Source organism: Desulfobulbaceae bacterium DB1 (genome assembly GCA_001914235.1).
Taxonomy (GTDB): Bacteria; Desulfobacterota; Desulfobulbia; order Desulfobulbales; family SURF-16; genus DB1.
The window spans coordinates 57,672-115,342 of the sequence record MQUF01000020.1 but is presented as its reverse complement, the minus strand read 5'-3'; the positions used below and the strand labels follow the sequence as shown (position 1 = coordinate 115,342).

The window sequence follows — 57,671 nt, the reverse complement described above, 5'->3', positions numbered from 1 at the left end:
TTCACTGGCCATTATTTTGCTGTTTCTCCGGATAAATTCCTCTAACGCGTTCTCACTCATCAGCCACCCCTCCCATCCTGTCGCCGATGGCCGGCCATGAGGTGTCAATGATACGGCAAACCTTGTCCTCCACCTGCTGCAACTGCTTCTGGGTGCGTTTCACCTCGACATAGGTTTCCTGAAAGCTGCGAAACAGCCGGGCGAGCTCAATCTCGTGACCCAGTGCGGCGGAGGCTTCCATGGTCAGATCATCGAGAATCTTCATGTCGTCCTCGGTGAAAACGTCATGGGAGGTTTTACTGACGTTCAGCACGCCGATACTTTCACCGGCGGCACTGAGAAGCGGCATGCTGATCAGCGAATTGTTCCAGTACTGGCTCGGGTCGGGCGAGCGGTCAAGATTTTGTTCCCGCTCGATATCCTGGATAAAAACAGGTTTTTTTGTCATGAAACAACGCCCGGAAACACTGTTTTCCGTAATGATCTGCTGCTGACCGAGAATTTTCTCCCTGTTTGCCCCGAAAGCAGCCTCCACCCGCAGCACACCCCGGTCAAAAATCATGATGGAACCTTTTTCAACACGAAGGCAGTCGATGCAGGCGTCGAGTATGGTATCAAGGGTTTGCTTGACATCGCTTGCCGCGGTGCTTCCGGCAATGCGATGCATGGCCTTTATCTTTTTCCGTTCAATCCCCATCTGCAGCATCAGTTTTTTGTTTTCCACCTGCATTCACTGCTGTCTTATAAAATTGTAAACAACATCAAATAAATAAAGGCTCGGAAGCCCCTTTTGGTTATAATGAATTTGCGAAAAACACTAACCATAACAAGGAGATCCGAGCCATGGCACATTATAACACAATTCTTAATCAAATTACTGCAATTCTTCCGAGACATGAATTTGAATGCCTTGCCCAAACACATCACGTTGGACAGAAATTCAGATCCTTTAACAGGTGGAGTCAATTTCTTGCCATGATGATTGCCCAGTTATCTTCAAGAAAAAGCCTGCGAGATTTGACAGACAATCTGAAAGCACAGGCAAACAAACTTTACCATCTCGGGATGAGAAAAACTTCACGAGCAACTTTGGCCCGTGTTAACGACAAACAGCCTGCTGAACTTTACAAAGTGATGTTTTACAAGCTCCTTGAGCGTTGCCAGCAGCATGCTCCCAAGCACAAATTCAAGTTCAAAGGCAAATTATTTCTACTTGATGCCACCACCATAAAGCTTTGCTTGTCCATTTTCCCATGGGCCAAGTTTCGTAAAACAAAGGGAGCCATAAAACTCCATGTTGGCTTAGATGCTGATGGCTACCTCCCGTCCTTCATGACTATGACAGATGGCAAAGGGCATGAAGTTCAGTGGGCGAAGGCTCTCAATCTGCCAAAGGGGTCATGCGTTGTCTTTGACCGTGGTTTTACAGACTACACCTGGTACGAATCTTTAATGAGTAATGGTATCTTTTTCGTTACCAGACTGAAAAGCAATGCCTTGGTCCAGTATTTCAAAAACCGGCCCGGCCGTAAATCTACCGGAGTTACTATGGATCGCCAAATTCAACTTGGCGATATTCCCCAAAAGCTTCGACTCATTGCCTATACAGACCCTGAAACTGGTATTGAGTATCGTTTTGTCACCAACGCAGATCATCTTCAGGCCAAAACAATTGCCGACCTCTACAAGGAGAGGTGGCAGATAGAACTTTTTTTCAAATGGATTAAGCAGAATCTGAAAATAAAAACTTTTCTAGGAACCTCTCAAAATTCTGTTCTTACTCAAATTTGGATTGCCTTATGCGTTTACCTGATCCTCGCGTACCTCAAATTCACCGCAAAAATTGGTATATCCATGCAGCAAATACTCAGGATTTTGCAGCTAAATTTATTCGAAAGGCGAGATCTCCTCGCCCTTTTAAAACCTCCAAAGCAGAAACAGCCTACGATTAGGCAGTTTCTGCTTTGGGGAAATTTATGAGACAGCAGTGACCTGCATTGCAAAACTTTCTTCATATCGGCGGCCGCTTTCATGGAGTGTCCGGCAAAGGGATTCCAGCAGCTTCCGGCCCAAGGTGTCCGACTGCCGCAGGATTTGGCGGAAACGGGGAAAGGAAAGCGACAAAAGTTGCGATTGTTCCACCGCCACCCAGTCGACAAGCGAAGGAGCCGGTTCAACCAGGCCGCCCGCGCCGAAATGATTGCCGGCTGTGATCTCCTCAAACAACTCCTTTTCCTGCCATGCCTCCAGACCGGTTGCCTCCAGGGTAATGCCGAGGATTTTCTCCTGCCGCACCCGGCCGGAAAGGACGAAGAAAATACGGTCCAGGGCAGACCCCTCCCGGACAACGACATCGCCGGGAGAAAAATTTTCTTTTTGCAGGGATGGCAAAAGCAATTCACATTCCGCCCCTGACAATTCAGCAAAAAAAAGGAGCTTCATAACCTCTCGGCATTGTTCAGATTGTTGCATTGGTGGCTCTCCGATCAGCGGACACTAGGGAAGAAAAAAAATGCCGTGGGGGAATTGGCGGCAGGAAAAGAAGATAGGGAAATTACACAATGGAGCGGCCGGACTTGTCAAGCGATGAATCAATAAAATTGCAATTTGCGAAAATTCATTTCTGAAACAAATTTTTATTTGATACAATCTGTTTGTTGATGGCATAATAAATATCGAGTTTTCTTTTTACTTCTATCCACGGAACCGATTTCATCACTTGAAGTGAGCAAAACAATGGCCAGTGAATCAGCGGACATCGACAGGAGAGGGCAGAAACGGTACATCATGCGTGAAGGCACCTATGCCTTTCTCCGCCCTCCTTCGAATAAAATCGGCCAGATAATCGACATCAGCATGTCCGGCCTTGCTTTCTGCTATTTTTCCACCAACGGTGCATCAAGGGATGCCCAGGGACTTGACCTGCTGGTTGAAGAAGGTCTGTGCCTGGAAAACATCCCCTATACCACGGTTAACGATTTTGTCCTTCCCAACGAGCAGCCTTTCAGCCAGATCACCATGCGCCGGCGCTGTATCAAATTCGGCCCCCTGTCCGTCAAACACAAGCAACATCTGCAGCAACTCATTGAACGTTACGGCTGCGAGGCCTGAAAACAGCAGCATACCGATTGCATACCCCCTTCTTCTTTCTCATATAGCCTTCACAAGGAGTTCCCATGGTTTCCAGAGAACAGCCGCTATTTCTTTTTTCCGATTCGGAAAACCAATGCCGCGACACTGCCGTTTTTCTTCCTGACGGTCAACTTTCCCCGAATCTCGTAGCCTATACGGAAACAATTTCCTGTCCGGCCGGAGAGGCGATTGAACTGCAGGACAGCCGTGCCTTTTATTATGTCCTGAAGGGCGTTATCGAGGTTTCCTATACGGCCCAGGACACAAAAATAACCGTTGCCTTACTGGGCGGCGGGAATTTCTTCGGCGAAATCGGTTTTTTTGACGGCGGCTCCCGGGTACGTGACATCCGAGCCACCGAGGATGCGGAAATATGCAAATTCGATCTCGCGGTTATCGAGAATCTTTTCCATGAAAATCCTGCGCTCTACGGTCGGCTGGTGACAAGCCTGACCCAGCGGATCTGCGGCAAATTCCGCAGAATACTCGAAGAAAACCAACCGCTTATCAGTTATGCCGCATCGCTTTCCACCCGTCGAAAAAGCTTTACCGAAACAAAGCCGATGCCGGCCAAACTGCTCAAAAGCCCCACCTGGCACCAGATCAGCAGTGAAATCGAGTCGGCCAAGGCCGAGCTGTTCAATATTTCCTACCGTCTCCAGGAAGACACCTCCTCGCAGATTCCGGATGAGGAAATCAGCCGCGACTGTTTCAAGGTGCTGGATGCCATCAATGAAAGCCTTGAATTTTATAAGGGCAAGATGGAAACTCCCCAGAACAGGGATTTGCTTTGGGGTTATATTTTCAAGGAGATCTTCCCCTATATCATGCGCAGCCGTTTCGTCGAAAGGGCGTATTACAAGCCCAAAGGCTATGCCGGGGATTTCCTGATGATGGAGCATATCTACCGCGATCAACCGGAAGGCGACGGCAAAGTTGGAAAAATCGTCGACGCCTGGTGCCTGCAGCGGCCCGGCGCCAAAGCCATCCGGGGCAGGAGAACTCTGCTCCGAACGCAACTTGCCTCCTTAACCAAGGATTTTTTATCCACCACCTCCCGCATCCGGATCATGAATCTGGCCTGCGGACCCAACCGGGAACTCTTTGATTTTCTTGCCGCATGCGACTACAGTCAGGCCATTGAAGCGCTGTGCGTGGATATCGATTCCGAGGCGTTGCAGTTTACCAACCAGCATGTCAACATCTTCCCCCACAAGGCGTCCATCCGGCTCATGAATGAAAACCTGGTCAAGTGGTCGATGGGCAGAGTCAGCCATGAAATAGGCAAACAGCATATTATCTATTCGGCCGGTCTTTGCGATTATCTCGATCGTCGCCTTTTTCAAGCCCTGATCAAACGATGCCACGAACATCTTGAACCGGGCGGCAAACTGCTGCTCGGCAACTTTGCCCCGTATCCCGATCAAATCTTCATGGACGAAATTCTGCACTGGCAATTGATTTATCGAACCGCCGACGAACTCCTCGAGCTGTTCCAGGACACCCCTTTTGCCGGCAAGGTGGAAATTCTTTCCGAAACGGAAGGAGTCAACCTCTTTGCCATGGCCACGAAAGAAGCATGAAATGGAGCTTATTCCCCGCCAATATCAGCCCGCCTATGAAGAGGAGACGCGACAGCTCTTTCAGCAGCGGGCTTTTCTCTTCTTCCGGCTCGGCATTGTTTTTTTCCCTCTTTTTTCCCTGCTTGATTCCTTTGCCGCCAAGGAACATTTCAAGCTTTTCCTGGCATATCGCCTGATTTTTGCCGCCCTTCTCCTGTGCTTCTCTTTTGCCGTCCAGAGATTCAATGAACACCGGATCACCGTCGGGCTGACCTTTTTTTCCTACCTGCTGGGCGGATTCGTCATCACCCTGATGGTTCTTGAAACCGGCGGTTATTCCTCATCATATTATGTCGGGCTCCTGCTTATTTCGGTCGGCGGCTTCGCCCTGCTCCCTCTGGATGTGAAGCAGGCGACAGTCGCCGGCCTCGCCCTTTACTCCGTCTATGCAGTTCCCGTCTTGCTCTTCAGCCGGCCGTCCCCGGAAGCAACCGGGATTTTCTTCAGCAACAGTTTTTTCTTCCTGGCCGTCATTGCCGTCAGCCTGGTGCAGTGCCATGAAGAAACCAAGGCGCGGATGCGCAAATTCAACCTGAACATGAACCTGAAGGAGTTAAACGACGACCTGTCCTTTTACACCCATAACCTGGAGGACGAAGTGGAAAAAAGGGTGAAAAAGATCGAAGAATCGGAGCTTCGCTACCAGGAACTTTACGAAAACATCCTCGACCTCATCATCCTCATTGACCAAAAAGGGAAAATCATATCGGCAAACCGCCACTTCTATGACGCCATCGGCCGAGCGCCCCGCGAAATTGCGGGGAAATCCCTGTTTGACATCGTGCATCGCGACAGCCATGCGGAAATAAAAAACACCATGCTGCCGCAACTGCGGCGCGGCGAGGCGGTGCGGGATATTCAACTCATTATCCGATCAGCGACGGGCAAACAGCTTCATATGGAATGCAACGCGAGAAACATATCGAAAAACAGCCATTCCCTCGGCTTCCAGCTCGTCATCCGGGACATTACCGAAAGAAAAAAAATGGAGGAACGCCTTCTTGAATCCTACCGCCTGGTGGACAAGTCGCGAACCACGGCCATCCTCGCCCTGGCCAAACTTGCCGAATTCCGCGACAAGGACACCGGCAATCATCTGGAAAGGATCAGGGAATATTCACGCATCCTGGCCAATGAAATTGGTCGGAACCAAGCCTATCATGACTACATCACCCCGGAATACATTGACGACATCTACCTTTCTTCAATCCTGCACGACATCGGCAAAGTCGGCATACCTGACAACATCCTGCTTAAGCGGGGCAAACTCACTCCCGAAGAGTTTGAAATCATGAAGTGCCACTCCGTTTATGGGGGCGATGCCCTGCGGGAAAGCGAAAAAAAGACGGACGGGCAATCCTTTCTCACCATCGGCAAGCAGATCGCCTACCATCACCACGAAAAATGGGACGGAACCGGCTACCCCAGCGGCTTATCGGGTGAAGACATTCCTCTTTCGGCCCGCATTGTCGCCCTGGCGGATGTCTATGACGCCCTCACCTCCCGCCGATGCTACAAACCGCCCTTCAGCCATGAACAGGCCAGGGAAATCATCATCAAAGACCGGGGAAGCCATTTCGACCCCGGCGTGGTTGACGCATTTCTGGCCCAGGAGTTTGCCTTTCAAGAAACCAGGATGAATATCCTGGTCCATTAATCCGGCATCCCGGCATCCAGGACAAGCTCTTGCTTGTTGCCGGCAATGTGTTTGATTCTTCCTCGCAACTCCCGGATAAATCGCTGCTTTTCATATTTATCCATAATTTTTTGCTTGATTTTTGCATCACCCCCGTCTAGTATATTACAAATTGCAATTTATAATTAATTACACAGAATGAAGTATTCTGATCCCCAAGGGGTGTAATATGATCGGAGGCTTCCCGGCTAACCGTCGCACCATCCACCGCTTCCCCTTTCGTTTGCCGTTTACCCTTTCTTTCGGCGACAATATCAAAACGTACAGCGCAACCAGTATCGATTTAAATCATCTGGGAGCGCAGATTTCCACCCAGGCAGCGCTCTATCCCGGATTACGCCTGCAACTCCACCCTGAAAATCTGTCCGGCGGCAAGGATCTTCCCGCATCCGGGGAAGTCAAATGGATCCAGGCCGGACCACACATGAATCGCTGCGGCATTGTTTTTCACCATCCGGTCAACTGGCTGGTGGCCCTGGACAAGGCCTCCCTGTCAATCCCCAACATCAACCAGTATGATGAGTGCGCGGTTTCCGAATTTGTCTTGAACAGCATCAATGACGGGGTTTTCAGTGTTGACCGGCAATGGCGGATAACATCCTTCAACAAGGCCGCGGAAAAACTGACCGGCTGGAAACGGCATGAGGTCATCGGCATGATCTGCCGGGAAATATTTCGGTCCAATGCCTGTGACAACTGTGTGCTGGCCGAAAGCATCAAAACCGGGGAACCGGTGTGCAACCGCTCTCTTTTTATCACCACGGCCGAAGGCAGAAGAATCCCGGTCAACATCAACACCACGCCGCTGAAAGACCCCCAGGGTCAGGTGGTCGGCGGGGTCCAGGTGTTTCGCAATGTTTCCACCGTGCAAGGCCGGGCCTTGATCCTTGATTCCATTGCCGACGGGGTCTTCACCGTCAATCGTCGCTGGGAAATCACCTCTTTTAACCGGGCCGCGGAGGAAATCACCGGCATACCGGCATCAGAGGCCATCGGCAAGTCATGCAGCGATATCTTCAAGGCCAGCATCTGCGGTGAAACCTGCGCCATTGCCCACAGCATGTGCACGGGCAAACCCGAATCAAATCGTTCCATCACCATCCAGGGGGCATCAGGACGGCGAATACCGGTAAGCATCTGTGCCGCGCCCCTGGTCGACAGTGAAGGCAATATCGTCGGCGGCGTTGAAAGTTTCCGAGACCTGAGCGTCATCACCTCGCTTCGTCAGAAACTGTCACGCTATCAGGTCGGGGAAATTTTCAGCAAGAGCCCGACCATGCGCCGCATCTTTGACATACTGCCGGAAATCGCCCGCAGTGACAGCAATGTCCTGATTCTCGGCGAAAGCGGAACCGGCAAGGAATTGATGGCCAAGGCGCTGCACAACAAAAGTGATCGACGGAATCAACCTTTTGTGGCGGTGAACTGCGGGGCATTGCCGGACACGCTGCTTGAATCCGAACTGTTCGGATATAAGGCCGGGGCATTCACCGATGCCAAAAAAGACCGGACCGGCAGATTCGCCGCAGCGGAGAAAGGAACGCTCTTTCTCGACGAAATCGGCGACATTAATCCGGCGATACAGGTAAAGCTCCTGCGCGTCATCCAGTCACGGCAATATGAACCCCTGGGATCAACAACTCCGGTCGAGGCCGATGTCCGCATCATCGCCGCCACCAACCGCGATCTTGCCGTCCTCATGCAGGAAGGCGTCTTCCGTGACGATCTCTACTACCGGCTGAACGTGGTCAAACTGCTGATTCCGCCCCTGCGTGAAAGACGGGAGGATATCCCCGTCCTGATCGAACAGATCATCGAGAAATTCAACCGGGAAAGAGGCAAGGACATCGGCGGCATGTCCGACACCGCCACAGCCCTGCTCATGGGATACGACTTTCCCGGCAACGTGCGGGAACTGCGGAACATTATCGAATACGCCTTTATTCTCTGCGAGGGCGGCATGATCCGGCCGGAACATCTGCCGGAACCGTTCAAGCCGAAAACGGAAGAAGAGGTGCAGAACACCGTGCTCGACCACCCCATGACCATGGAGGAGGCGGAAAAATTTATCATTCACCAGGCCCTGCAACGCAACAAGTGGCGGCGAATGGCAACCTGCCGGGAACTGCAGATTTCAAAAGATACCCTCCGCAGGAAAATTGAACGATTCCACATCGAAGCTCCGGCGGAGGAATTATTTGCGGAAACGGAAGCAGAGGAGCTTGAAGCACTGCGCAACTGAAACGGCAAAGCGCGGTTACACGTTCAGAAATTTCAACGTTGTATCCAGCATGCGATTGGCATATCCCCATTCATTGTCAAACCAGGCAAGCACTCGCACCATACGGGATCCGCTCACCCGGGTCTGGCTGCCGTCAATGACGGCGGAACGACTGTCCTGGTTGAAATCACAGGAAACCAGCGGCTCCTCGGTATACCCCAAAACACCCTGCAGGGAACCGGATGCCCCATCCTTGAAGGCTTCGTTTACCGCATGGCTGTCGACGCCCCGCAAAACACCCACCGTCAAGTCGATGACCGAAACATTGGTGGTCGGCACACGCATCGATGCCGACTGAAACCGACCGGCAAGATGGGGCAGAATGCGGCCCACCCCCCTGGCAAGCTCCGTCGCCACAGGAACCATCGACTGCACCCCGCTGCGTGTGCGCCGAAGGTCATGGCACTGGTGATAGGCATCTATGACCGGCTGATCATTCATCATGGAATGAATCGTCGTGATCATGCCGTGATCAATACCGAACGCATCATCAAGCACCTTGATGACCGGCACGATACAGTTTGTCGTGCATGAGGCATTGGAAATGATTTTATGATCGTTTGTCAGCAGATGATCATTGACGCCGTAGACAATGGTTGCATCGAGATCATCCCCACCGGGACAGGAAAGAACAACCTTTTCTGCTCCCCGGTCAATGTGTGATTGCAGGGAAGCACGCTTCGCATGGCAACCCGAACATTCCAGAACGATATCAATGCCATGGTCCGCCCAGCGCAGCTTGGAAATCTCCCGAAAGCCGGTGACGGGAATGACGTCGCCATTGATCTGCAACTGATGCTCCCCATGAGTTACCGCCTCGGGAAAACGACCATAGGTGGTATCGTATTTTGTCAGATACGCAATCTGTTCGATGGGAGAAATGTCGTTGATTGCCTTAATCCGAATCTTATCCCGCAAATTCGATCGATAATAGGCCCGGAGGATAGCCCTGCCGATCCTGCCATATCCGTTAATTGCAACATGATGAGCCATGACTTAACGTTGCCCCTGATTGCACGGAAAAATAATTTTGTTCATTTCTGTTTCACCTGCCGGTTGATATTCATGAAAGGTGAATATCGCAGTATTCTTTCAAAAATTCAACAATTTATATAAATACCCCTCCAGTTTTTCTCTTCATTTTTATTGCCGATCGGCCATGAACGATCATTTGCGCGTTGGCCGTAACAATTGATCCGCCCCTGCTGGATTTTCAGCACGTTTTCCGTTATGCTGAAAAGACAGTTAAAAAGTTAAAAATTATTTATCGGAGCATCAACGCATGGGCGGCATTGCTGCGCAATTCACGATTCTTTACCAACAGGAACAGCGCGACCAGCTGCACCAGAGGGCCCATGTCGTTCTCTGGACCGCGGCGGTCATGCTTCCTTTTTTTGCCCTGCTTGATTTCGTCGTTGTCCCTGATCACTTCAGACAATTTCTCGCCTGGAGGCTGGCCGCTTCTTTTTTCTGCCTGATTGTCATTTTCTTCAACAAACAGGACACCGCCCACCGATATCCCGTTCTTTTCGGGGTTACCGCCTATGTTGCCGCAGGCCTGACCGTCTCTCCCATGGTCGTGCAATTGGGCGGTTATTCATCTTTTTACTATGTGGGCTTCATCCTGATACTTGTCACCTTTGCCGCTATTTTCCCGCTGCCCATGATGCAGACCGCTGCCCTGGGAGTCCTGCTTTACGCCATTTACGCGGTGCCCGTTTTCATCCTTTCCCCCTTTTCCCCGGAAGTCTTCCTTGATTTTCTCGCCAACTCGTTTTTCTTCATGACATTCATCATTATCATTGTTGTGCAGAGCCGTGCGGAAAACAAAGCCAGAGCAGATGAATTCAACCTGCGCATGAAACAAAAAGAGATGACGGCAAAACTCTCTTTTTATGCCGACAAGCTGGAAAACGAGGTCAAGAAAAGAACGGACGAACTGAACTCGTCGGAAAAACGATATCGTGATCTTTATGAAAATATCATTGATGATGTCATCCTGGTTGATCGGGATGGGAAAATCCTTATGGGCAATCCACGATTTTACAGCACTCTCCACATTGCCGATCATGACCGTGAAGTTGACTTTCCGCAGTTGATCCATCTCGATGATGTCTCTCGTGTCCGACAAGAGCTGTTTGACAAACTCAGCCGGGAACAGCAGGTAACCGGCTGCCAGTTCCGGCTGTCCGGCCGGCAGGGGAAAAATTTCGACGTTGAATGCAATGCCACCGTCATCACCAAGGAAGGAGTGGTTGTTGGTTTTCAGATGCTGCTCAGGGATATTTCCGCCCGCAAAAAACTTGAACAGGACCTGTTGCACTCCTTGAAAATCCTACATGAAACGAGATCCGCGACCATCCTCGGCCTGGCGAAATTATCCGAATACCGGGACGTCCAAACAGGAAAACACCTGGAGCGGCTGCGGGAATACTGCCTGATCCTGGCAAAACAGCTGGCCAAAAAGGAAAAATACCGGGGCCACATCACCGACCAATACATCGAAGACCTTTATCAATCCTCCATCCTCCATGATATCGGCAAGGTGGGAATACCGGACGAAATACTGCTCAAAAGCGGCACCCTCACCCGGGAGGAAAACGAAATAATCCGTCAGCACGCCACCTATGGCGGCAATATCCTCAAGGCCGTGGATGCCCAGTCCGAAGAGCAGTCCTTTCTGTCCATGGCCAAAACCATCGCCTATTTCCACCACGAACACTGGGACGGCAGCGGCTACCCTTATGGTCTCAGGGAGGAAGAAATTCCTCTTGCCGCGCGCATCGTCAGCCTGGCCGATGCTTATGATGAACTCACCACTGCACGAAAATACCGGTCGGCATGCCTGCATGAAGAGGCCATCCGGTTCATGCGCGAGGAACGCGGCCGACGGTTTGCACCGGATATTGTCGATGCTTTTCTTGAATGCCGGCATCTCTTTCTTGCCGTCAGAGACAAGTTCACCTCGGAAGCATCTGAAGACGACCAGCTTCGCACCTCTCCCTGCTACCGGCAAAAAAAACATCCCCCCGGCGAATTCATGCCTGATTTTCAACCACTTTCAGAGTAATATAAAACATGCCGTTCAGAAAATGGGCGAGGCGGAATTGCAATGGTGATTTTTGTCTTTCCTCGTGCGACTCGCCCCTTTCGGTGAGATCGCGGCGCCCCGATCACTAACTTCTCCTCCAACTCCCCGGACACGCTATGCCGCAAAAAAATAATGCCCATTCGGTTTCTCCGGAAACAGTGCTTGAATTTCTCCAGAACACCCTTCCCTTCAATGAGCTGGAAAAAGATGACCTGGCCCGGCTGGCCCGCCAGTGCATAATCGATTTTTTCCCGAAAAACACCTTGATTTTCAAGCAGGACGTAACAGAGGTAACCCATTTTCATGTCATCCAGAAGGGCGGGGTAAAAATTTACCTGAAAGATGAAGAAGGGGAAGTTACCTTGAAGGATTTTCGCGGGGAAGGAGAATATTTCGGCGCCCTGCCCCTGATTCAGAACACCACCGCCAATCTGAACGTGGAAACGGTGGAAGACACCTTCTGCTTTCTTTTCAGCAAAGAGGCGTTCATGGAGCTGCTTCATTCAGCGCCGAAAGTGACCAACTATTTCCTCCGCAGCATGAGCGAAAAGCTTGTCCGCACCGCCTACAAGGAACTGAGGCAGCATCGCGTCTCAACCCGGACCGAAGGCTCGCTGTATCTTTTCAGCGCCCAGGTGGGAGCAATCGTCAAAGGTGAGCCGCAAACCATTCATGCCGATGATACCGTGCAGAACGCCGCCATCCGCATGGCCCAGCTCCATATCGGCTCCCTGCTGGTCACGGACGGGTCCGGCAATATCATCGGCATTGTCACCGACAAGGATATGCGCACCCGGGTGGTGGCCCAGGGTCTCGATTACGCGACCAGAATCAAATGGATCATGGCCTCTCCCGTGCAGACCATAGCCTCCCATGCGGTGTGCTTTGACGCGCTGCTGCAGATGATGAGCAACCGCATCCATCATCTGGCCATTGAAAAACAGGGGAAAATCGTCGGTGTGGTGACCACCCACGACATCATGGTGCTGCAGGGCACTTCCCCTCTCTATCTGTTCCGGGAAATACTCGCGCAGCGCAGAATAGAAGACCTCTACCAGCTTTCGGTCAAAGTGCCCCTTGTGGTCCGTTCCCTGGTTGAGGAGGGGGCCAAGGCGAACAATATCACCAGGATGATCACCATTTTGAATGACCAGATCCTCGACCGCATCCTGACCCTGATGATTGAAAAAATGGGCGCGCCCCCTTCCAGGTTCTGCTGGATCCTGATGGGAAGCGAAGGCCGGCGGGAGCAGACCTTTCGCACCGACCAGGACAATGCCCTTATTTATGAATTGCCGGATGATAAAAACAAAAAACAGGCTGCACAGGAATATTTCAGAATATTTGCCGAGGAAATTATTGAGCATCTGGTAGAATGCGGCTATCCGCGTTGTCCGGGCAACATCATGGCATCCAACAGCAATCTGCGCCAGACCTTGAGCGGCTGGATCAACTCATTTAACAACTGGATGCGCACCCCTGACCCCAAGGAGGTCTTAAACACCACCATTTTCTTTGATTTCCGGCCCGGTTACGGCGACGAAAAACTGGCCCGCGACCTGCGCAAACATCTGTGCGAAAGTGCCCCCAGGCATGAAATATTTCTCACCCACCTGGCCAGATTCTGCCTCACCGTCCGGCCGCCCCTTTCCTTTTTCAAAAACTTCATCGTGGAAAAAGACGGCGAACACAAAAACAGGCTCAACCTCAAGGAAACCGGGCTGGTCCCCTTTGTCGATTTCGCCCGGCTGATGTCCCTCAAGTACGGCATCGCGGAAAGTAACACCCTCGGCCGCCTTCAACTGTTAAACGAACAGGGACATATCTCCACTGATCTCTATTCCGAAACGGTCGAGGCATACGAATTCCTCATGCAGCTGCGACTGATCAACCAGCTCTACATGATGGAAGAAGGCATGAGCCCCACCAACTATATCAATCCCGGTGATCTTACCGACATTGAAAAAAAGACCCTGAAGGAATCTTTTGAAGTGATCCGGAAAATCCAGGCAAGCGTTACCCAGCAGTTTCATTTACGGGAATTTTGACAGCGTCGCATCATATGGGATTCTGGCCCTTTGCCGATAAAAAATCAAAAAAACACCATCCTGTTTTCAAGCGGAATCATCAATGGTTCACGGACATTGACCAGGATCAGCCGTTGGAATGCTACAATTTCGTGGTGTTTGACACGGAACTGACCGGACTTAGCCGCAAGGACGAAATTGTTTCCATCGGCGGGGTCCATGTGCGTGATCTGAAAATCATTGCCGGCGAAACATTCCATTCCTACGTCAGACCGCATACAAAAAAAGATGCCACGGACAGCACCCTGGTGCATCGGATAACCCCGCAACAGCTTACCGATGCACCGTTTTTGCGGGAGATCCTGCCCCAGTTCATCGAATTCTGCGGCCCCTCCCTGCTGGTCGGGCATTATGTCAGCCTTGATGTGGGCTTTCTCAATCAGGCGGCCAAAAAAATTTTCGGCGACACCATCAAAAATCCCTGCCTCGACACCATGCGTCTTGCCCAGGTCTACACGGAAACCTGCTGGGAGAATTACCATGATCAGTTCAACCTGCAGGTTTCCTTCAATCTGACCGACCTCAGCAACGATTACGGACTCCCGGTCTTTCACCATCATGATGCGTTGCAGGACGCCCTGCAGACAGCCTATCTCTTTATTTATCTTGCAAAAAAATTAAAAAGCGCGGGGCTGATCACCTTGAAGGATCTGTTCAACGCCGGACAAAGCTGGAAAAGAATTTTTTAAGGAAAAGGGAATGGGCGAAGGTATTTTTTGCGGACAAATCGGCATTGTGCTCGACAACATCGACTCGTGGAAAGCGATAAGCAGACTCACCAGAAATTGGCCGGCTATTCACCAGAATTCACCGATAAGCCTGTGTCTTGCCCGGCAACAGGAGCAAACAATCATTCCACATCTTCCCAATGAAGAAATTCCCTTGTTTCGCAAAAAACCAATAACATCCCTGAATAACAATCAAAAAAACCTGTCTTTTTTGCCGGAACAGCAGGTGAAACAAAAATACATTTCTTTTCCCGGGAAAGGGGTTACTGTTGGGCACATCTATTGCATTTTCCGGGCATGCAAACCACGAAAATCAATCCATTACTGCCTTATCAGGACACTCCCCATGGAACAAACACACCAAAATAAAGGCGACGGCAGCGTCCTCATTATCGATGACGATAAAGCACTGTCCCGTACCCTGCATATCCTCATGGAAAACGAAGGCTATAATGTCGAAACAGCCTTAACCGCCGCCGAAGGAATGAATCGGACGTCCCATACCCTGCCGGCCGTGACCCTGGTTGACCTGCATCTTCCCGACGGCAATGGACTGACCCTTCTTCAGGCCATGCTGCAAGTCAATCCAGCCGGAAAATTCATATTGATGTCGGGAGACAGCGACATCAAGGAAATTATCAGCGAACCCCGCTATCACGGGATCGAATTGCTGGAAAAACCCTTTGAGATTGATGACGTGTTACATCGCGTCGCCCAAAAAATGATGGCGGACTGAAAAAACCATTCCGTCGCTTCACGCCACGCACACCTTCCTCGTACGCCGAAAATCTTTCGCCCCCTCTTCACTTTTTCTTCACAAAAGGCGTCTATTCTTCACGCTGATGTCGTTGCTGTATCTCAACCAATAAGTTCCATGTGGTTACCAGGGTGTGAGTTATTTGCCGTCCCGCGAGAAATTCCGTGATCGCCTCCCCGTCTGCATCGGGCAGGCAGAAACGATTTTTCTTTATCGGTAACAGAACATGGGAAATGACGCGCTTTCTTTGCTCATGAAAAAAACAAATTCCACCGACAACTTTCTTTTGCTTTCCCTCTTCCCTTTGATTCTCGTTTTTCTGGGAACCGTATTTGAATACAGCGGACTGGATCTGTGGTGGATTTCCCATTTCTATGACTTTCAAAGTCAAAACTGGTTGTTCAAGCACCACTGGCTTTTTGACACCGTCATCCATACCGGCGGACAATGGTTTGTCAAAGTCGCGGCCCTGGCATGGCTCATTGCCGTGATCATGACTTTTTTCCACCAGGGCTTGAAGCCGTTCAGGAAAATCCTTGTTTATTTCCTTGTTGCCGCAGCCGCCGGTCCCTTGCTCGTCAGTTTTTTTAAACAGCTCACCCATATCTATACACCCTGGGATCTGCGGATCTTTCATGGCGCACAGCCGTACATAAGACTCCTTGACCCTGTTCCCCCCGGCGCGCCGGTCGGCCACGCCTTTCCCGCCGGCCATTCCTCCGGCGGTTTCGCCTTTGTCAGCCTTTATTTTCTCCTGCGCCACCACGACTCATCGTACAGCAGGTATGGACTTGTTTTCGGCATATGTCTCGGACTCGTTTTCGGACTCGGCCAGCAGGCGCGAGGCGCCCATTTCCCCAGCCATGATCTGTTTTCCCTGGCTGTTTGCTGGTGCGCTGCCGCCTTCGTCTATTTTGCCTTTTATCCGCATCAATGGAGGGTAGTAAAAAAATGTTAACTTCTTTATTTAGTTTCCGGAAAAGCCGTTTTTCCTCGATTTTTCTGATTTCTTTTGTCGCCCTGACATGCTTTGCCATGCTGCGCCTCGCGCTGCTGCTGAAGGAATGGACAATAATCGAACACACCTTGGCAAGCTTTGCCTATATATTCGGCATGGGCCTCGTCTACGACATCGCCTTTCTTTCCTATTGCCTCATCCCCATCATCATTCTTTTTCTCATTGTGCCGGATAAATGGTTTCACAGTCGTATTTTTTCGATGTGCGGTCATGCCCTGATCGCGGCAACATTTTTCATTCTGCTCTTCGGTGTTGTCGCCGAATGGCTCTTCTGGGATGAATTCGGCGTCCGTTTTAATTTCATAGCGGTCGATTATCTGGTTTATCGCCGTGAGGTTGCCGACAATATCAGCCAATCATATCCCCTGCCGACAATCCTGACAGGAATACTTTTTCTTTCCGCCCTCCTGTTTCTATCCCTTCGGAAAAAGTTGCAGCAGGTCATGACTTTTTCGGAAATTTTCCATCAACGACTGGCAAAAGCAGGGATTCTTCTCCTGCTTCCCGGCCTGGCCTTTTTGGTTCTGGATCAGTCACAGCGGAATCTCTCCACCAACAACTACACCAATGAGCTTGCCTCAAACGGAGCTTATCAATTATTTGCCGCATTTCGCAACAACGCCTTGGATTACCGTACATTTTACGCCCTGGGTGATGACCGGGAACTATCGGACAGATTGAAAACCGAGATCGATGAAACAGGCACCACGTTCACGGAAAACGAGCTTTACAACATCACTCGCCGGATTGAACCAAAGCAGCCGGAACAAAAACTGAATGTCATCCTGGTTTCGATAGAAAGCCTCAGCGCCGAATATCTGACCCGCTTCGGCAGCAAGGAGAACATCTCTCCCTTCCTGGATAGCTGGTTCAAGGAAGGGATGCTTTTCACCAATTTTTATGCAACCGGCACACGAACCGTCAGAGGGCTTGAGTCGATCACCCTTTCCCTGCCTCCCACCCCTGGAGGATCCGTGGTGAAGCAGCCGGACAACGGCCGGATGTTCAGTTTGGGCAAGGTGTTTACCGACCACGGTTATGATGCTGCTTTCCTTTATGGCGGCCGCGGCTATTTTGACAACATGAATTCCTTCTTTTCAGGAAACGGCTACCGGATAGTTGACCAGACCGACCTGAAAAAAGATGAAATCACCTTTGAAAACGCCTGGGGTGTCGCGGATGAGGATCTCTACGAAAGGACGCTCAGGGAGGCGGATAAAGATCATGCCGCCGGCCAACCCTTTTTCTTCCACGTCATGACCACCAGCAATCACCGGCCCTACACCTATCCTGAAGGGAAAATCGACATCCCTTCCGGTACAGGAAGGGAGGGGGCGGTAAAATATACCGATTACGCCCTGGCCAGACTTGTGGAAGGGGCAAAAACACGGCCCTGGTTTGCCGATACCGTCTTCGTTCTTGTGGCGGACCACTGCGCCGGCAGCGCCGGCAAGGTCGGACTGCCCGTCGACAAATATCACATTCCTTTCTTTCTCTACTCCCCCGGCCATGTCGATCCCGGAGAAATCAACACCCTGGCCGGCCAGATCGACCTTGCCCCCACCCTGCTGTCACTGCTCAACTTCTCCTACCAGAGCTTTTTTTTCGGCAAGGACATCCTGGCGCCTGACTTTCAACCACGGGCCCTGATAGGCAATTACCAGAAACTCGGCTTGCTGAAGGATAACGAGCTGGTGATTCTCTCCCCGCGCCGGGAGATAGAGGTCGTCACCAATGCGGGCGGCACCCCTGTTATCAAAAAGGTTGACACATCATACCCATTGGTGCATGACGTGATGTCCTTTTACCAGGGCGCCGATTATGTCCTGCGGAACAGATTAAACAGATGGCGGAAAGATGAAAGAAAGGTTAAAGTGAACCACCTATGAATCACCATCCAGTCGATAACGGACTTAAGCCCGCAATACATTTTCGCAACCTCGTGCGCCTGTTTTCAGTTGTCCGATCACGCACTGATTTCATTTTTCCTGCCGGTCTTTTTATCCTGTTGAGCTGGTTTCACATGCTGCTTGAGACCTATCCCTTTCTGCAGGCCACAAAAATTGATTTCGGTCTGCAACGGGAAACGGTCTTTCACTTTCTGGCCTGGGGCAGTTACAGCTTTCTCTATTTGGTGCCGGCCCTGGCCGGCACTCTGTTGGCCCGGCGGCTTCTCCCCGGCAAGCTGCTTGGCATCGCCCTCGTCGCGCTACTCTTAACCACCTGCAGTCTGTTGTTTATTCGTACTGACCGGATCATTTTCGATCTATACAGATTCCACTTTAACGGTTTTGTGCTGAACCTGATTTTCACACCGGGCGGAATTGCATCACTCGGAAGCGACAGCAGCAGCTATCTGAGCGCCGGCATGATAGGAATCCGCCTGCTGGCTATCCAGATGACCCTTCTTGCGGCAAGCTGCCTGTTTCAATTTAAGCCGCTAAAATTTTCCTGGCAGCGGTGGGCCGTTTCGTTGCTGGTCACGGCAATGATCATCGAGCGATTAATCTATGGGGTGAGCGACATCCAGAACTACGGAAGCGTGCTTGACACCGCAAGATACTACCCTTTTTATACAACGGCGACGTTCCGGAGTTTTGCCAAAAAACTCGGCATTAAAACGGAACGCGAGAAAACATTTACCGCGAAACTGAATACATCAAGGCTTCAATATCCCTTACTTCCAGCGACCTTCAAGCAGGTTGCAAACCCGCCCAATATTGTCTGGCTGGTGGCGGAGTCGCTGCGCTGGGATCGCCTCAGTCCGGAAATTATGCCCCAGGTCTGGGAGTTCAGTGAAAAATCACAGAATTTTACCCGTCACTATTCAAGCGGCAACGGCACACGTGAAGGCATGTTCGGCATGTTCTACGGTTTGTACGGATCATACTGGGCAAATTTTCTGCACGCTGAGCAAAGCCCGCTTCTCATGGACCGCATCCAGGAGCTTGACTACCAGCTTCATTTCCGCACCAGCGCCCGTTTTTCCTATCCGGAGTTCGACAAAACCATTTTTGCCAACGTCGGCAAACAGTTTCTCCATGAAAAAGAATTCAGCGGACAGCCCTGGCAGATGGATGAGAGTAATACCAGCGCTCTCATCGATTTCATCCACGGGCGGGATCATTCCCGTCCGTTTATGGCATTTATGTTCTATGAATCGACCCATGCCCGCTATACCTTTCCCGAGAGCGCCAGCATCCGTGGCCCAATACTCGAAAAGATTGATTATACCGATATGTCGAAGGAAATGCTGACCCAGTATGCGGACCAGTTATTGAATCGCTACACGAATGCATCTTATTGGGTGGACAGCCAGATGGGCCGAATTCTGACATTTCTCGAGAAGGAGAGTTTACTGGATAACACGATTGTCATCGTGACTGGTGATCACGGCGAAGAATTCATGGAAAAAGGCTTCTGGGGGCACAATTCCACCTTTGTCGACGAACAGGTTCGGACGCCGCTGGTCGTCAGCATGCCCGGCATGGCACCACGGACCATCGACAAACAGACAAGCCACATGGATATTCCGGTGACGTTGCTGCAGCGATTGGGAATCAGCAACAAAACCGAAGATTACGCCTTGGGGCAGAATCTGTTTTCAGAACAAAAACGAGATTATCTCGTCGTCAGCGACAATTACAGTATCGGCATGGTGACCCCCGGCTTCAAATACCGCATTCCTTACGACAATAAAGAATTGACAAATTATAAACCGACGGGGCCGGACGACAGCCCTTACGATGATGACCGCATTGCGACTCTGCTTAACAAAAACAGGAACATGATTGTCGAGGCAATAGGGAATTGCTCCCGCTTTACCCGATAATTTCTTTGAGCGCTCAACGCTCGGAAGGGAGGGAAAGCCACAACGTTCACATTGTCACCGCAGTCACCCCTTTTCCCCTCAGACATCCCGCAGCGGCAAACTGACGGTGACCGTTGTCCAGCCGTCTTGACCGGCAATGGAGATCACTCCTCCGTGCAGATCGACGATCTTCCGGGCAATGGTCAGCCCCAGGCCTGAACCGCCATGAAATACGGAGCGGGATTTTTCCACCCGGTAAAACTGTTCAAAAACACGCTCGTTGTCCGCGGGGGGAATCGTCTGACCGGTATTTGCCACCGTAAGTAGAATATGCCCCTCGTCCTGCATTGCCTTGATCTGAATCCGGCCATTTTCGGCATCATTATAACGGATGGCATTATCAAGGAGATTAATCAGCAGACGTTGTAACTTCTCGGCATCACCTGCCATGAGCAGATCTCGGGGAAGATCAACGGCAACCGAGATATTGCCGGCAAGCAGCATGTCCCGGTAATCCTCCAGCACCAATGTCATCAAGCCGCCCATGTCAACCGAACCGATCGTCAGGGTTTCCTGCTGCTCCAAACGCGAGAGATCAAGCAAATTCCTGATCAGCTTGCTCATCCGCCGCAGGGTGAAGAGTTGTCGTTCGACATCCTTGCGGATCTCGGCGGGCAGGTCTGCGCGCAGGAGAAGCTCTTCCTGGGTCAGCATGAGCAGGGTAATCGGGCTTTTCAGTTCATGGGAGGCATTGCCGACAAATTCTTTTTGCCGTGCAAAGGAATACTGCAATCGGTCGAACATCTCGTTGAGCGAGATGGCAAGGGTCGCGAGTTCATCACGATTTTTGCCGACCGGAATACGTCGGTCCAGGGATTTTTCCCGAATCTCCCGGACCAGATGATTAATAACGACCAGCGGATCAAGAATCCTGCCGGCCAGTTTATAACTGAGGGCCACGATAACAAGGGTGCAGATTGCCAATCCGGCAGCCAGTTCCCGCAGCACTTTCAGGAGTTCCTCCTCCAAGTCCTCAATGGGTTTGGCGATCCGGATGGTGACCAGTCGGCCGTCGATCTCCCGTTCGTAGACCCTGACCCGGAAATAGACCTCGTTTTCGTCATCCTGGCCGATCCGCACCTGCTCACGGGGAATAATCCGTTCAACATTGTAATGCTTTTTTTCACGAATCGGGATTTCGGTGTAGCGGGTCAGGGCGGATTGGTAGAGAATGTTTTGATCCTGGTCAGATATCCTGATCCAGTAACGATCCGGCGAAAAAGGCAATTGATCCACGTTGAGCGACCATGGCGCGCTGATATCGTCCTGACCCTGTTCAAAAAGAGAATCGGCCATGTGCCGCATTTCCCGGTCAATCAGCCGCACAGGTTCTTCAACAAGTTCAAGAAAAACAAAAGCGGAAACGGCAACAGCAGCCAACAGCGCTGTTCCGGAAATCCACAGGGTGATTTTCTGCCGTATCTTCATGGTGGGTCAGCCGTCAATAATAAAGCCAACCCCGCGCAGGGTGCGGATGATGGATTCATCAGACGTTCTGATCTTATGACGAAGATTTTTTACGTGGACATCGATAAAATTGGACATGGTAAAGGGATCGAAATCATCACCCCAGACATGTTCAGCCAGATTAAAACGGGAAACAGCCCTGCCCTTGTTGTAGAGCAGAAACTCAAGAATGGCGAACTCTTTCCCTGTCAGGGCAACCTCCTCGCCATTCCTGGTGACGATCCGGCTGACCGTATTCAGCACAATCGGGCCGGCACAGAGAAGAGGGTCGCGTTCACCCCGGCGCCGCAGCATGGCTCTGATTCGGGCAAGCAGTTCCGAAAGGGAAAAGGGTTTCGCCAGATAGTCGTCAGCACCGAGATCAAGGCCCCGGACCCGATCATCAATGGCTCCCCTGGCAGTCAGCATGAGAACCGGCAGATTCAGTCCGGCTTTGCGTATCGCGGCAAGCACGCCCAACCCGTCAAGCTTTGGAAGCATGACGTCGAGCAGTACAAGATCATAGGTGTCGTTCCATATTTTATCAAGCGCCGCTTCACCATCAGCGGCCTCTTCCACCCGGTAATGCTGGCGTTCCAGCACTTTTCTCAGTTGATTGCGCAATTCCCGTTCGTCATCGACAAGCAGAATATTCATCTTGTCAATCTGTGGGCTGCAGGAATGTATTTAATTCCTTCATGGCGTTGACGACAACGTCCTTATGGCCTCGCCAGAAAATATCCGGATCAGCAAGCTCCTTGTCGTCTTTCGTGGTGAAACGACTTCGGCTCAGTCCCTTGTTGCTGAAGGGGAAAACCGCCTTGAACTCCTTGTCGATATAACTGATACGCGACCAGTCGCCGGCAATGGTGAATTGCCGTTCCGGCCCGGACAGAAGATCATGCCCCTGGCTGTATTTTTCCGCCGGGCTTTCCATGCCGAGCAGGCCAAGCACGGTGGGAGCAATGTCGAGATGGGACGTCATGCGGGTGATCTTTTCATGATTGCGGCCGGGGATATGAAGAATCAGGGGGACGCGAAGCTGTTCCTCGGTAAAATTGGAATTATGGCCCCAATGCCCCTTTTCAAGAAACTCCTCGCCATGGTCACCGGTGATGAGCACAATGGTGGAATCCAGCAAACCCTCACGCTCCAGGGAATCAAGCACGCGGGCAATCTGTGAGTCAAGATGATGGCATGAGTTGATATAGCGGTTGAAAATAAGATCCATGTCTCTTTCAGGGGACATGGTCGCATAATTGAAATCCGCCAGGTACTCTTTTCTGATGGCGTCTTCCGGCGGAAAATAATAGCGGGCATGGGGAGACTCAAAGAACATGAAGGTCATGAAGGGACGGGAAGGATCGCGGCCCTCGATAAATGAAAGCATGTCCGTCACGTTCTGCCGGTCCCGCTCCCAACCGGCGCCTTTCTTTGCTTCGTGCAGGGACTCCGCCGCTACCCCGGCAAAAATGGTTTTATCGAATTCCGGATAGGAAAACTTGGCGCTGGTATACATACTGAGCTGATAGCCCTGTTGCAGGATGGTGTCCATCAGCACCGGACTGCGCCGTTCGTCGAGAAAACGGAACCAGTAGGGGCCGTACAAGCCGTAAAACATGGTGAACATCCCCATGCGCGTGCCGATCCCGCCACTGTAATGCTCTTTGAATACGAGGGATTTCTCCGCAAAAGACCATGTGCCCGGCATAACCTCCGCATTTAGCATATCCGCCCGCCATGACTCGGCCACAAGCCAGACGACATTGAATGGTTTTTCCGGTTTTGTCACCTGCAGGGCGACAAGGGGATAGGTGAGGCGCCCGCCTTTCTGCTCATGGGTGACATCAGGGCTTTTCTTCACCTCGACGCCGAAACGCTTGGCCAGACTTCTGAAGGTCAAGGGTTGGTACAAAGGGAAAACCCAGGCTGCATTGAGAACGGGAAGACGGTTCTGCAGATTGCTCACGCCGTACATGACGCTCTGGGCCGTGGCCATGCAGGCTATTGCAATTAAAAAGTTTTTCCTCGTCAAAAACGGCATGACCGTGCCGGAAAGCTTTTTTTGACGCCAGAGGAGATGGATACCGGCGATGAGGGCAATCTGCAGGACGACAAAGCCGCTTCCAATAGCGAAATAGGTCAGGGTTGACGTATCTGACCCGCCCATGGACTCGATGCCGCCGGGAGTTGAAACGAGATTCCAGACAAAGCCATTGATGTGGAATCCGAAAAAGCCGAATATCACCTGATCGGCAAACAAAACAACGGTCGTGGCCGAGGTGGTGAGCACCGCAACGGCATAAACGGTATGCCGCGACCAGCGGGAAACAGTTCGTTTCCGGCTGTCCCATTTTGCCAGAAACCAGTTGGCGAAGCAGGTCAGCAGGGCCGACGGCAGAAGATAAAAAGCGCCGTAGGAGACATAGGCAAACAAAGAAAAAGAAATAGTCCACGGATCAACCAGGTCGATCTGGCGAAGATAGCCTGAGCAAAGAACAAGCACGACAATAAATGTGCTGAAAAAATAAAAACGCAGGACTTTTGAGCGGTCTTCGATGTTGAAAGCGGATTTCATGCATATACCTTGATGGAAAATGAAAAAAAACAGGTGGAAAACATTCAGGTGAAAATATAATTCAAAAAACAAATTTCAGCAATGGCCGCAGAACCGGACCTCGGACGGACAACGTTTCGGTCAATCCTGATTTATACCATCTGAAACGTGAAGAAAAGATGAAGAAAAGAAAAAAAGGCAGGGGGGGAAAGGGTTTCGGCTCCGCTTTTCACGGCAGCGGTTTGCCGCGGAATGTGCCGGATGCCATCGCCGGAGGAAGAATGGCAATCAAAAAAAATTACCCGTTTATTCAAGCCGCCTGATCTCCACCCTTCTGTTTTGTCCGCGGTTTTCTCGGGTGGTATTCGGGACTTTTGGTTTGCTTTGTCCGAAATAGGCCACAGTGAACCTCTGCCGGGCCGTACCGCACTTTTCCACCAGATAGTCGCGAACCTTTTCGGCGCGGATTTGAGACAACCACATATTGTGGGCAACGGTACCGCTGTCATCGGTATGCCCGGCGATTTCAAAACGACTATCCCGCAGTTCGGCGCCCTGTAATGCCTTGCAGACCACGCGGTCCAGCATTTCCTTCGCCTCGTCGCTAAGCTCTCCGGAACTTATCAAAAAACGAACCGGCAAACCAACTTCGCCCGACTTCAGGTCCCGGGCAAACCCCTCCGCCGTCATGTCCTGACCCTCGGCGGTTTCAGCCGGGGGCGGGACCGCAGCCGCCGGCGCGGCAAGGTCGGATGGTTTTTCGGTCGCCACTTCCGGGATGTCTGTTTTTACCGGGGGGACAGAATCCCGGCGCGCCTCTGTCGGTTGTTTGTCCACCTTATCCGGCATGCCGGCCGGGTCGTTTTTTATCGGCTGAATCGCCTTTGCATACAACCGTTGCGCCAGGATATTTTCCGCATCAAGCGAAATCGCTTTTTTCAAGGCATGAACCGCCTCTTTGTTGTTCTTCAGCACCAGATAGACATCGCCCATGCCGACATAGCTTTTGGCAAAATCAGGGTTAAGCTGCACCGACTTCCGATAATAAACCAGTGATTCCTCGTATTTCCGCAGCCTCTCCAGATTATAGGCATAGAAATAATTCATCTGATAATCATCCGGGCACAGGACGATCGCTTTTTCCAGAAAGTTTTGCCGCTCAAGCAACCCCGTTATCCGGCTCAACTCCTCCAGTTGTCTGCCGCAATCTTCAGCAGCGGCAAGGGAAACGGCAACGGTCAAACAGGAAAAGAACGAAAGAAGGCCGGGGAAAATAATATATTTTTTACTTTGCATCATTTGCCCCACCCTGTTGTTTTTTCACCATGGCGCGCCAGAGATGTTCAATTGCCCGTGCCAGAATGCCTATCTCGTCATCTGTTTCATGTTTGAAACTCTCATGCAAATTTTTTCCCTGACCTATCTCCTCAACCCGGTCGCTGAGATACTCGATCGGTTGAATCACCCGGCGGTCCAGAAAAAGGACCAGGGAAAGCAGCGCGATAAAGAAACAGCCGAGACCAATGAGAAACAGAATGCCCGCCGATCTTTTTGCCGCGGCAAGGGCGTCTTGAATCGACACATAAACAACATAGGCGGAAACGGTATCCCCAAGTTGCCAGTGATATCCATTTGCCGTGCCGTAAATCTCAATCTGGTCCCTGGGCGCATCGGCCGGCTCTCCATGACAGCGCAGGCATCCCTTGCCGTCGACTCTGATGGGATACGCCAGATAAAAATACTTCTCGCCCTGTTTGTCGATGATGCCCTCCTGCTTTTCCAACCCGGCGTCCCGGCGAAAAGCGGAAATCATCTTCACCTCATCGCTGTCTGCTTTGTTTGCCTGATAAAGGGGATCAAGGGTTGCCTGCTTGAATTGATAGCCCGTGTTTTTTTGCTTGAAAATGTCCCAAACTCCCCTGCTCACCACAAAACCCGACATCAATTCCGGATAAAAGCGATTTTCCTCCACCAACTCCATGACAAGGTCACGTTGCTGCGTCTTGAAATACGTACGGGAGGCAATGATATAGTTGAAAAGAAGCTGCCCCTTGTTTTTCGCCTCCATCACCGCATTGCGCTCGGTGAGCTTATAGCTTGCCAAACCGGTGACCATGGTGGCAAGGAGACTGAAAATGCCCATCATCAAAATAACGCGCGCGCGTATGCCCATTGATATTCTCCTGAAAATGCGGCAAGCCCCTCCTCTTTCGCCGGGGAGCTCGGAAACTCGGGGACGGATGCGCATTCACCGATGCCGCCGACTTTTCCCCAATCACACTGTTTATCGTTTGATAAGGTTTGCTCTTTGGTCATTTCTCAAAGGGGAGAAAGGAAAAAAAAGGCGCATATGGCCCCGATAAGGATCACCAGAAGGAAATAAACCAGAAAAATCCCCCACATTCCTCCCTTTTTTTTCCTGACATCGGAAAGATCGAGTGCGACCTCTTCCTGTTTTTCATTCTGCGGGACATGGTTGTTGGCGGCAACAGGGGAGCTCTTTTCTCCACCATTGACAGGCGAGACGCTTTTTTCAGCTGCCGTTTTCCGGGGCTGCGCAGCCCGCGCCTGCTCATCCTCGTCAATATAGGGAGTAATCCGTAACTCGGCGGCGCACTCCTGTATGACCTCCGGACCGATTTTCTTTTTCCCCTCGACAAAACCGGTGAGCAAGGCCCTGTCGCAGATAATGTTTATCAGGCGCGGTGCACCTTGAGAAAAAAGAAAAATTTCATGCACTGCTTCCGGGTTGAAAATTTCCGACTTGGAACCGACGACCTGGAGACGATGGAGGATGTATGCCCCGGTTTCCATTTCGGTCAGAGGTTCGAGGCGGTAATTGATGGTAATTCTTTGTCTGATGGCCTTATTTTTCTTTTCCAGCAGGATATTGTTGAATTCACTTTGACCGACAAAAAAGATATTGAGCAGTTTGGCATGCTCTTTTTCAATATTGGACAGGTGCCTGATCTCTTCAAGCAGATCGTCGCTTAAACGCTGGGCCTCATCGGCAATGAGCAATACCTGCCTGCCCGCTTCATGCGCCCGTTCCAGAAATTCGGTAAAAAGCAAAAGGAATTCACCTTTTGATTGAAACGGTTTTTTAATGAAAAAGGCATTGGCGATATAGCGATAAAAATCCATCACCTCGAGTTTGGGATCAGGAATTTTCGCCAGCAGAACCTGGGAACCGAGGCTTTTAATCAGCGCATTGATGAGCGTAGTTTTTCCGGTGCCCACATCTCCGGTGAGGAGGAGAAAGCCTTTGTCGTCAAGCACACCGTACTTAAGCGTGGCAAATGCCTCCTTGTGTTTTTCTCCAAGCCAGAGAAAGCGGGAATCGGTTGTTATCTGAAAGGGTTTTTCCTTGAGATTGTAGAAGGATCGGTACATATGATTATCACTTTATTTTCATCACTTTCATCAGCAGGCATGAAAGATCTTTTCATTTTTATACGGTGCCCGTACTGACGCAGCCGGAAGAGACGCTCAACCGGCTTGACCGGGAAATTCAAGAAAACAACGCAAGGGGAGCTGTTTCAGCGGCCCCCCGGAATTCAGACATCTTTGATATCCCAAATATCGCGGGCATACTCCTTGATGGTTCTATCGCTGGAAAATTTCCCCATTCGCGCCACGTTCAAGATCGATTTCTCCGTCCACAGCTTTTTGTCACGGTAAACAGCGCTTATCTTCTCCTGGCAGTCGATGTAGGATTCCAGATCCTGCAGCAGCAGGTAGGGATCATTTTCATTCATGAGATCATTGACGATGGGGCGGAAAATTTCCCGATCCCCATAACTGAACATACCATCCCCGATACTGTCAACTATTCGCTTCACCACCGGACTTTTTTCATAGATGCTCCGAGGTGATCTGCTTTTGTGCTGTTTCTCGTATTCAGCCTCGTCCGCGGTCATGCCGAAGATAAAGATGTTTTCCCGACCGACCTCTTCAAGTATTTCGATGTTCGCGCCGTCAAGGGTGCCCACCGTGAGCGCGCCGTTTAAGGCAAATTTCATGTTGCCGGTTCCCGAAGCCTCGGTGCCGGCGGTGGAGATCTGTTCGGAAAGGTCGGCGGCGGGAATAATCTTTTCAGCAAGGGAGACATTATAGTTCGGGATAAAGACCACCTTGAGTTTCCCGCCGACCCGCGGATCACTGTTCACCACCTCGCCGATGGAATTTATCAGCTTGATGACAAGTTTGGCCTTTTGATAGGACGGCGCCGCCTTGCCGGCAAAAATAATGGTCCGCGGGGTTATGGAAAGTCCGGGCTCATTGACAATGCGGTGATAAAGGGAAACAACATGCAAGGCATTCAACAGCTGCCGCTTGTATTCATGGATGCGCTTCACCTGCACATCAAACATAGTGTCCGTATTGACGCGAATCAGGCAAACCTCTTCGATCAAACGTGCCAGCCGTTTTTTATTATCGCGCTTAATTTCCCGCCATTTCTTCTGAAAAGCGGCATCCCCGGCCCATTTTTCCAACTCCCTCAGCCGGTCAAGGTCGGTCACCCAGTCTGAGCCGATTTTCCCCGAGATGAGACGGGCGAGCCCGGGATTGCATTTGAGCAGCCAGCGGCGGGGGGTGATGCCGTTTGTCTTATTGTTGAATTTCCCCGGATAGAATTGATGAAAATCATTGAAGATCCTGGTTTTGAGAAGCTGGGTGTGCAGCTCGGCCACTCCGTTGACCGAATGACTGCCGATGATGGCCAGATGGGCCATGCGCACCCGCTTGACCTCTCCCTCGGCGATAATGGACATACCGCGCAACTTGTCCGTGTCGCCCGGATATTTCTGTTCAACCTGTTCGAGAAAACGCCGATTGATTTCATAGATGATCTGCAGGTGGCGCGGCAAAACACGACCGAGCAGATCCACCGGCCAGGTTTCCAGCGCTTCCGGCATCAGGGTATGATTCGTATAGGCAAATGTCCTTGTGCTGATGTCCCAGGCCTTTTCCCAGTTCAACCCTTCAAGATCAATCAAAATACGCATCAGTTCCGGGATGGCGATGGCCGGATGGGTGTCGTTCAACTGCACGGCGATTTCGTTACTGAAATGATCAAAGGAGATATTCTTTTTCTTATATCGCCTCATGATGTCCTGGAAGGTGGCGGAAACAAAGAAATATTGCTGTTTGAGCCGCAATTCCTGACCTTCGCGGATATCATCCGAGGGGTAGAGAACTTTGGAAATCGTTTCCGATCGCACCTTGCTTTGCACCGCGCCGATGTAATCGCCGGCATTAAAAAAACCGAGATCAAGCTCACGGGAAGCTCGGGCCGTCCAGAGCCGCATATTGATGACATGATCATTTTTAAAGCCGGGCACCAGGATATCGCAGGCCATGGCGGTCACGTCATCGGTTTCCACCCATTCGGAGCGATAAAAACCGTTTTTATCGACGTAACTGTTGACCTTGCCGTAAAACTGGACCGGAAACACATAGGAGGCGCGTTCAAACTCCCAGGGCGTTCCATAACGCAGCCAGTTGTCCGGCGTTTCCACCTGATAGCCGTTGATCAGCTTCTGATAAAAAAGCCCGTATTCATAGCGGATTCCATAGCCGTAGGCGGGAATTTTCAAGGTGGCGATGGAATCAAGAAAACAAGCGGCCAGACGGCCGAGACCGCCGTTGCCCAATGCGGCATCCTCTTCGGTTTCCCTGATTTCCTCAAGATCATAACCAAGCTGTTCCAGCGCCTTGCTGACCTCGCCCAAGAGCCCCATGTTAACCAGTGCATTGCCGAGAGAACGGCCCACGAGAAATTCCAGGGAAAGGTAATAAACGCGTTTTTTCCTTGTGGTATAAAAATTTTTCTGAGTGGCAATCCATTTTTCCACCAGCACATCCCGCAGGGCGTAGGAAAGTGCCTTGGTAACGTCCCGGGGACCGGCCCGCATGGGATCACGCCCCTGAAAGCTCATCAGATGATGCTGGATCCGTTGCTTGAACTGTTCAGCATTCTTCAAACCAAAAATCGTCGAATAGGCACTGGTGTCCGTGCCGCTGTTCTCTGCAGTTGTCATATGCTCAAACCGTTTATCTGATTATTAAAAAACAGGGGGAAGAATTCATTTTTCTTGCCCTGCATTCGCTTCACGCTGTTGTTGCCCAATTCCCCGCAACAAAAAATTTCTCCCACAAGCCTACACCGGCGGATCAAAAAAAATCAAATAAATTCAACGGGAAGACAAAATATCACGCAACCAGGCCAGGGCTTGGGAACGGTCTCGTATCGTTCCCTCCACCTGGGCCTTCTCCGCCTCGCCGAGAATATCCTTGAAAAACGGCCCCGGCACGAGTCCCACGGCAATCAAATCGCTGCCGGTGAGCAGCGGCGGACCGGCCAGGACCGGTTCAACCTGCTTGCGGCAGACATCATGAACCCGGTCGAACAGTCCGGCAAGCTCCTTTTCCATACCGGGCGGCTTTCCCGGCCCCTGTCCGGCCAGACTGTCCGCCATGGCCAGCAGAAAAAGCCCGGGCAGATCCTGTCCCGCGGCTTTATACAGTTTCAGGCAGGATCGCGGCGTGACATCATTTTTCCTCCGGACATTACATAAATGGAAGGGCCACATATGGAGGGAAATGAGACGGGCCACGTCATCACGCTTTTGCCTGCTCCAGCGCAACCTTGCGGCTACGGACAAAAACAGGTCGGCCCCCAGCCGGTCATGGTTGTAAAAAGTTATGCGGTCGTCGACAACCCTGACGGCGGCCGGTTTCCCCAAATCATGAAAAAGCGCCGCCCATTGCAGCCGCGTTTTTTTCCCGTCTATCGCAAGATAGGTTTCCAGCTCCGTTGCGTGGCTGGGATAAAAAGCGCCGGGCTGCTCGACAATTTTCTCCATCCACTTCAGGGCTTCAAGATTATGGGCAAAAACGTCAAGATGATGGCTGGACGGCTGGTCGACCCCCTCGCCTTGCAGCAGCTCAGGCAAAATGACCCCAAGCAGGCCCGTTTCCTTCAGCAGACCGACCGCGGCAAAGGACCGCCCGCTTGCCATCAGGCAATCAAGCTCGCAGGCGATTCGTTCCGGGGCCACCCCTGCCAGCAGGTCACGATATTTTTCGATCCACCGGAGGGTCTGCTCCTCAATCCGGAATCCGGTTTCGGCAAAAAAACGGAAGGCGCGCAGCAGGCGCAGGGGATCGTCGATAAAGGCTTCAGATGACAGGGCCCGGATTGTTTTCTTCCGGATGTCATCAAGTCCGCCGGTCGGATCAATCACTGTTGAGGAAGGCAAAACAACCGGCAGATCGACCCCGAAAGGCACGGCCAGGGAATTGATGGTAAAATCACGTTTTACCAGATCATGCCTGATATCAACAGCCCCTTGCCGGAAACCGGCGATATCGACCACAAAACCATGCAGGACAACCCTGGCCGTTTCTTCCTTCGCATCAAGCAGGACAAAAGTGCCCCCGGTTTCCCCGGCCAGCTGACGGGCAAATTCCAGGGCGCGGCCCGAGACGGCGAGATCAAGGTCCCGCGCCGCAACTCCGGTCAGCCGGTCACGCACCGTGCCGCCCACGACATAAAGCTCTACTTGATAGCGGGCGGCAAGGGAGGCGATGGCTCGCAGAAGCTCGGGCTGATATTCTTTTTCCTGAATGGGCGATTGATGAGGAATCATTGACGATACGATTTCAGAACTTCCATGATTTTTGAGACGACCATGCCGACAAATGACGGATCCGCAAAAAAATAGCCCGGAGGACACAGTCAACACAAAGACAACAGCCTGTTATTAAAAATATTTCTCCGCGATCTCCGCGTGCTCCGTGGTGAAAAATCTTTTTTTTAACGCAAAGACACGAAGCGGCAAAGGCAACCTCTTGTGCCCCGACATTAAATTTTACGGCTGTCTCACAGTTCGGCGCAGATATTTTCCAGGGTTGTTGACAGACGGCAACAGACATCATGAATATGAATACTTTCCAGACTGAGGGACTCTATGATGACCTCGGTTTGCGGCGGCAGCCTGCCGCGGAAACAAAGCCCCACGGAACGTGCCGTTTCCCGCACCGCGTCTTCGGCAAACTGCGGGCAACGATGTGATTTCAGGACTATTTCCGCCTCATCCGGACGTTTCAGCAGATCCTGGGTCAGATGCAGGGCCTGCTCCAGACAGGGAAGCAGGTCATTATGGGAAGGCACCTGACTCAGCCCGCGCAGGGAAAGCCATGTCTGGGAGCGCTGTGAATGGGTCGGCATGGGACAATCGCCCCGGTCGGCAAAAACCTCGAGGTTGTAGACCTGGGTGCAGGGACAGGCGGTAATATGGCACACGCCGATGCCGTTGGTCAAAAGAACACGCAGGCCATCATCGCCCTTCTCCACCCGTGCCTCCACCCTGCAGGCCAATGAATCAACGGAAACCTGCCGACTGATCTTGGAACGTTGCAGCAAGGGGCGTTTGCCGGTGACGGCAACCTGGGCAATGGTGCCCCGTTGTCGTTCGACGACCATTTCCGCCAGGGCCCGGGCATAATCGCACAGCCTGGTAAATTTGCGGCCATGCAGCTCGGCAATTGCCTGCTCCAGCCGCGACATATGGATTCCCCGGACATGGGACGGCAGATCAACCGTGATGCGCGCCGCAAAGGGAAGCCGCCCCTCGGGCAGGCTCACCCATACCGTCTTGCCGGAGATTCCCACTTCGTCCAGAGGCAGGGCAAAGGAGGGCGACTGCTCCGGCACGTCGGTGCCGGAGGCGATTACCTGCTGATGGGTTGCCCTGGAAATCAAAGGCGCGCCCTGGTCTTTACGAATTGACGTGGTCAAATCTGATCCTCATTTTTGTATTCCAGGAACCCATCAAGCAACTGCCGGAATGTTTTCGGCTGATACTTCCGGAAGCCCTCTTCATCCGCATAGACAAAGTCGTAGCCGGCACCAGGCCGCGCCCGGTTGATATCCTCGCACCACTGCGCAAGCCGCAGCATTTTTTGCGGGACATCCAGGTCTTCCCTCCCTTTGGTTTCGACGATGACGATGCGCTTTTCTGCCAGCTTGACGATGAAATCCGGGTAGTAATTGGCAATATCGCCTGCGGCGTTGACATAATCGAGCTTGAAATGCACGGCAAGATAATTCTTACCGTAGGACACTACATCGGGGCAATTTTCCAGAAACGCGGCAAATTCCAGCTCAAAGCGGCTGTCGCCTATGACCTTGTTGAATACCGATTTTTTCGGAATCAGATACCCCTGGTCTTTGACCACAAAGGGCCGGGTCTGCCGCAGCTTGATGGTATCCCGTATTTGCGCATCGCCCTTGTCCAGAACCGTGAGGTCGTTGATCGCCCGTTTGCAGGTTTCAATCACCGTTTTGGTGGCCGCAAGCTCCGAGAGATTCCGCAAGGTATTGCCGCTTTCCAGATCCACGGCCCGGCCGAACAACCGCCCTTGCACAAAGGTCTTGATTATGCCGTACAGAACGTCGTAGCCGCTGAACAGGCGCAGTTCCTTCATGACGGTTTGGGCGAAATAACCGATCACACTGCGATAGTCAGCCACCCCGGCGCTGTCCAGCATCGTGGTATGGGTGATCTCGCCCGTTGTGATGTCCTTGAAGACAATCTCCCGCTGCTCCTCAGTGCTGAATTCCTGGTACGATACCAGCTGCACAATTAACTTGTCAGTGGTGAGGTCAGCCAGGTTTTTGTACTCCCGGTAAACCCGCGGCGTGAGAATTGGGATTTCGATGTCCAGGGCTTCGATATCCTTGTTCACGTTCTCCCGGTCAACTTCCACCACCAGCGGGGTCTTGGGCTGGGTGCCCTCGCCCATGGCCTTGCGTTCCAGTTCCACGCCTTCCGCTTTAATGGACTCGACAAAATCCATGAAGGCATCAGTGCCGATGACGCTGACATACTCCTCCAGTCCATCGGGGTACATTTTGCGCAGGCCGCGCCCCAATGTCTGTTCGGGCAGGATGTTGCTCTTGGCCGAGTAGGCGCGCAGGCCGACAATAGTGGTGACGTTTTTCACGTCCCAGCCTTCTTTCAGCATCAACACCGAGACAATAGCCTTGCAGGGGCTCTCCGGACCGTCGATTTCATTGGCCTGTTTGCGCAGCTTCTCCAGCTCCTCCCTGGCCTTGCCGGATGCCGCCTCGGAAATCTCGCCGTTGTTTTTGGTGTGGATGGTCAGCACAGCGCCTTTCAGTTCCGGGTAGCGGCCCTCCAGATAGTCGGCCACGTCATCGCAGTTGCGGGTGTCGTCGGTCATGACAAACAGGATGGCCTTCTTGCCCATTTTTTCGTGTTCGGCGTATGCCTTGCGCCACTCGATCACCCCCAGGTCGAGGTAGTCGGCATATTTTTCGGTGTACCGGGCGCTTTGCCGTTCGGACAGCTTGGCCCGGCTGGACGCATCGGGCAGCACCGGGTGCTTGACCACGTTTTGCGAAATGGCTTCCACCAGCGGGTAATCGGCCACCGTCTGCACAAAGATCGCCCCATTGTTATGCCTGGGCGTGGCGGTCACATCCACCTGCAAGGCCAGGGCGCCACCTTTCTGCAACAGCCGGTTGTGGATGTCCTCGATGGACTTGAACCAGGCAAGCCGGGCATCGTGAATGTGGTGGGCCTCGTCGTTAACGACCATCAGCTCGTCGATGTCGCGCACGATCATCCCCAGATCCACTCTGGAATCCGTGGTCGCGCCCGTGGGCCGCCTGCCCAGAAAGTAATCCATGGTGTTTTCGTCATCAGGCGAGGGAGGAATGTCATCGCCGGCATAGACACGGTGGATATTGGTGAGAAAAATATTGCCCGTGGGCCGGGTGACGCGCACCTCGTCCTGTTTGTGCAGGGTCAGTTGAAAATCATCCCGCCAGTTGCGGCCGTCAAAACCGTTATCCGGCAGCACCGGGTCGGCAAAGAAGATGCGCAGCCCCTGGAAATCGTGATAGATACGGTCCAGCACGATGATGTTGGGCGCGATCACCAGAAAGTTGCGCGACAAAACGGAATCCGGCTCATACAGCCGGTGGAAAAAGCTCCAGGCGATGACCAGACTCATCACCTTGGTCTTGCCGGTGCCGGTGGCCATCTTGATGACGAACCGCCGCCAACTTTCATCGAACATGCCGGCCGACACCACGCCGGAGCCGTCAAAGCGCATCAGGTCGAACTTGTCCCGCACGCCCGCCACGTCATACAGATAGATGATGGTTTCCAGTGCCTCGCGCTGGGCGAAGTAATACTGGAACTGGGTCATCGTACCGTCGGCCTTCTCCAGCAGGTGCGGGGCGGTAAACCACCAGGTGAGCAGGCTGCGGCTCGTATCCGTGGCGCCTGCATAGCCGCCGTCGCGGAACTCCTTGACCTTCCGGCGCAGCCGGGCCACCAGCGGCGGCATCAGCTTGTCCTGGGTCGTCTCACGCAGGGCCTCGTCGGCCGGGAACCAGCGCAGAGCCGGATCAAGAATGGCATGGGGGGAAGCGGGGAAATCAGGATGAAGGGCCATGAGTATCAGCTTCTTTTCGTATGAATCCGATCCAGCTCAACTCGCACCGGCTTGCCGTTCTGAAAAAACACCGCATACTGCCCCAGCCGCCGTTTTCTTTCCAGCGCCTCGGCAACGGCGCGTTTAAGGGCCTCTCTTACCTGTTGTGATTGACGTTGAATTTCAGTCATCATTGTCTCCTTTTTGTAAAGCAGCAAACAGCGGCTCATTTTCCACCGAAAGGCCGGCATGGTCCTGCACGAAAATGACCTCGGGCTGAAGCTCCGAATTATCCAGACAGATGGTCGAGCTGCATAGCGGCGCGTAATGGTTCAGAAGATTGGCGATACTGCGCGGGTATCGCCGGACAATGGACTCGCGCGTAATATCGTGGCCGCCGTGGGCGACCCTTTCCGCCACCCGCTCAATGGACATCTCGACACTGGGCAACCACAGATAGTAGAGATCAACCCGCCACCCATCATCCAGGAGCTTTCGGATCAGCCGCAGATAGGTTTTGCCGGAAAGCGTTGTTTCAAAGGCAAAATCTTCCCGTCTTCGGATATGATGTTCAATCTCACGCAGAAACAAACGACTGGCCGCAATCAGTTCCCTGTCTGGTGCCAGTGGCGAAAGTCCCGCCGCGATCAAGTCCGCATTGACGAAATTGCGGCAATGAATTTCCGGCAGCCAGGAGAGCGCAAACGTCGTTTTGCCCGCGCCATTCGGGCCGGCGATAATGGTGCAGACAGGGGGGCTCACACCCGCACCTCGATAATCGTCATGGTGTCGTTGCCGAAAATGTCCACCACCTTGACCGCTATCTTGCGGCGGCCGGGCAGGCATTCCTGGGCCACGCTGGTCAGTTCGAGCGACCGGTCCTTTCTGGTGCGGAAGGACTGCCACTCGTTTTCAAAGATGTAGTCGCCCGTCCACTGTTCCTCCCACTCGTTGCTTTCGGGATTCCGCACCCGGATGATCTCACGCTTGCTCTCGAAGTTGAAATCCACGGCCCAGTAGTCGATCCAGTCGGTCCAGTGGTGGGTCAGCGTCTCGCGGGTGAGGATGCCCTTGGCGTCCCTGCTCACCTTGACGATGCGGCCCTTATCCACCACAACCCTGCTGCCCTTGTTTTTCAAGCTCTCTTCGGCGTGCTGGATGGAATCCTGGGAGTAAAAGACGGAAAAGTCGGTCAGTTGCACGGACACGGCAGGGGGCTTGCCTTTTTTGCCTTCCGTGGCCAGGGGTTTGACCTCGATGGCCGCCACGTCGTGGAACACCACCTGATTCTTTTCCACCGCCCGCTTGTCAAAGACCTCGGCCGGGATGTACTTGGGCGCGATGTCGATGCCCTTGGCCCTGGCCTCCTCCAGCACATTGGGAAACAACCCCATCTCGAACTCAAAGCCCAGGATATCCACCTTGGTGATGTGTTTCTTGCGGCATTCCAGGATGATCTCTTCGACAAAGAGCCGGGTCACCGGCAGGTTGACCGGCCCCACGGCCACCAGCCGCCCGGCCCGCTTGCCGTGGAAGCCGGCGAAGTTTTCCACTTTTTCCGCCCGGTAGGCCTTGAGGATCAGCTCGACAAAGGCGGCCTCCTTTTCGGCCAGCTGTTTGTGACGCTGTTCTTCCCGCAGGTCGGGACTAACGCCGATGTAGTGCTGCCGCTCGTACTTGCCCAGGTTCAAGATTTCAAAGGCCCGGTAATTTTTTCTGGCGGCCTTGAGGCCGCGCTGCACGCCGATCAACCGTTTTCTGGTGGTGTGGATGGCGAATTTGCCAAGATCGGTGGCGATCCATTTGCGGCCCAGTTTTTCCGCCACCGCCGCCGTGGTGCCGGAACCGCAGAAGAAGTCGGCGACCAGATCGCCTTCGTTGGAAGAGGCCTTGATGATGCGTTCGATGAGGGCTTCTGGTTTTTGGGTGGGGTAGCCGAGACGTTCCGACGAGGTGTTTCCAATGCGGCCGACGTCATCCCATAGAGTTGTAAGGGGTTTTCCTTTGGTCTCATCAAGGTATACTTTTAATCCATCGAGCCTCGGTGTACCGTCCTGTTTCGTTAAAATACGACCTTCTGCCCAAAGTTCTTCAAGTTTCTCCAAAGGGTATCCCCATGAGCGGTTTGATGGGGGCTTTGTTCCTCGCCATTCGAACTGACGATTTGGATTCGCGGAGGAAAATGTCATGTCTCGCCCAGTGTATAGCCTGCCATTTTCGTCTTTTTTATATCTTCCAAGCTGTGCATCACCATAGGCAGTTCGTTGTTCATTGAAAATGAAGGAATCCGATTTGGAAGCGAAAAAAATAGTTTCTTGAGAACGAACATACCCTTGGGTCTGCATGTTGTGGGCATTCGTTCTTATCCAAACAATTTCATTTTGAAATTGTTCACGTCCAAAAACTTCTTCGAGAGCAAGCCGAATGTACGCGTTCACCCGCCAATCACAATGCACATAAATACTGCCATCCTCGGCCAGCAGGTCCCGCATCAGGATCAGCCGTTCGTAGATCATGCTGATGAAGGAATCCGCCCCCTTGCCCCAGGTGTCGCGGTAGGCGATCTCTTCCAGGATATTGGGCTTCTTGGTGAAGGTATCGCCGCCGATCTCGATGTCCATGGAAAAATCCGCGCCCACGTCAAAGGGCGGATCGATGTAGATCAGCTTGAGGCCGCCCTGTTTGTCGATCTCGTCGCGCAGCGGCCCGTTTTTCAGGCTGGCGAGGATCAGCTTGTTGTCGCCCCAGATGAGCTTGTTGGTCCAGCCCTTGAGCTGGCGGCCCCGTTCGTCCAGGCCGAACAGGTTCAACTGGATGGCCTTGTCCGCCGTCTTCTCGGCCCGGGGTTCATCCACCTGCTCGATGGTCTGAAAGGGCAACACGATGTTGCAGACATCATTTGACTTGCCGTTCCAGACCAGCTCCACCTCGCGTTTATCGGCAAAAAGCAGAAAACGGTATCTGTCCGGCAGCGGCTTGTCCGCCTCAATAAAGCGGATGATTTCCTGTTGTTCCTGTTCGGTCAGTCGCGGCATAAACGTCTCTTTTCATATTCCGGCAGAATTGATGGTCTCGTAAAAAAAAATAGTATTTCACTGTTTCCCCACTGCAACACCGCATCTATTTCACCAAATTTCCCGGCGGGAAACAGCGGGCTGCGTCGGCAATCCTGCCGTCCTGCACGCATTCAATATAGTCCTGGGCCCGGGGAATCATGTCGTCCAGATACAGGCCGATCTCCTTTTCCGTTGCCGTGGCCAAGGTCTGGCTGAACAGACACTTCCGTTCCCCGCCCCCGGTGGAAGGCAGGCCGAAATCCTCCAGCAGATGACGGGTGGTCATCTGCTCGGCAAAATCATCGTACACCGGATACCGGGCGGCAACGCCGAAGCGCGCCGAGAATTTGGCGATTTTTTCCATGAAAACCGGCGTCTGTTCGGGATAATGACTTTGTTTTTTCGTATACCCGGCCACCACGGTGGGAATGAGATGCTCGTTGCAATAAAGCACCGCCCTGATGTGCATGGCAAGCTTGCAGGCAACGCATACCAAATTTTTCCCGCCGTAGCGGGGCATGAATTCCTCATAGCGGTCAAGCCACAATCCCTGAAAAAGCCGGCCCATATCAAGTTCAACCAGGTAGCTGTCTGGGATCTCCATGGAGTCGGGCACGCGCCGGGCGAGAAGAGCGCGGGCTACTTCATACCGGTTGCGGGTGAAGTCCGGGAAACGCCCCATGCCGTTCAGCATGTTCAGCAGATGAAGACGCCGGGGCCTGGGCATATCCGGATGATGGCCGGCGGTTGCCAGGGCGTAGAGGGCCAGGGAATCGGTGCCGCCGGAGAAAAGAATCGCAAGTTCCTGTTTATGCATGTTATTCCTCATATTTTACCCGATAGTGGGTGAAAAGCTCCCCATTCTTTTCCTGTCTGCAGGAAAGAAGCTCCAGGGCAAGAAAGGGGCAGCCAAGCGAGCCGACTCCTTCCACCAGGGAAGGGGCGCCTTCTCCGCCGAACAACTGCGGGGTTATGGTCACCAGAATTTCATCCACCACCCGTTCCCGAAGCGCCCTGTAATTCAGTATTGCTCCACCCTCCACAAGAATCGACCCGGCACCCCGCTTTTCAAGCTCACGGATGGCCGCGGCAATCGACAAAAATCCATCAAGGAGCGGCAGCGCAATCAGCTCAGCCCTGCCTCGCAACCGTTCGCCAAGACCCGCATGAACGCCATCACCGCAGAAAACAAGGGGCTTTGGTCCTTGGGCGAATATTTTCTTCCCCGCGACCGGGATATCGCCGCTCATGGTGATCAGGGCGCGCAGGCGATGCCGACCGCAAACGCTTCCTCGCATTTCCGGGTCGCCATGCCGCAGGGTATTGCCGCCCATGAGGCTGGCATCCGTTTTATCCCGCACGGCTTCAAGAAAACGGCGGTCAACGGCACTTCCCAGCGGTGCCGGACTGATCCGACCGCACAGGGTCATGGCGGCAATCATGATAACTTTTTTCTCGCGCATTTCCTCATTAAAACACAAGAGCCGTCGCTTGTTAAAAAATTTCTTTCGTCATTGACCTTTTTCAGGATATAAGCTTATGGCAACAAGCAACGCCGCGGCCGCGAAAGAGCATGGCCGCGGCAAGGTCCGGAGCGGCAAAGGGGCCGCAGTGAAACAGGGAGAAGGAAAGCGGCTCTTTCGTAACGGCTCCCAAAAAACCAGAGGAAGCCGATGCACATTTCCCGTATCACCCTGCGTCATATTGATTTTGCCGACGACACCTACGCACTTCTGCCCCCATACTGCACGGAGGAGATCCCTTCCTCCCTGGTCGACTCCATCAAACGTTACGGCATCCTCCATCCGCCCATTGTCAAGGAAAAATCAGCCGCATCCTTTGTCATCGTGGCCGGCAGAAAAAGATTGCGCATCGCCATGGAACAGTGCGCCGGGGTCACCTGCGACTGCATTAAACTGACCGAAAAAACATCGGAAGCGGAAACCCTTGGGCTTTGCCTGGAAGAAAGACTGCTGGGCAAACCCCTCAGTCCAGTGGAGCGGGCAACCTTTTTTCTCAAGGCACTGCAATGGCTGGATGAAAAGCAACTGGCCGAAAACCACCTGCCGCTCATGCAGCTTTCCCCCTCGGTTTACTTAATCCAGCGCGACCTGAAACTGCTTGAACTGGAAGAACCGCTGGTTATTGCCGTCCATGAACAACACCTGGAGGAAAAAGTCGCCTTTGAACTGAGCAAATTGTCTTTCAGCGACCGCATGGCCCTTTTTGAAATGATAAACAACCTGCGGCTCAGTGTCGGCAACCAGAAAAAACTGGTCGTCACCAGCCGGGAACTGTCCGCCAGGAAAAGCATCACCATCTGCGAGCTGTTGTCCGGCACAGAGGTCGCAGCCATTATCAATCATCCGGAAGCGAATGTGCCGCAAAAAACAGCCAATCTGATGAAATGGCTTTCCAGTCAACGCTTTCCCCGCTTCAGTGAAGCGGAAAAAAATTTCCACCAGTTTACCGCCGGTCTGGCTCTCCCCACTGAAGCACGGCTTGAGCACAGCCTTTCCTTTGAAAAAAACGAACTGCTGCTCACCCTGTCCTGTGCGGATCGTCCCCATTTCACCCAAATATGGGAAAGAATCAAAGACCTCTTTCCCGCAAAGCCTGCCAAGGAATCACGCCCATGAAAAACATCATGATGATACGACGCACCGTCTTTCTCCTTGTTCCCATTTTTCTTTTCTGGGCGGGCAACGCCCTGGCCGGGCCGGTGGTCCTGTTTGATCAGGCCCACGCCCAACAGTTTCTGGTCGAGAAAAAGCGGCCGCTCGATCTTTCCGCCCTGGCCGACGTTTTTATCGAACAGGGCGCGGAAATCCGCACCACCGGCATACCGCTTTCCGATCAAACCCTCCAGGATGTCGACGTCCTCATCATTTCCGGTCCTTTTGCGCCCATTTCCACCGCCGAGGTGGTGGCCATCATGAAGTTTATCTACCGGGGGGGGAAACTTGCCGTCATGACCCACATCAGCGAACCCCTCATGAACCTGATGCCGCAATTGGGCATTGCCGTGTCTTCCGCTGCGATCTCGGAACAGGAAAATGTCATCGGCGGCAATCCCCGGAATTTCGCAGTCAAGGATTTCGCGCCTCACCCTCTCACCCGCGACCTGAAAAGCTTTCAGATATACGGCGGCTGGGCGCTGCTCCACAAAAAACCGGAAATCAGCGTTATCGGCCGCACCAGCCCCAAGGCATGGATTGACCTGAACCAGAACGGCGAACTGAACGACAAAGACGCAGTGCAGTCATTCTCCCTGATTCTGGCCGGCCAGGCAGGCAAAGGCGCCTTTGTTGTTTTTGGTGATGACGCCCTCTTTCAAAACCAATTCCTCAAGGACGGCAACCTGCAACTGGCCCGAAACATGGCCATTTGGTTCTGCGGCCCGGGCCGTTCGATCTAGTCCTGCGCATTTTGCCCAATCCGCTGGTGCCACAATGTGGGTTATTTGCAAATACAATTGGCCAAATAACCCACCACTCATACCTCCCTCCCCTTCGCCATTTCTGCTCTTAACTAACTGAAACGACAAACAAAAACGGCTTAATTCACAGCGTGGTACTCCTTTTGCACTGATTCATCATCAAACCCCAATGAGCGCCGTCGCCATTCACGGAAACGGACCATTCACCAGGGAGGTCACATGATGAACGCAGCTACCATGCAGATCGCAACGGAAAGCCATGACAACCGGAGCAGAATCAAGGAACGGACCCTGGCCGTATTTGACTTCGCCATCCCCTTTCATATCATTGCAATGGACACAGACGGCCTTGTTTTCCGTTATGTCGGCAATGAGCAATGGTTCAGAAACCCGAAAAACATCGATATCGTCCATGACGGCTTTATCGTGAAAAACCTGCGGGTCAGCTCTGTTTCGGATTTCCGCATCCCGTCCGATCTGGTGCAGACCAGACATCACCGTGTGCAATTTACGGATCTTTCTCCGGAACAGATGCAACAGCTCGACCATTTCATCGTGCATTAACACCCCGGCCTTCGGCTCCAGCTTGGCTCGATTCATTATCGATTTTTCATCGCGATCATGATAAAGAAGGGAAGAGGATTTCTTTTCTCAACCTTCTTCCCCGATGGAAAAAAACAGTCGTGAAAGCAGACAACTCGAAAAGCCGGCCGAAGAAAATCCCGAACCAGGCCGATCAGCGGCTTACAACCGTCAATCTGCGCGAAATAGTCTGGGCCATGTCGGACATGCTCGACCTGGTCGGAGTGGATGATTTTTATCACGGCAAGCGGGTCGCCTACATGGCCATCGAGTGCATGCGACTGCACAGTGCGGGTACCCCATGGGACTCCCTGCTTGTCGCCACCCATGATGCATCGCTTCTGCATGACTGCGGCGTTTCTTCAACGATACTCCACAAGAAAATCGTCGCCGAACTGGACTGGGAGCAATCCCATATCCATTGCGAACGAGGCCACGCCCTGCTCGTCAAACAACCGCTGCTTGCCCACCTTGCCCCTGTTGTCCTTGCCCACCATACACATTGGCAAGATCTGACGGACACTCCGGCGACCGAGGAAGCCAGGCTTCTTGCCAACTGTATTTACATGGCGGACCGCATCGACTCCCTGGCAACGGGATATGCGCCCCACGAGCTTCTGCTGCAATGCAGGGAAATCAGAAAAATCATTGCCGGATACCGGGGACGGATGTTTGCTCCCCAGCTGGTTGACACCTTCCTTACCATCTCCGAAAATGAAAATTTCTGGCTCACCTTCTTTGCTCCCCATATCGACTCCTATTTCAAGGAGTTGCATATTCCACTGCGTGAGCAGCGGGTCGATTCAAAGACGTTGCGAGAAATTGCCGCCCTTTTTGCCGACATTGTCGACGCCAAAAGCCCGTTCACCGCCGAACATTCGCTCGGGGTCGGGTTGCTGGCCGCCTACATCGGCACCCTGTGCGGACTTGACCGGCCAACCTGTGAAAAACTGGAACTGGCGGGGTACCTGCACGATCTCGGCAAGCTGAAGGTGCCGGATGAAATCCTGGAAAAAAACGGTCCGCTGAATGTCACCGAACGGGCGATCATCATCCAGCACAGCTTTGAAACCTACCAGATATTGCGCCGCATCAGCGGTTTTGAAGCAATTGCCCGGCTGGCCGCCTTTCACCACGAAACGCTGTCAGGAGAAGGCTATCCTTTTCATATGCACGGTACCGAACTCAGTATTGAGGCACGAATTATCGCGGTGGCCGATATCTTCCAGGCCCTGGCCCAAAACCGCCCCTACCGTTCTGCCCTGCCGCCGGAGAAAATCAAGACCGTTTTGCAGAATCTTGCCAAAGCCGACAAACTTGATCCGGAACTCGTTGCGCTTGTGACAGTAAACCTGATTCCCTGCTGGCAGGTTGCGACACAAACAAACACACGACAAAATGAGTCTTACGGTTGATGAAGCATACCAAACCCATCCTCTCCCTTGTCCTTTTCGCCGTGGCTCTTGCCGCGGGAATCTTTATCTTCAACCGCCCGAAACCGCTTCCCGTCCGAGTCGCCACCGTTGATCGCGGCACCATCGAGTCAACCGTGGTCAACACCCGGGCCGGCACGGTAAAGGTCTGTCGCAGGGCCGGTCTGTCACCCGCAGTAGGCGGGCAGATCGCCGCCTGGCCGGTGTCCGAGGGCATGAAAGTCAAAAAAGGCGACCTCTTACTCGCTCTCTGGAACGATGATCTCCGGGCCCAGCTCAAACTGGCGCAAAGCGAGGCTGACGCGGCCCGATCAAACGCCGAGGCGAGTTGCCTGCAGGCCGATATCGCCAAACGCCAACTGAACCGCCATCTTTCCCTTAAAGACATCGGCGCCACCACGGAGGAACGCCTTGACAAGCTCGCAACCGACGCAGCCATTACCAATGCCCAGTGTCATGCTGCCAAAAAAAACCTGGAGGTGACCAACAATCGCATTGCCGTGGTTGCCGCCAACCTGGAACGCACCATTCTTCATGCCCCCTTTGACGGCATCATTGCCCAGCTGAACGGCGAACTGGGCGAATACGTCACCCCTTCGCCGGTTGGTGTCCAGACCCTGCCCGCGGTTGACCTGATTGACGGGAGCTGCTACTACGTCTCGGCGCCCATTGATGAAGTTGATGCGGCCTCCATCCGCACGGGCATGGAGGCGCGCATTTCACTGGACGCCTTTCGGGGCCGCACCTTTGCGGGACGCGTCAAACGTATCAGTGATTACGTGCTTGATATCGAAAAACAGGCCCGCACCGTGGAAATCGAGGTTCTTTTCGACCATGCCGAAGATATGGCCAACCTGCTGCCCGGCTACAGCGCCGACGCGGAAGTCATTCTCGATATCAAGGAAAACGTTTTGCGCATCCCCTCCGAGGCAATCATCGACCAAACCAAGGTATACGTTTTTGATCAGCAGTCGGGCACACTTCACGAACGGCGGATTACCACCGGTTTGGCGAACTGGGACTATACCGAGATTGTTTCCGGGGTAAGCGAGGGAGAACAGATCGTCCTCACCGCCGATCGCAAAGAGCTAAGGGACGGGGCAGCGGCTGAAGTGGAAGCAAACGGCAATGACTGACACCATCATCGAACTGATTGACATCAACCGCACGTTCATTGTGGGCGAAGAAAAGGTCTATGGCCTGCATGCCGTTTCACTGCAAATCCGTCAAGGTGAATACATTTCCATCATGGGCCCATCCGGCTCCGGCAAATCGACTCTTTTAAACACCATCGGTCTGCTTGATCGGCCGGACAACGGTCTCTACCGCTTCGAAAACCGCGTTGTCATCGACATTGACGATGACGAACGTGCCGGCATCAGGCGGCAGCGCATCGGTTTCGTCTTTCAACTTTTTCACCTGGTTCCCCGTCTGACCGCGGCGGAAAACGTCGAACTGCCCCTTATCATCGCCGAAATCCCTGTCGAGAAACGCAGACAACGAGTCACAACCATTCTTTCCAGCCTGGGCCTGACGGAGCGGGCCGGTCATCGCCCCGATCAGTTGTCCGGCGGACAACGGCAGCGGGTTGCCATTGCCCGGGCGATATCCATGCAGCCCGCCGTTCTGCTGGCCGACGAACCCACCGGCAATCTGGACAAGGCCGCCGGTCGTGATGTTGTCGATATCCTGGAGGGACTGAACCGGGAGGGACTTACCTTGATCATGGTCACCCATGATCCGGAACTGGGGAGCAGAGCCCGCAGGCAGATCCGCATGGAAGACGGCCGGATCATCACGGATAGCGGCTGATGCGTTTCATCGATGTTTTTTCCTATTCCGCCTCCGCCCTTTTCGCCGTGCGACTGCGCAACATGCTCATACTGCTGGCCATGTCCATCGGCGTGGCCGCGGTGATCATCCTGACCTCCCTCGGCGAAGCTGCCCGTACCTATGTGGTGTCGAATTTTTCCAGTCTCGGCACAAATCTGCTCATCGTGCTGCCCGGCCGTTCGGAAACAACCGGTGCAATGCCGCCGCTGCTCGGCGAAACGCCGCGCGATCTCACCATCGATGACGCCAAGGCCCTGCTGAACAGCCGCTTTATCAGCAATATGGCGCCCATCGTCGTCGGCAATGCCCCGGTTTCCCGGCAGCAACGGGAACGGGAAGTCGCGGTGCTCGGCACCTCAGCCTCCTTTCTTCCCATTCGTCGACTCACCATGTTTTCCGGCAGTTTTCTGCCGGAAAGTGATCCAACCAAGGGGCAATCCATCTGCGTGATCGGACGAAGCCTGGCTGAAGAATTATTCGGCAGCCAATCCGCCATCGGCAAAATTGTCAGAATCGGCGACAGCCGCTTCCGGGTCATCGGCCTGCTCAGTTCCGCCGGCATCTCCATCGGTGTCGACCTTGACGATCTGGCGGTCATTCCAGTGGCCGCCGCCCAGTCCCTTTTCAACACCGAGTCCCTTTTCCGCATCATCGTCGAGGCCCGTGACCGGAACCTCATTGCCCAGGCAAAAAATGACATCCTCACCATCATCAGACAACGTCATGACGGGGAGGATGACGTCACGGTCATTACCCAGGATGCGGTGCTGTCCACCTTTGATCGGATTTTCACCGCCCTGAACCTCACCGTCAGCGGCATTGCCGTGATCAGCCTGCTGGTGGCCGGCATCCTTATCATGAATGTCATGCTGGTTTCCGTGTCGCAGCGCAGGCAGGAAATCGGACTGCTCAAGGCACTGGGCACACCTGCACGTCAGATTCTGCTTCTTTTTCTCACCGAGGCGGCGCTGCTTTCCCTTTGCGGCGCCCTGCTCGGGACAATTTTCGGACTGTCGGCCAACGGCGCGCTGCAGCATGCTTTCCCTGACTTTGTCATCGCTCCTCCTGCCTGGGCGGTGGGCTTCGCCGTCCTGACCGCGCTTTGCACCGGCTTGTTGTTCGCCGCTCTGCCGGCAGGCAAGGCCGCTTCCCTGGAACCGGTCACGGCCCTTTCCCGGCACTGATATCATGCGATCATCGGATATCCTGAAATTCTCCGCAAAAGCCATTGCCGGCCACAGGTTGCGCAGCTTTCTCACCACCCTGGGCATTGCCATCGGCATAGGTTCGGTGATTCTGCTCACCTCCATCGGCGAGGGTGTGCAGCAGTTTATGGTAAAGGAGTTTACCCAGTTCGGCACCAACCTGGTGGCCATCGTGCCGGGCCGCACGACAACCATGGGAATGTCGGGCGCGGTGGTCAGTAATGTCCGCCCCCTCAGCCTTGAAGACGAACGGGCATTGCAAAACATCCCGCAGATAACGGCCACGGTTCCGGTGGTCCAGGGAAACGGCGAAGTCGAGGCACGGCGCAAACAGCGACGCACCACCATTCTCGGTGTCGGCCCCTTTGCCCCGCTGGTCTGGCAGTTCAACGTAGCGGTGGGCACGTTCCTGCCGCCCGATGATCCACGGGCGGCAAGGGCTTTTGTCGTTCTGGGCAGCAAGGTGAAGGCCGAACTGTTCGGCCAGGCCAATCCCCTTGGTCAAATCGTCCGCATCGGTGGATTCCGTTACCGGGTCACCGGTGTCATGGAGTCAAAGGGGCAGATCCTCGGCTTTGACCTTGACGACGCGGTTTATATCCCCGCAGCCCGGGCCCTTGAATTGTTCAACCGCAACAGCCTGATGGAAATCGATGTTCTTTACGACAACGATGCTTCGGCCGCAAAGATTGCCGAACGGGTGAAAAAAACCATCATCGACCGGCACGGCAGCGAGGATTTCACCATCACAACCCAGGATCAGATGCTCGACGTCCTGGGCGATGTGCTGGACAAACTGACGCTGGCCGTGGCCGCGCTCGGTGGAATTTCTCTGCTGGTGGGAGGGGTGGGAATCATGACCATCATGACCATCGCCGTGCGGGATCGAACCGGCGAAATAGGATTACTGCGGGCGCTGGGTGCGACCCGCAGTAAGGTACTGCGCTTGTTTCTCATGGAGGCTGTTTTTCTTTCAGCGGCCGGGGGAACGGCGGGACTTGTGCTCGGCGGGGGAGGAGCCCGTCTTCTACATTTTGCCGTTCCGGCATTACCGACCCAAATTAGTCTTCTCTATGTCGTCCTTTCCATGACCCTGGCGGTGGCCATCGGTCTTCTTGCCGGTGTCCTGCCTGCTTTCCAGGCCGCAGACATGGACCCGCAAGAAGCGCTGCGGGCCGAATAGCGCTGCCGCTCATCACCCGCCGATGGCAACCAGCCAGCCTTTCACCATCCCGACCACGCCGTTCTGCATCATGGCGCTGACCAGACATGCCACACTCCACAGACCGATCAAGGCGCAAAGATTGAAAATTGTACCGGTGCCGACATGACATGCTGCCTCGGCAATGTCTTCATCATATTCGTCCCGTTCAACAACCGCTGTATTTACCCGATATTTATCAGTCCGTTTCATTACCGTTCCTCCTTCTGTTGAAGTGCAAGAGGTGTTGTTCATCTCTCTTGACTTTCTCTTAAAGCAGGAGCTGTGCCACAAGACGTTACACACCACACAAATCACATTAACGTATTGATAATACGAATATTATTACAAAGTGCCGCAAACCCCGAAAAAGCAGATGTGTTGCATGGACTGATGCACGCCACAGAGAGTGTCGCAGGGAATGCCACACATAAGTGTTGCAGGAGACGGGATAAAAATCCGGGTTGGCGCCGGGGTTGAAATATTGCTATTTTTGAAGTGTCTGGGTATGTTACGGGGCCCTTGCGGTTAAGGCGCGACTGGTACCCGTTTGCGAAAGATGCGGTTGGGTCCTTGTTCTGCTGAAATCCATGGCCTTCGCGGTTCTCAGCAATTTCACCAATAAAACCACAAAAAAGAGATTATGACAACATGGCACCGATAAAAAAAGGAAGCAAGGTTAAAATCTATTATACCGGCAAATTTAAAGACGGAACGGTTTTTGAAACAAACATCGGTCAGGAACCGTTACAGTTTGTTGTCGGTAAAGGCAAAGTCATCAAAGGTTTTGATCGGGCGGTCATGGGCATGGATCTCGGCCAAAGGAAAACGGTGACCCTGAAACCAGCCGAAGCATACGGCCCGCGGGATCCGGACCTGGTTTGGTCAGTGAAGGCAGATGACCTGCCGCCGGGAAGCTCCCGGGAGATCGAAGCAGAGGTTTCCTTCACCGATGCCGCGGGAAATGAGATAGCAGGACGTATCACAGCCATTGAAAATAACATGATCACCATCGACGGCAATCATCCCCTTGCCGGACGCAATCTCACCTTTGAATTGCGGATTGAGGCAATCAGCTGAAAAACAAAAGAACGGAGATTCAAGGACCTTCATTCCCCCCTGGATATTTTTTTCGGTTGATGCCGGAAGACGAACCGCGGCCGACGTGTCGCCGATGGCCTCGAGAAAGGGACTTTTCAGTCGCGGCAATGGATCTGCCGGGTTTCAGGGGCATTGGTTCAAAGGAAAATTACGGCAGGAACGGCATGGAAATAAAATAGAATCCCAGCCCAACAATGATGATACCGGCGATTTTCCGCATGACGAGCAGGGCGTTCCGCCACGCCAGGCTGCCGACTATCTGCTTCATTCCGGCACTGAACATGCCGGCCAGCACGAGGGGAAAACAATGACCGGCGGCAAAAAAGATCAACATGACGATACCGTACAGTATCTCATTCCGCAGGGTGATCAGTCCTAAAATGGGGGCAATGAAACCAAAGGTGCAGACCCCGGAAAGAAAACCATAGGCAAGGCCGAGAATCATGGCGCCTGCCGTTCCTTTCAGTTGAAAACGGCGAAGCCTGCCGCCGGCGGTGGAGCATTGCGGTGGGCCAAAAAGCGGCCAGGCGACCCAGAGAAGAATAATGCCGACAATAATCGACCAATAGGGACCCACATCACCCAGCATCCTTCCCAGCAGAGAACAGATCACGCCGATGGCGACAATGGTAATGAAAAGCCCGGAGGCAAAGAAAATCGCATATCGAGCGGCCAGACGAAGGGGCAGCACCTGATGCTGCCCGGCGACATAGGCGACGAGCAGGGGGATGGAAGCCATGTGGCAGGGACTGAGCAGAACACTTGTCATTCCCCACAGAAAGGTTGCGGGCAAGGCAAACCAAGGCCCTGACTGCATGACGTTATTGAGTGTAACGAGGAATTCATCCATAAAAAAGCTTAATCCCGCAAAAGAGCGTCAAGTTTTTCCGTGATTGTTTTTTATCGAGAAAACCCGCATGTCGCCACACCTCTTTGCCCTGTCCGTCATAAAATATCCGGGTTGGAATTGCGCTTATCTGAAATTCATTTGCCGTGTCCGTGTTTTCCCGGACATCAATAAAAATAACGGCAGCTCGCCCTGCGTCCGCCTTTTCAAGCTCAACCGGAATCGGCGCCATCATTTTACAAGGTATACATGACTTTGCGCCCAGGTCAAGCATGATAAGCGTATCCGGCACGGGAAATTTTATTTCCCGCGGATTCGCCCAGACATCAGACAATGCCGAAGAACGTGTGATGCACAGCCCGCAAGGCTGTGCATTTTGAAGGAGGCGCAAGCTCTTCCTCTTTTGTTGCCGAACTTCAGTGATAATCAAATAAAAAAATGATAGGATGACATCAAAGACACTCGCAACCGAAGACAATAATCCGACAAACAACACAACCATGCGCAAAACAAAAATCATCTGCACCATCGGACCCAGGACCTCCTCCTTTGACATGCTGAAAAAGCTCTGCGACAAGGGCATGAATATCGCCCGGCTCAACATGTCCCACGGTTCACATGAATGGCATCGCGGTGTCATTCGGTCCATCAAGCGGATCAATAAAAAATTCGGCGGCTCCATTGCCATCATGCTTGACACGAAAGGTCCGGAGGTGCGCACCGGTGACGTAAAACGCGATATCGCCCTTGCGGAGGGAGACATACTGACCCTGACCGTCAGACGCCAGGCCGAACTTGAACCCCATTGCGTCGAGGTCAGCTATGATGGATTCGTCAACGAGGTATCGGTGGACGATATCGTCCTGATTGACGGCGGCATGCTCAGCCTGAAGGTAAAGGAAATAACCCGAACCGATGTCAGGTGCGAATGCCTGGACAGCGGCATCCTGACTTCGCGACGGCACATCAATATTCGCGGCAAGAGCTCGGATCTGCCCTCGATTACCGACAAAGACTGGCAGGACATCAATTTCGCCATTGAAAACAACGTCGACTTCATCGCCCTTTCCTTTATCCGCAAGGCCGCCACCATCACGGAATTGAAGCTCTACCTGCAGGAACACAAAGCGCCCATTGATCTGCTGGCCAAAATTGAAAGCGCCGAGGCCATTCCCCATCTAGATGCAATTATCGGCGCGGCGGACGGCATCATGATTGCCCGCGGCGACCTGGGCGCAGAGCTTCCCTATGAGGAGGTGCCGCTGCTGCAGGATGAAATAATCAAGAAATGCCGGTCCGCCGGCAAACCGGTGGTGGTTGCCACCCACATGCTCGAATCGATGATCGTCAACCCGACGCCGACCAGGGCGGAAGTGACCGACATTACCCACGCCGTGCAGCATGGTGCCGATGCCATCATGCTGTCCGGGGAGACGGCAACCGGGAAATATCCGTTCAAGGCCATTGAAATAATGAATGCCGTGGCATGCAGAATCGAACAGCACATGGCGCTTGACCAGACGGTCAGGGTACAGGTAAGCGGCAAATCCAAGGAGGAGATCGCCAGAAGCGCGGCCATTCTCAACAATAATCTTCACGCCGTGGGCACCCTGGTCATCACCAGGCGCGGACTGATGGCGGTACTGCTGTCCCGCTGTCGTCCCAGTGCGCCGATTTTCGCTTTCACCAACACCACCCACGTCCGCCGCAGGCTCGGCCTATACTGGGGAATCCATGCCTTTCGGCTCAATTTCTCAAATGATCCGGAGGTCTCCATCCAGCGCTCCCTGGAACAACTGCTGCAGCGGAACATCGTCAAACAGGGCGACCGGATCATTGTCCTTTCCGATATTCTGGCCGGCGGGAAATTCATTGAGACCGTGCAGGTGAGAATCATCTGAGGTTTCTCCGGAAGATTGTGCTATGCGCAGCAATGGGATATTAATAAATTTCACCTTTTTGCCACAAAAACCGCGATGACGAACGACAAAAACATTCCCCCATTCTTCTTCGATAAAAACGACTACGACCTGCTCAATATCGTCAACGACGTTCTCAACCGGGATGAATCGCACAAGCATATCAAAAATTTACTGACGCCCTACCTCCATCCGCACGGCATAAAGGAAATGACCGCGTCCAGGGGGCTGCGCATCGCCTACGCGGTTATCCATCTGCTTGGTTCGCTCGAGGCGGGCAAGGCGACTGATCGCCAGAATGCCCTGCGTTCCTTGCGCGACGAGGTACTCTGCAGCTCCCAGGGCATGCTGCGCCGCAACACCGCCCGCGTGCTGATTGAAATCATGAAGGAACTGATCCGTTCCCAGGGCGATTATCTGCGCCAGCTCGTCCTTGCCCGTGATTTCCGCACGGCCACCTTCGGCAAGCCCGGTTTTGTCCGCAGTCTGCTGGACAAATATCACTTAATCGAGATGCCGGAGGAATGGAACCAGATCGCCTTTGACGATCATGTGCATGACGCCAACACCAAGGGCAGAAAATCACCCACTCATCTGGTGATGGACGCCTGGATCAAGGGCATTCGGCGACTGACCGTCATTTATTACAACTTTATCAATGTGGATGTGGCCGCCGAACTGTTGGAATCGGCTGAAATCATGGATATCACCGTCAGGATCGGTATCGAATTTTCCGCCGGATTCCGCGACCGCTACATCAAGCTGATCTGGGCGCCGCGCGGTTTTGCCGACAAGCAGGATTTTCTCGATTTTTTCAAAAAAGACCCGGCAAAATCTTTCATGGACGAAGGCCGCAAGGTTTCGGCCTATCAGCAGCGGTACGTGATCGAGGTCTTTCGGGAGTTCAACAACAAACATCTGCCCCTGATCAACAAAGCCTACGGCATCAACCTTCCCTCTTTTGAACGGGACGACTTCCTTTCCTTTGTCGGATCCGGCCAACCATCGCTTCTTCATCTTGCCAAATTCATCCATAATCGCATGCTGCCCGCCATGCGCAACCTGGTGGATGAATTTCGCGAGGTTTATGACCGCGCCGACCCGGAAGAACGGCTGCGTATTACCCATGCCGTTGAGATCATGAACACCCTTGATCCGGACGCGATTATCGAAAGTTTCCTGCAGCCCTCGAAAAACCTCGCCATCCACAATCCCTACGAACCGCACCAGGGACCGGATGTCCCCAGCCTTCTTCAGCTTTCCCCTGTGGAGCTTCTCGACCGGCTGAACAGCCTCAACTCCGGTTCCCGCGTCACCTTGAATCTCTGCAAACTGCGACCGGCCGATGTGCTGGAACTTCTCTATGACTGCCGGGGCAAGATCACGCATCTGGAGATTTTCAATCTCAAGGACCATACCTCCGGCCAATCGGTGCATAACGCCGAGATCAATACCCTGCAGCTGGCAATCAATCAGGGCAATGTCATCAATTTAAAAAGAGTCATCCAGAAAATCATCCGGGACGAGGAAGAAATGGTGCCGCCGTCCCCGGACAGGGAGGAAAGAAGAAAAAAGCTGACCACCATACTGCACAACATGCCCGAGCTGCATGCTTTTTACAGGAATTCCGCCCTCAAATCGCGCATCGGCAGTGATTCCACCGGCAGCTCCCGACACCGCCACGGCATGGGCCTTGTCATGAAAAACACCCTTCCGCACAGGGTCCAGCGGAAAATCCAACGCCAGCAGCAACACTCCCGCTGGCAGATTCCCGTCCGCATCACCGCCTACCTGCAGGTGACCCATATCCCGAAAACCAATACCTATACCGCGTGGAATCACGCAAACATTCCATGGGAACACAAAGATGTTTCCCTGATTCCCTCCTGCAAACTGATCCCGGCCTCTTCTGCGATGAGCTTTCACTATGAGCAGCACAGGGACTGGGTGGTGCAATCCTACTCCACCCACATGGAACCGCACGGCAACGTGGCCACCCTGGGCTGGATTCAGGCGCTGGACAACGAACTGAGCTTGACACGCAGGGATAAGGCCGCGGAGCAACGGAAAATCCCCTTGCGCTGTCTCAAAAGTCACCTGAAAAACAGCCTGAAGATATCCATCGGCTTCCTGCCCGCCTTTGCAACCTTCGCGCTTACCAAGGACTGGTGGTTTCTCGCTTATTTCGGGGCCTTTATCTGGTTCGGCATCACCGGCTTCAGAAACATCATTCAGTCCGTTCTCGGCGCCGGCGGAATCACCCGCTCCCCCATGTTGAAATGGAACGACTATGTCAGCTGGGAAAGATTGTCGGATTCGCTGTTATTTACCGGCTTTTCCGTCCCCCTGCTTGATCTGCTGGTCAAAACGATCCTGCTGGACCGGGGTTTCGGCATTACCACCGGAACAAGTCCTTTTGCCCTTTACAGTCTCATGGCGCTGGCCAACGGCATTTATATTTCAAGCCACAATATTTTTCGCGGGCTTCCCACGGCAGCGGTGTTCGGAAATTTTTTCCGCAGTATTCTTTCCATCCCCCTGGCTCTGCTCTTCAACTGGGGCCTCGGCGGTCTCATCGCAGGCGCGGGCATCGTTGCCGTTGACGCCGTGCTGCAGAAGTGGGCGGCGATCATTTCCAAGCTGGCCTCGGATTGCGTGGCCGGCGTCATCGAGGGATTGGCCGATCGTTTCAAGAATATCCGTTTCCGCGCCATGGATTATTCATCCAAAATCGGACAGGTTTTTGAAACCTACGCCACCCTGGAGACCCTTTTCCCGGAAGCGGATGTAATCTCAATGCTGGAATCCCCGAAAGAATTCTTGAAATCCATAAATGAAAAAAAACCGGATCTTGCCAAAATTCTCATTATCAACGCCCTTGACCTGCTTTACATCTGGATGTATCAACCCCGGGCGGCCGGCACACTCCACGCCATCATGAAGTCGATGTCACCGGAAGAACGACGCATCCTGGTTGCCTCCCAGCGCATCCTGGAGCAGGAAAGACAGATAAGCCAGCTTTTTGTCGATGGGGTGATCGGCAGGAAATTTTCCCACGCCCTCTCTTTTTATCTCGAACGATCCGAGGGATATCTGAAATCCATCAAACAGATGCTGGTGCGCTGTGAAAACGGTTGAGACAGGAGGAATCATGGTATCCGAGCCAGACAGCCGGGACGATATTGCCCAGCTGCTGTCCATCATTCCGCCGCAGATCAAGCAGGAAATAGAAAAGCGCGGGAGCAGCATTGATCTGATCGAAATTATCCTCGATCTCGGCCGTCCGCCGGAGATACGTTATCCGGATCGAATGGATATTTTTTCGCACTCACCTGTGACAATGGAGGACATCAATTATATCATCAGCCGGGTGGGCAGATTCAGCGACGATAACCGGGCCGGCATCCAACGCACCCTGCACCGGATTTCCGCCATCCGCAACCGGATGGGAACCATCATCGGCATCACCTGCCGGGTCGGGCGGGCACTGATCGGCACCGTGGATTTTCTCAGGGATGTGATTGAAAGCGGCAAATCGATTCTGTTGCTCGGCAGGCCCGGCGTCGGCAAAACCACCCTGCTCAGGGAATCAGCCCGTGTCATGGCCGATGATCTCGGCAAACGGGTAATCATCGTTGACACATCAAACGAGATCGGCGGCGACGGCGACATTCCGCACCCCGGTATCGGCCGGGCCAGGCGAATGCAGGTTCCTTCTTCCGCCCGCCAGCATGCCGTTATGATCGAGGCAGTGGAAAACCACATGCCGGAGGTGATCGTCATCGATGAAATCGGTACCGAAGCCGAGGCAGCGGCCGCCCGCACCATCGCGGAGCGAGGGGTGCAGCTCATTGCCACGGCTCACGGCAACACCCTTGATAATCTGCTGCAGAATCCCACCCTGGCGGATCTGGTGGGTGGCGTCCAGGCCGTCACCCTCTCCGACGAAGAGGCCAGAAGAAGGAGTACCAGAAAAACGGTGTTGGAACGCAAGGCGCCCTCCACCTTTGATGTCCTGGTGGAAATCCAGGAACGGCACAAACTGGCCGTCCATCATGAACTGGCAACGGTGGTTGACAGTCTGCTCAGAGGCCGTCCTGTCCAGCCGGAATTACGGATTCGCGACAGCCATGGGAAAGTGGAGATTGTTCCAGCCGAAAATCCTGCCATGCCTCTGCCCGGTCAAAATAAAAAAGCGAGAAAAAAGACTGTCCGCATTTTCACTTACGGCGTCAGCCGCGAACGGCTGGAACGGCTGATTGAAAAATTTGCCCTTTCCGCCACCGTTGTCAGCGACCCCAACCAGGCCGACCTGCTGCTCACCATAAAATCCCAGGAAAAACGACAGCCGCGCCGACTGCGGGAACTCCGATCCCAGGGCATTCCCCTCCACTGCCTGAAAAGCAACACCGTTATGCAACTTGAGAATTTTCTTCACTCATTTTTTGAACTGGGCACCAAAAGCAACGTGCGGGATTTTGCCCTGACCGAAACGGAAGAGGCCATAAACACGGTGATGACCGCCGGCCAGCCCGCGGAACTGACCCCGCAACCGGCAAACATCCGTGCCCTGCAACACCAGCTGGCCCAGCGCAGCGGCCTGATGACCGAAAGCAAGGGCAAAGGGGCCTTCCGCCGGGTGGTCATCTACCCATAACAGCGCAATCGATACAAGAGTGATTGCCGGAAAAACAGCCTGCCGGTAAAAATGAATGCAGATCAATCTTAATTCCAATAAAATACCCCTATGACCCTTTTCATCTTCATTTTCGTCACCCTCTACACCGTGATGCACGGCCTGATTTTCTGGGGCGTCTCGCCTCTGCTCCACGGACATCGCCGGCTGCTGATCGCCGTCTGCCTGTGGATGGCGCTGATGATTTTCGCCCCTCTCCTTATTCACCTGCTGGACGGCAACGGCAATCATCAGCAAGCCAGGGTGATGGCGTTTACCGGATACGGCTGGATGGGCTTTGCCTTTTTCACCTTCAGCATGTTTACGCTTATTGCAAGCCTGGAAATTGCCCGTTTTCTTTTTTCCTTAGCCTTTCACGATCTTCAGCGTTTTTCATTGCACGCGGCTCCGGTTTCCATCTCTGTTCTGCTCATTGCCCTGATTGCTTCCCTCTACGGCTATTTTGAAGCCGGCTCCATCCGGGTGGAAAAAATCGCCATAACAACGGAAAAACCGGGCCATGGAAGAGAAAAGCTGCGCATCATCCAGATTTCCGACCTCCATCTCGGCCTGATCCACCGGGAGAAAACAACCGGCAACATCACCCGACTGCTGGATA

Annotated in this window: 45 protein-coding genes and 3 pseudogenes (2 of these 48 cut by a window edge); 27 read left to right on the top strand and 21 right to left on the bottom strand. The window is 53.2% G+C overall.

What is annotated here, in order from left to right; translation table 11 throughout:
• Together BM485_15385 and BM485_15380 are read right to left on the bottom strand one after the other, a co-directional pair.
• Positions 1–60: the 5' portion of a methylmalonyl-CoA carboxyltransferase gene (locus BM485_15385; protein ID OKY74183.1), read on the bottom strand. It extends 1,482 nt beyond the left edge of the window; the window shows 60 of its 1,542 coding nt (coding positions 1–60); it begins with the start codon at positions 58–60; the stop codon falls past the left edge of the window.
• On the bottom strand, positions 53–730 hold the full coding sequence (locus tag BM485_15380) for a hypothetical protein (protein ID OKY74182.1): 678 nt from the start codon (positions 728–730) through the stop codon (positions 53–55). Before BM485_15380 ends, BM485_15385 begins: the two co-directional genes overlap by 8 nt.
• Positions 731–843: 113 nt before the next feature.
• Between BM485_15380 and BM485_15375 the strand changes: the two genes are divergently transcribed.
• Entirely contained in the window at positions 844–1,980 is a 1,137-nt protein-coding gene (locus BM485_15375; protein ID OKY74181.1) for an IS4 family transposase, read from the top strand.
• On the opposite strand, the gene BM485_15370 is transcribed toward BM485_15375, so the two are convergent.
• Positions 1,975–2,442: a hypothetical protein gene (locus tag BM485_15370; GenBank protein OKY74180.1), complete on the bottom strand. Its 468-nt coding sequence runs from the start codon at positions 2,440–2,442 to the stop codon at positions 1,975–1,977. The genes BM485_15375 and BM485_15370 overlap by 6 nt on opposite strands.
• Before the next feature lie 294 nt (positions 2,443–2,736).
• Here BM485_15370 and BM485_15365 point away from each other — a divergent pair, with 294 nt between their 5' ends.
• The 6 genes and pseudogenes from BM485_15365 (at position 2,737) to BM485_15340 (ending at position 8,692) form a co-directional block, all read left to right on the top strand.
• The gene (locus BM485_15365) at positions 2,737–3,111 is read left to right on the top strand and encodes a hypothetical protein (protein OKY74179.1); all 375 of its coding nucleotides are present in this window, start codon (positions 2,737–2,739) and stop codon (positions 3,109–3,111) included.
• Positions 3,112–3,176: 65 nt separating this feature from the next.
• Complete coding sequence (locus BM485_15360; protein OKY74178.1) at positions 3,177–4,715, top strand: hypothetical protein; 1,539 nt, start codon at positions 3,177–3,179, stop codon at positions 4,713–4,715.
• 1 nt (position 4,716) lies between these two features.
• Positions 4,717–6,411 carry a hypothetical protein gene (locus BM485_15355; protein ID OKY74177.1) on the top strand — a complete coding sequence of 565 codons (1,695 nt, stop codon included), beginning with the start codon at positions 4,717–4,719 and terminating at the stop codon, positions 6,409–6,411.
• 241 nt (positions 6,412–6,652) lie between these two features.
• Positions 6,653–6,904: pseudogene (locus tag BM485_15350) on the top strand (hypothetical protein).
• Between the two features lie 90 nt (positions 6,905–6,994).
• Positions 6,995–7,315, top strand: a pseudogene (locus tag BM485_15345) (Fis family transcriptional regulator).
• 3 nt (positions 7,316–7,318) lie between these two features.
• Positions 7,319–8,692 (top strand): annotated as a pseudogene (locus BM485_15340) (Fis family transcriptional regulator).
• Between the two features lie 15 nt (positions 8,693–8,707).
• Here BM485_15340 and BM485_15335 read toward each other — a convergent pair.
• Positions 8,708–9,724, bottom strand: a complete 1,017-nt coding sequence (locus BM485_15335; protein OKY74176.1) for a type I glyceraldehyde-3-phosphate dehydrogenase — start codon at positions 9,722–9,724, stop codon at positions 8,708–8,710.
• Between the two features lie 289 nt (positions 9,725–10,013).
• On the opposite strand from BM485_15335, the gene BM485_15330 reads away from it, so the two are divergent.
• The 7 genes from BM485_15330 to BM485_15300 all read left to right on the top strand — a co-directional run bounded on the left by BM485_15330 (position 10,014) and on the right by BM485_15300 (position 20,244).
• Complete coding sequence (locus tag BM485_15330) at positions 10,014–11,801, top strand: hypothetical protein (protein ID OKY74175.1); 1,788 nt, start codon at positions 10,014–10,016, stop codon at positions 11,799–11,801.
• Between the two features lie 137 nt (positions 11,802–11,938).
• A complete protein-coding gene (locus tag BM485_15325; protein ID OKY74174.1) occupies positions 11,939–13,870 on the top strand; it encodes a histidine kinase in 1,932 nt (643 codons plus the stop codon).
• 14 nt (positions 13,871–13,884) lie between these two features.
• Positions 13,885–14,598 carry a DNA polymerase III subunit epsilon gene (locus BM485_15320; protein ID OKY74173.1) on the top strand — a complete coding sequence of 238 codons (714 nt, stop codon included), beginning with the start codon at positions 13,885–13,887 and terminating at the stop codon, positions 14,596–14,598.
• Positions 14,599–14,608: 10 nt separating this feature from the next.
• Positions 14,609–15,373 carry a hypothetical protein gene (locus BM485_15315; GenBank protein OKY74172.1) on the top strand — a complete coding sequence of 255 codons (765 nt, stop codon included), beginning with the start codon at positions 14,609–14,611 and terminating at the stop codon, positions 15,371–15,373.
• A 274-nt stretch (positions 15,374–15,647) separates the two neighbouring features.
• Entirely contained in the window at positions 15,648–16,352 is a 705-nt protein-coding gene (locus BM485_15310) for an acid phosphatase (protein ID OKY74196.1), read from the top strand.
• Positions 16,346–18,301 carry a sulfatase gene (locus BM485_15305; GenBank protein ID OKY74171.1) on the top strand — a complete coding sequence of 652 codons (1,956 nt, stop codon included), beginning with the start codon at positions 16,346–16,348 and terminating at the stop codon, positions 18,299–18,301. The genes BM485_15310 and BM485_15305 overlap by 7 nt, the downstream gene beginning before the upstream one ends.
• Positions 18,298–20,244: a hypothetical protein gene (locus BM485_15300; GenBank protein OKY74170.1), complete on the top strand. Its 1,947-nt coding sequence runs from the start codon at positions 18,298–18,300 to the stop codon at positions 20,242–20,244. Before BM485_15305 ends, BM485_15300 begins: the two co-directional genes overlap by 4 nt.
• Before the next feature lie 78 nt (positions 20,245–20,322).
• Here BM485_15300 and BM485_15295 read toward each other — a convergent pair whose 3' ends face one another.
• From BM485_15295 to BM485_15230, 14 genes are all read right to left on the bottom strand, one after another.
• Positions 20,323–21,711, bottom strand: coding sequence for a two-component sensor histidine kinase (locus BM485_15295; protein ID OKY74169.1), 1,389 nt, complete (start codon positions 21,709–21,711; stop codon positions 20,323–20,325).
• Positions 21,712–21,717: 6 nt separating this feature from the next.
• Positions 21,718–22,386: a DNA-binding response regulator gene (locus BM485_15290; protein OKY74168.1), complete on the bottom strand. Its 669-nt coding sequence runs from the start codon at positions 22,384–22,386 to the stop codon at positions 21,718–21,720.
• 4 nt (positions 22,387–22,390) lie between these two features.
• Complete coding sequence (locus BM485_15285; protein OKY74195.1) at positions 22,391–24,307, bottom strand: hypothetical protein; 1,917 nt, start codon at positions 24,305–24,307, stop codon at positions 22,391–22,393.
• Between the two features lie 285 nt (positions 24,308–24,592).
• Positions 24,593–25,585 (bottom strand): hypothetical protein, encoded by a 993-nt coding sequence (locus tag BM485_15280; protein OKY74167.1) that lies wholly within the window; start codon positions 25,583–25,585, stop codon positions 24,593–24,595.
• The gene (locus BM485_15275) at positions 25,572–26,459 is read right to left on the bottom strand and encodes a hypothetical protein (GenBank protein ID OKY74166.1); all 888 of its coding nucleotides are present in this window, start codon (positions 26,457–26,459) and stop codon (positions 25,572–25,574) included. The genes BM485_15280 and BM485_15275 overlap by 14 nt, the downstream gene beginning before the upstream one ends.
• A gap of 146 nt (positions 26,460–26,605) precedes the next feature.
• The gene (locus BM485_15270) at positions 26,606–27,679 is read right to left on the bottom strand and encodes a hypothetical protein (GenBank protein ID OKY74165.1); all 1,074 of its coding nucleotides are present in this window, start codon (positions 27,677–27,679) and stop codon (positions 26,606–26,608) included.
• A gap of 164 nt (positions 27,680–27,843) precedes the next feature.
• On the bottom strand, positions 27,844–30,330 hold the full coding sequence (locus BM485_15265) for a glycogen phosphorylase (protein OKY74164.1): 2,487 nt from the start codon (positions 30,328–30,330) through the stop codon (positions 27,844–27,846).
• A gap of 153 nt (positions 30,331–30,483) precedes the next feature.
• On the bottom strand, positions 30,484–31,941 hold the full coding sequence (locus BM485_15260) for a hypothetical protein (GenBank protein ID OKY74163.1): 1,458 nt from the start codon (positions 31,939–31,941) through the stop codon (positions 30,484–30,486).
• 233 nt (positions 31,942–32,174) lie between these two features.
• The gene (locus BM485_15255) at positions 32,175–33,092 is read right to left on the bottom strand and encodes a hypothetical protein (protein ID OKY74162.1); all 918 of its coding nucleotides are present in this window, start codon (positions 33,090–33,092) and stop codon (positions 32,175–32,177) included.
• Positions 33,089–35,782 carry a type III restriction endonuclease subunit R gene (locus BM485_15250; GenBank protein ID OKY74161.1) on the bottom strand — a complete coding sequence of 898 codons (2,694 nt, stop codon included), beginning with the start codon at positions 35,780–35,782 and terminating at the stop codon, positions 33,089–33,091. Before BM485_15250 ends, BM485_15255 begins: the two co-directional genes overlap by 4 nt.
• Before the next feature lie 162 nt (positions 35,783–35,944).
• Complete coding sequence (locus tag BM485_15245; GenBank protein ID OKY74160.1) at positions 35,945–36,523, bottom strand: hypothetical protein; 579 nt, start codon at positions 36,521–36,523, stop codon at positions 35,945–35,947.
• Entirely contained in the window at positions 36,520–38,796 is a 2,277-nt protein-coding gene (locus BM485_15240) for a site-specific DNA-methyltransferase (GenBank protein ID OKY74159.1), read from the bottom strand. Before BM485_15240 ends, BM485_15245 begins: the two co-directional genes overlap by 4 nt.
• Before the next feature lie 85 nt (positions 38,797–38,881).
• Positions 38,882–39,634: a hypothetical protein gene (locus BM485_15235; GenBank protein ID OKY74158.1), complete on the bottom strand. Its 753-nt coding sequence runs from the start codon at positions 39,632–39,634 to the stop codon at positions 38,882–38,884.
• A gap of 1 nt (position 39,635) precedes the next feature.
• A complete protein-coding gene (locus BM485_15230) occupies positions 39,636–40,280 on the bottom strand; it encodes a hypothetical protein (protein ID OKY74157.1) in 645 nt (214 codons plus the stop codon).
• A gap of 210 nt (positions 40,281–40,490) precedes the next feature.
• Here BM485_15230 and BM485_15225 point away from each other — a divergent pair, with 210 nt between their 5' ends.
• From BM485_15225 to BM485_15190, 8 genes are all read left to right on the top strand, one after another.
• On the top strand, positions 40,491–41,456 hold the full coding sequence (locus BM485_15225; GenBank protein ID OKY74156.1) for a hypothetical protein: 966 nt from the start codon (positions 40,491–40,493) through the stop codon (positions 41,454–41,456).
• An 8-nt stretch (positions 41,457–41,464) separates the two neighbouring features.
• Entirely contained in the window at positions 41,465–42,235 is a 771-nt protein-coding gene (locus BM485_15220) for a hypothetical protein (GenBank protein OKY74194.1), read from the top strand.
• A gap of 240 nt (positions 42,236–42,475) precedes the next feature.
• The gene (locus tag BM485_15215; protein OKY74155.1) at positions 42,476–42,820 is read left to right on the top strand and encodes a hypothetical protein; all 345 of its coding nucleotides are present in this window, start codon (positions 42,476–42,478) and stop codon (positions 42,818–42,820) included.
• Between the two features lie 215 nt (positions 42,821–43,035).
• Positions 43,036–44,253 (top strand): hypothetical protein, encoded by a 1,218-nt coding sequence (locus BM485_15210; GenBank protein ID OKY74193.1) that lies wholly within the window; start codon positions 43,036–43,038, stop codon positions 44,251–44,253.
• Positions 44,253–45,407: an efflux transporter periplasmic adaptor subunit gene (locus BM485_15205; protein OKY74154.1), complete on the top strand. Its 1,155-nt coding sequence runs from the start codon at positions 44,253–44,255 to the stop codon at positions 45,405–45,407. The genes BM485_15210 and BM485_15205 overlap by 1 nt, the downstream gene beginning before the upstream one ends.
• 4 nt (positions 45,408–45,411) lie before the next feature.
• The gene (locus BM485_15200; protein ID OKY74192.1) at positions 45,412–46,083 is read left to right on the top strand and encodes a macrolide ABC transporter ATP-binding protein; all 672 of its coding nucleotides are present in this window, start codon (positions 45,412–45,414) and stop codon (positions 46,081–46,083) included.
• The gene (locus BM485_15195; GenBank protein ID OKY74153.1) at positions 46,083–47,288 is read left to right on the top strand and encodes a peptide ABC transporter permease; all 1,206 of its coding nucleotides are present in this window, start codon (positions 46,083–46,085) and stop codon (positions 47,286–47,288) included. Before BM485_15200 ends, BM485_15195 begins: the two co-directional genes overlap by 1 nt.
• A 4-nt stretch (positions 47,289–47,292) precedes the next feature.
• A complete protein-coding gene (locus tag BM485_15190; protein OKY74152.1) occupies positions 47,293–48,492 on the top strand; it encodes a peptide ABC transporter permease in 1,200 nt (399 codons plus the stop codon).
• 12 nt (positions 48,493–48,504) lie between these two features.
• Here BM485_15190 and BM485_15185 read toward each other — a convergent pair whose 3' ends face one another.
• Positions 48,505–48,723: a hypothetical protein gene (locus BM485_15185; protein ID OKY74151.1), complete on the bottom strand. Its 219-nt coding sequence runs from the start codon at positions 48,721–48,723 to the stop codon at positions 48,505–48,507.
• Positions 48,724–49,161: 438 nt separating this feature from the next.
• Here BM485_15185 and BM485_15180 point away from each other — a divergent pair, with 438 nt between their 5' ends.
• The gene (locus BM485_15180) at positions 49,162–49,590 is read left to right on the top strand and encodes a hypothetical protein (GenBank protein ID OKY74150.1); all 429 of its coding nucleotides are present in this window, start codon (positions 49,162–49,164) and stop codon (positions 49,588–49,590) included.
• A 169-nt stretch (positions 49,591–49,759) separates the two neighbouring features.
• On the opposite strand, the gene BM485_15175 is transcribed toward BM485_15180, so the two are convergent.
• Both BM485_15175 and BM485_15170 read right to left on the bottom strand, forming a co-directional pair.
• Positions 49,760–50,461 (bottom strand): cytochrome C biosynthesis protein, encoded by a 702-nt coding sequence (locus BM485_15175; GenBank protein ID OKY74149.1) that lies wholly within the window; start codon positions 50,459–50,461, stop codon positions 49,760–49,762.
• Complete coding sequence (locus tag BM485_15170; protein ID OKY74191.1) at positions 50,454–50,816, bottom strand: hypothetical protein; 363 nt, start codon at positions 50,814–50,816, stop codon at positions 50,454–50,456. The genes BM485_15175 and BM485_15170 overlap by 8 nt, the downstream gene beginning before the upstream one ends.
• 88 nt (positions 50,817–50,904) lie before the next feature.
• On the opposite strand from BM485_15170, the gene BM485_15165 reads away from it, so the two are divergent.
• The 4 genes from BM485_15165 to BM485_15150 form a co-directional block, all read left to right on the top strand.
• On the top strand, positions 50,905–52,359 hold the full coding sequence (locus BM485_15165; protein OKY74148.1) for a pyruvate kinase: 1,455 nt from the start codon (positions 50,905–50,907) through the stop codon (positions 52,357–52,359).
• A 75-nt stretch (positions 52,360–52,434) separates the two neighbouring features.
• A complete protein-coding gene (locus BM485_15160; GenBank protein OKY74190.1) occupies positions 52,435–55,515 on the top strand; it encodes a hypothetical protein in 3,081 nt (1,026 codons plus the stop codon).
• 13 nt (positions 55,516–55,528) lie between these two features.
• On the top strand, positions 55,529–57,034 hold the full coding sequence (locus BM485_15155) for a single-stranded DNA-binding protein (GenBank protein ID OKY74147.1): 1,506 nt from the start codon (positions 55,529–55,531) through the stop codon (positions 57,032–57,034).
• A gap of 90 nt (positions 57,035–57,124) precedes the next feature.
• Positions 57,125–57,671, top strand: partial view of a hypothetical protein gene (locus BM485_15150; protein ID OKY74146.1) — the beginning only. 602 nt of this gene lie beyond the right edge of the window; only the first 547 of its 1,149 coding nucleotides appear in the window; it begins with the start codon at positions 57,125–57,127; its stop codon lies off the right edge, out of view.

What these genes read in the sequence shown, in the direction of transcription:
- BM485_15380 (OKY74182.1), bottom strand. Translation starts at nt 730, where the DNA reads ATGCAGGTGGAAAACAAAAAACTGATGCTGCAGATGGGGATTGAACGG.
- BM485_15375 (OKY74181.1), top strand. Translation starts at nt 844, where the DNA reads ATGGCACATTATAACACAATTCTTAATCAAATTACTGCAATTCTTCCG.
- BM485_15370 (OKY74180.1), bottom strand. Translation starts at nt 2,442, where the DNA reads ATGAAGCTCCTTTTTTTTGCTGAATTGTCAGGGGCGGAATGTGAATTG.
- BM485_15365 (OKY74179.1), top strand. Translation starts at nt 2,737, where the DNA reads ATGGCCAGTGAATCAGCGGACATCGACAGGAGAGGGCAGAAACGGTAC.
- BM485_15360 (OKY74178.1), top strand. Translation starts at nt 3,177, where the DNA reads ATGGTTTCCAGAGAACAGCCGCTATTTCTTTTTTCCGATTCGGAAAAC.
- BM485_15355 (OKY74177.1), top strand. Translation starts at nt 4,717, where the DNA reads ATGGAGCTTATTCCCCGCCAATATCAGCCCGCCTATGAAGAGGAGACG.
- BM485_15335 (OKY74176.1), bottom strand. Translation starts at nt 9,724, where the DNA reads ATGGCTCATCATGTTGCAATTAACGGATATGGCAGGATCGGCAGGGCT.
- BM485_15330 (OKY74175.1), top strand. Translation starts at nt 10,014, where the DNA reads ATGGGCGGCATTGCTGCGCAATTCACGATTCTTTACCAACAGGAACAG.
- BM485_15325 (OKY74174.1), top strand. Translation starts at nt 11,939, where the DNA reads ATGCCGCAAAAAAATAATGCCCATTCGGTTTCTCCGGAAACAGTGCTT.
- BM485_15320 (OKY74173.1), top strand. Translation starts at nt 13,885, where the DNA reads ATGGGATTCTGGCCCTTTGCCGATAAAAAATCAAAAAAACACCATCCT.
- BM485_15315 (OKY74172.1), top strand. Translation starts at nt 14,609, where the DNA reads ATGGGCGAAGGTATTTTTTGCGGACAAATCGGCATTGTGCTCGACAAC.
- BM485_15310 (OKY74196.1), top strand. Translation starts at nt 15,648, where the DNA reads ATGAAAAAAACAAATTCCACCGACAACTTTCTTTTGCTTTCCCTCTTC.
- BM485_15305 (OKY74171.1), top strand. Translation starts at nt 16,346, where the DNA reads ATGTTAACTTCTTTATTTAGTTTCCGGAAAAGCCGTTTTTCCTCGATT.
- BM485_15300 (OKY74170.1), top strand. Translation starts at nt 18,298, where the DNA reads ATGAATCACCATCCAGTCGATAACGGACTTAAGCCCGCAATACATTTT.
- BM485_15295 (OKY74169.1), bottom strand. Translation starts at nt 21,711, where the DNA reads ATGAAGATACGGCAGAAAATCACCCTGTGGATTTCCGGAACAGCGCTG.
- BM485_15290 (OKY74168.1), bottom strand. Translation starts at nt 22,386, where the DNA reads ATGAATATTCTGCTTGTCGATGACGAACGGGAATTGCGCAATCAACTG.
- BM485_15285 (OKY74195.1), bottom strand. Translation starts at nt 24,307, where the DNA reads ATGAAATCCGCTTTCAACATCGAAGACCGCTCAAAAGTCCTGCGTTTT.
- BM485_15280 (OKY74167.1), bottom strand. Translation starts at nt 25,585, where the DNA reads ATGATGCAAAGTAAAAAATATATTATTTTCCCCGGCCTTCTTTCGTTC.
- BM485_15275 (OKY74166.1), bottom strand. Translation starts at nt 26,459, where the DNA reads ATGGGCATACGCGCGCGCGTTATTTTGATGATGGGCATTTTCAGTCTC.
- BM485_15270 (OKY74165.1), bottom strand. Translation starts at nt 27,679, where the DNA reads ATGTACCGATCCTTCTACAATCTCAAGGAAAAACCCTTTCAGATAACA.
- BM485_15265 (OKY74164.1), bottom strand. Translation starts at nt 30,330, where the DNA reads ATGACAACTGCAGAGAACAGCGGCACGGACACCAGTGCCTATTCGACG.
- BM485_15260 (OKY74163.1), bottom strand. Translation starts at nt 31,941, where the DNA reads ATGATTCCTCATCAATCGCCCATTCAGGAAAAAGAATATCAGCCCGAG.
- BM485_15250 (OKY74161.1), bottom strand. Translation starts at nt 35,782, where the DNA reads ATGGCCCTTCATCCTGATTTCCCCGCTTCCCCCCATGCCATTCTTGAT.
- BM485_15240 (OKY74159.1), bottom strand. Translation starts at nt 38,796, where the DNA reads ATGCCGCGACTGACCGAACAGGAACAACAGGAAATCATCCGCTTTATT.
- BM485_15235 (OKY74158.1), bottom strand. Translation starts at nt 39,634, where the DNA reads ATGCATAAACAGGAACTTGCGATTCTTTTCTCCGGCGGCACCGATTCC.
- BM485_15230 (OKY74157.1), bottom strand. Translation starts at nt 40,280, where the DNA reads ATGCGCGAGAAAAAAGTTATCATGATTGCCGCCATGACCCTGTGCGGT.
- BM485_15225 (OKY74156.1), top strand. Translation starts at nt 40,491, where the DNA reads ATGCACATTTCCCGTATCACCCTGCGTCATATTGATTTTGCCGACGAC.
- BM485_15220 (OKY74194.1), top strand. Translation starts at nt 41,465, where the DNA reads ATGATGATACGACGCACCGTCTTTCTCCTTGTTCCCATTTTTCTTTTC.
- BM485_15215 (OKY74155.1), top strand. Translation starts at nt 42,476, where the DNA reads ATGATGAACGCAGCTACCATGCAGATCGCAACGGAAAGCCATGACAAC.
- BM485_15210 (OKY74193.1), top strand. Translation starts at nt 43,036, where the DNA reads ATGTCGGACATGCTCGACCTGGTCGGAGTGGATGATTTTTATCACGGC.
- BM485_15205 (OKY74154.1), top strand. Translation starts at nt 44,253, where the DNA reads ATGAAGCATACCAAACCCATCCTCTCCCTTGTCCTTTTCGCCGTGGCT.
- BM485_15195 (OKY74153.1), top strand. Translation starts at nt 46,083, where the DNA reads ATGCGTTTCATCGATGTTTTTTCCTATTCCGCCTCCGCCCTTTTCGCC.
- BM485_15190 (OKY74152.1), top strand. Translation starts at nt 47,293, where the DNA reads ATGCGATCATCGGATATCCTGAAATTCTCCGCAAAAGCCATTGCCGGC.
- BM485_15185 (OKY74151.1), bottom strand. Translation starts at nt 48,723, where the DNA reads ATGAAACGGACTGATAAATATCGGGTAAATACAGCGGTTGTTGAACGG.
- BM485_15180 (OKY74150.1), top strand. Translation starts at nt 49,162, where the DNA reads ATGGCACCGATAAAAAAAGGAAGCAAGGTTAAAATCTATTATACCGGC.
- BM485_15175 (OKY74149.1), bottom strand. Translation starts at nt 50,461, where the DNA reads ATGGATGAATTCCTCGTTACACTCAATAACGTCATGCAGTCAGGGCCT.
- BM485_15165 (OKY74148.1), top strand. Translation starts at nt 50,905, where the DNA reads ATGACATCAAAGACACTCGCAACCGAAGACAATAATCCGACAAACAAC.
- BM485_15160 (OKY74190.1), top strand. Translation starts at nt 52,435, where the DNA reads ATGACGAACGACAAAAACATTCCCCCATTCTTCTTCGATAAAAACGAC.
- BM485_15155 (OKY74147.1), top strand. Translation starts at nt 55,529, where the DNA reads ATGGTATCCGAGCCAGACAGCCGGGACGATATTGCCCAGCTGCTGTCC.